The sequence below is a fragment of the Halovibrio variabilis genome, from assembly GCF_007991175.1.
Taxonomy (GTDB): domain Bacteria; phylum Pseudomonadota; class Gammaproteobacteria; order Pseudomonadales; family Halomonadaceae; genus Vreelandella; species Vreelandella variabilis.
Map to the genome: position 1 here is coordinate 1 of NZ_BJXV01000009.1, position 57671 is coordinate 57671.

Here is a 57671-nt window from a genome sequence, read left to right on the forward strand (position 1 = left end):
CCATTCAATCAAGCACTGAACGCCATAATACTGAGGTCAAAGTAGCTGCAAGGGAAGTCGTCATTCCCGGCATGAGTGAAAAGAAAATCTCACACGCTTATGTTTGAAGCGTATGCCGCCAACCTCTACTAGAACGGCACCAACTGCTTTCAGTACGACCGGCGTTCGGTAAGAATCTGCAATAATGAAGCTTCTGGTTATTTGGGAAGATGAAATTTATCTGCTATTATAGCTTTTAAATATCTTTGCAATATCGCTAGCGATATCAGGTGTATTCCATTCTGTTGTCTCAATATCTGAAAATAGAAATTTATAATATTCTTCGTTAACTTTTTCTTTACCTTCCAGCTTATTTAACTCGCTTTGATAAAAAGTAGACACAGCCAGTTTATGCTCAACTTTTGACATAATTTGTTCATATTGATCCGTTTTCTTTAAGTTCACTCTTAGCAACATAGAAAAAAACAAAATCAAACCCACCAACGGAGTTAATGAGAACCAATCCACTTCATTGCTTAGCATGTAATAAAGCCCTAAAAGAATAGTGGCCAAAATCGAAAACACCCATAAAGCTCTTTCCACTCGCAACCAACTAATCTTCTTATTTATTTGAGTAGCATACTTATCAAAGCCAGCATATAATGAAAGAAAACCAGCCTTTCCTTTCATTGCTTCTAAAATATGATCTATTTCAGCAATCCTCTCTCTAAACTTTCTAGACTGCTTTTGCAAAGAATCATTTAAAGCTTTTGTATTATCCTCAACCTCTTTAAACTTAATATTCACATAATCTTCATTAATTTCTTCAAATTTATTTTCTAACCTCCAAAATAACACTGATGATTTATCAAACCTTTCATATGCACTTAAACAACTAAAAAAAAGATGTTTCTCATCATCAGAACTTAAAGACGAAATCTCTTCAATGTTATTATATACCACCCTCATGACACTTGAAGTTCTTCCGTTTATCCTAACTTCTTCAACAATTATTTGCATAATTGCCGCTAGTTTTAAAAAATTTTCTTTATAACTTCCAACAATATCAAAACTTGGTTTCCAATCATTAACAAAAGCGACCCAAAAAGGGTTTTTGTTATACGCAACCAAATGTGGCACAAGGCTTTCTTTTGCAACACTGATACACTCTAAAGAGTTATCCACAAAAATAAGACTTTCTTCCTTATCGCTTGAGTGTGCAATAAAACTATCTTTTCCTCCCACTATATCTAATCGTATTTTTTCCAAATATTTATCAAAATTGAATTCTTCACTACTCATTAGACGATCCCAAAAATATATTTATCCGCAATACCCACTGAATACTATCTATCCACAACTTTTTGTGCTGCTAGCACCCGTCCCTGTTTGCTTCAATTCGCGGCGTGCCCTTTCTATCTCAGGGTTCTAAGTGATCCGCTCACGAAACCTGCCGGGTTAAGTCTTGAAAGTGTACGCCAGTGGCTTTGATGACCGCGGTCATCGTGCGCAAGGTAGGGTTACCCTTAGGCGATAACGCTCGGTACAGGCTCTCTCTTGATAGCTTGGCCCGTTCAGCAACTACAGCCATTCCACCCTGGGCCTCCACCACATGGCGAAGCGCCATTAGAAAGGCCGTTTCCCCGCCTTCCTCATCCAACTCATCAAAAGCGGTGCGTAAATAATCTATTGCCATATCAGGATCTTCACGAAGCATGGTAATTACAGCATCATCATGGCTATTCATTTCTTCACCCTCATGTTGTGAGAATGAGCTAGGTGATAGGCAGCCTGTCTCGCACAAACACAGCTGAACAAAAATAGTAGCCTAGAAGCTACAGCACTGCAGCTAAAACTAAGCATAGCTAGTCAACGCTATAAAGTACGCCCCAAAAATTGAGGTGGACAAAAAGTGGACAGATTCAGATATTTGGTAGGGAAAAACTCAAATTACAGGCACAAAAAAAGGCACCTAGGTGCCTGATTTTAAACATGGTGCCGGTAGCCAGACTCGAACTGGCACACCCGTAAAGGCGGCGGATTTTGAATCCGCTGCGTCTACCAATTCCGCCATACCGGCAATGGTTGCACATTATACAGACCTCGCTCTTAAGGTCAATAAAAGCGTGCTGTAATCAGACACATCCGTAAGCATTCAGTGCTGGGGGGAGAGTCGCCGTTCGATCAGGCGTGAAAATAGGCTGGCACCAATCGGCAGAATATCGTCGCCAAGCACGAAAGCCGGATTATGCACTGGGACATTGCCACTGTGTCCCACCCAGCAGTAGGCGCCTGGCACTACCTTCAGCATATCCGCAAAATCTTCACTGCCCATTAATGGCTTGTTATCGGTGTTTACATTAGCTTCACCAACGACTTCCCGGGCGGCATCGGCGAGCAACTCCGTTTGCATGGGCGCGTTCTCCAGCACGCTGAAAACATCGCGAATGTCGATGTCAATACCGACCTCATAACTCGCGGCGACGCCAGCAACCAGCGTCCGCATACGCTCACGGGTTTGCTCCCGAACGCTGTCAGAAAAGGTTCTTACAGTGCCTGCAAGGGTGGCCGTCTGGGGAATAACGTTATAGGCCGAACCAGAATGCACCTGGGTGATTGAGAGCACTACGGGGTCGTGGGGATTGATATTCCGGCTCACGATACTCTGAAGTGCTTGAATCAGTGCGCCGCTAACGACCACAGGGTCGCGGGAATAGTGTGGCATTGCCCCGTGGCTTCCGCGCCCGGTCACGGTGATATCAAAGAAATCAGCACCCGCCATCGCAGGACCTGCACAAAGCGCCACTTCGCCGGGGCCATGCAAAGGTGAATTGTGAAGCCCATAGATTTCATCACAAGGAAAGCGCTCAAAAAGCCCCTCTGCAATCATTTGGCGGGCACCTCCCAGGCCCTCCTCCGCTGGCTGAAAAATCAGCACGACGGTGCCAGCAAAGTTGCGGGTCTCAGCAAGATAGCGGGCGGTGCCCAGCAACATGGTGGTATGCCCATCGTGACCACAACCATGAAAACGTCCAGGCGTTTGTGAGCTAAACGAGAGCCCACTCTCTTCCTCCATAGGCAGTGCATCCATGTCAGCACGTAACCCAACTCGCTTACCCTGGCCAAGACGGCCGTGAATTAATCCAACCACCCCCGTGGTGGCGATCCCAGTGTGAACTTCATCAACACCATACTGCTTGAGCAGTTGAGCAACGATTGAGGAAGTTCGCTGCTCTTCAAAGCCAATTTCAGGGTGGGCGTGCAGATCATGGCGGATAGCGCGTAAATCATCGCCGTACTCTTCTATACGAGCAATCGTAGTCATCGTGTTCTCCATGTGGGATGAAACCATCATTATTAGTGTGCCTCGACTGGGCTGAACCTTGGCTTGACCGGCGCGCCGGCGGCGAAATCCCAGCCACGCCCCGGTGCCGCTTCCATTAGTTGCCGCGTGTACTCAGCCTCTGGTTGGCCAAGCACCTGTGCTGCGGGGCCATACTCGATCAATCGCCCTCGTTGCATTACCAGCACGTCGTCGCAAATTTGCGCAGCCACGCGCAGATCGTGGGTAATAAACAGCACGGCAATACCCAGCCTAAGCTGGATTTCGTGGAGTAGCGTGAGCACCTGGGCTTGCACCGAAACATCCAGAGCGGAGACTGCCTCATCGGCGACGATTACCTCGGGCTCCATGGCCAATGCCCGGGCAATAGCGATACGTTGGCGCTGACCACCGGAAAACTGGTGAGGGTAGCGGTCAATGGCATCAACCGGTAGCCCTACCAATTCGAGCAGCTCGCGCCCGCGAGCCAGGGCCTCGCGGCGCGACGTTCCGTAGTTGGTCGGCCCTTCAATTAGGCTCTGCCCCACCGTCATACGCGGGTTTAGCGAGCGATTGGGATCCTGAAAGATCATCTGGATGCGCTTGCGGTGCGGCTTGAGCATCGATTTAGGCAGCTCAGTAATCTGCTTACCGCTGACCCTGATATTGCCGCCTGTTGGGGTAATAAGTCGCATCACGCAGCGCGCCAGCGTCGACTTGCCGGAGCCCGATTCCCCGACAACACCTAACGTTCGCCCGCGTTTGAGCACAAAGCTGACATCATCCACAGCGCGGGTTGGCGTTACGGGCTTACGCAGCCAGCGCAACACGCCTTGGTTAGCGTTAAACACTTTTTCAAGCGACTGCACTTCCAGCACGGTTTTATTGCTGGTGGCCTCCCGCGGCGGGCGTGGCAACAGGCTAGGCACGGCGGCAAGCAGGCGTTGGGTGTAAGCCTCTTGAGGGCTACCCAGCACCTGGTCGACAGGGCCACTTTCCACCAGCTGGCCATGATGCATGACGCATACACGGTCAGCGATATCCACCACCACGCCCATATCGTGAGTGATAAATAGCACCGCGGTGCCATGCTCGCGCTGGAGCTGTTTAATCAACGCCAAAATCTGGTGCTGGGTAGTTACATCCAATGCGGTGGTAGGTTCGTCGGCAATCAGCAACTGAGGCTTAAGCAACAGCGCCATGGCAATCATGATGCGCTGGCGCTGGCCGCCAGAGAGCTGATGCGGGTAACTGGCATAGATGCGTTCAACGTCAGGAAGATGAACCTGTTCAAACACTTCGAGGACTCGGGCGCGTCGCTGCGGGCCTGTTTGCGAGGTGTGCTGACACAGTACTTCGTCAAGTTGGCGCCCAACACTCAGTACCGGGTTGAGCGCGGTCATCGGCTCCTGAAAGATCATCGCCATATGCCGCCCTCGCAGGGAGAGTAGCTTTGCCGGAGTGGCAGTGAGTACATCTTCACCTGCAAGCCGGATACACCCACTTTGCGCCACTAGTGCTCCGGGGGGCAGCAGTCCCATGGTGGCCAGTGAAGTGACCGACTTGCCGGAACCGCTCTCCCCCACCAAGCACAGCGTCTCGCCAGCGTTAATGGTGAATGAGATAGCATCCAGAATGCGCGAAGGCTTACGCCCACTGGTCTCAACGACCAGCTCTTCAACCTCAAGTATCGGAGCGTCGGTCATCATGACATCCTCCGTTTCATTTTTGGATCAAGTGCGTCGCGGGCACTATCTCCGAGCAGGTTAATCGACAGGATGCAGGCTGAGAGCAGCAACCCGGCCCAGAAGATAAGTGAAGGCTTAAGCTGAAAGTAGACCCGACCTTCGGACATGATATTGCCCCATGAAGGTGTCTCAGTACCGATCCCCGCGCCCAGAAATGAGAGGATGGCTTCAGTGAGAATGGCCGAAGCGCAGATATAGGTACCCTGCACTATTAATGGCGCTAAAGTACTCGGCATCAGGTGTCGCCACAGCAGCCGAGGGGTGGAGGTCCCCATTAATATCGCGGCCTCTACAAACGCCTCTTCGCGAGTCGCCAGCACTCGAGAGCGAACCAGGCGTACCACTTGGGGAATCTCGGGAACCATAATCGCGATCATCACTGTCCACAGGGAAGCGCTGGTGAGTGAGACGATGGCAATTGCCAGTAGGATGCCGGGGATCGCCATTAATCCATCCATGATTCGCATGAGTACAGCGTCAAGAGTACGGAAGTAACCCGCCAACAAGCCTAGCGGTAAGCCTATAGCCACACTCGTCACGGCCACACCGAGCCCCACAGTCAGCGACACGCGGGCGCCGTAGACAATCCGCGAGTAGAGATCGCGTCCATAAGGGTCAGTGCCAAGCCAGAATTCACTACCCATGGGTTTCAGGCGATCAGCAGGAGATAATGCTAGCGGATCATGGTTCGCTAGCCAGGGAGCAAACAGGGCCACTGAGATAATCAAGGTCAGCACAACGCCTGCGGCAAGGGTAACCCCTCTTGGGCGAGTCTGGCTTAACCGCGACAATAGGCGACTAACGCCGCGCCCTTCGGGGGCTAGGGTCAAGTGAGAGTGCGAGGCATGCATCAGTAGCGAATCCTCGGGTCGGTGATCGCGTAGGAGAGGTCGATCAGTAGATTGATAATCACGTAGAGCCCGGCAGTGAGCAGAATCAACGCCTGAATCACCGGGTAGTCGCGGGCCAGCACGGCGTCCACAATCAGCCGCCCTAAACCAGGAATATTGAAGACACTTTCGGTGACCACAACGCCAGAAATCATCAGGGCAAAGCCAGTACCAATAACGGTTAGGATCGGTACCGCTGCATTACGCAACGCATGGCGGAAGAGAACTGCACGCTCGGGAAGTCCTTTGGCGCGGGCGGTACGGATATAATCCTCGTCGAGCACCTCAAGCATACTGGCGCGAGTCATGCGCGCGATCAGCGCGATATAGATCGAAGAGAGCGTTAGCGCTGGCAGCACGATGCGGCTGGCGAAAGGAGCAATTCCCTCACTGAGACTTCGAAAGCCCTGCACCGGCAGCCAGCCCAGCTCAAGGGCGAACAACTGAATCAATAAATAGCCAATCACAAATACCGGCACCGAAAAGCCCACCACTGAGGCCGACATCACTAGTTTGTCGAGAAACCGCCCATGGCACCACGCGGCGATCACCCCGAGCGGAATCGCGATAATCACAGTAAACAGCATCGCTACCACCGCTAGACTTCCAGTTGGTTCAAGACGCTGCCCGATCATGGTTAGCACAGGGGTCTGTGAGATAAGCGATGTGCCGAAATTGCCGCGCACCAGCTCGCCAAGCCAAACGAAGAACTGGATATGCAGCGGCTGGTCGAGCCCTAATGCAGCGCGAATATTAGCGAGTTGAGTGGGGCTCGCCATATCCCCAGCAATAATGGCTGCCGGATCCCCTGGCGAGAGGCGCAGTAGCAGAAAGACAAACAGCGCTACCACGAGCATAACGGGGATCGACGCTAAAATACGGCGAATAAAGTAAGCGAACATGCGGTGCCTGCTATGAGTTGTGGATAGGCATGGTCGAATAACAAGGCCAGTGCGACGGCTTAATGACTAACGTTGCGACCCACGCACTGGCAAAACCTTATTCGCTCTTAGTCAGATTCCAGAACACGGGCACGGGGCCCTTGAGCACGCCATCGAGCTGGTTGGTCCAGGAAGAGACCGAGCGATAGTCGCCTAACGGCACATAAATAACTTGCTCAAGCGCATGGACTTGGATCACCTCTGCTATACGTTCCCGTTCTTCGTCACTCTCAGCCATGGCGAAGTCCAGGCGCATAGCTTCCAGTTCTTCATCCTTGGGCCAGCCGAAGAAACTACCCTCTCGCCCTTGGGCGTTGAGCATCGGGTTGACGATAGGATTCCACACTTCCGGGATAATCCAGTTGGTAAAGAACATGTTCCAACCTCCATCCGCGGGATCATTCTGGCTGGCACGGCGCGTCACCAGCGTCTGCCAGTCCATCGGCTGCATTTCGACATTAAAACCGGCCTGACGCAGCGCTTGAGCAGCCACCACTGGCTGGGGAGAGACCGTTGCCACATCAGTAGGCTGTAGCATGACGACCGGAGTACCATCATAACCGGCCTCTTCTAGCAACTCGCGGGCTCGCTCAAGATCGCCTGTGGCCATCCAGGTATCGGTGCCAGCATCACTGCCTAACGGTGTCGTGCAACCGAAGAAAGAGCCACATGTTTCGTAGTAATCAGCATTGCCAACCAAGGCAGCAAGCACATCCTCTTGATTCATCGCCAGCATCGCCGCCTGACGAATGCGCACATCATCAAAGGGCGGGTAGAGGAAGTTCATCCGCCCCATGGTCTGGCTGCCCATCTCGCTAAGTGTCCCAAGGATTAAGTCGTCATTGGTTTCAAGCAGCGGCGCCAGATCAAGCGGCACCTGCTCGATGAAATCGATATCTCCACTGCCCAAGGCGTTAATAGCCGTTTGTTGGTCGGGCATGGTGATCCACTCGACTCGGTCAACATTGACCACCTTGCCGCCCGCCGTCCAACTTGGCGGCTCATCACGCGGCACGTACTCCTCGAACTTGGTATATACAACCCGATTACCGGGCTGGAATTCGTCAGCAACAAAACGGAAAGGGCCAGAACCGATCTGCTCAGGAATTGCCTCTTCAGGACTTGTGCTCGCCAGACGCTCGGGCATCATGAATGCGGGTACGGAGGAGGGCTTGGCAAGCAGCTCAAGTACATAGCTAAACGGTGAAGATAAGGTAAGGGTGATGGTACGTTCGTCGCTGGCTTCAAGCGATTCGACATGGTTCATCAACATCAAACCACCGGAGTCGCGTTTTGCCCAGCGCTCAAGAGAGGCAACACAGTCGGCAGCGGTGACCGCCTCGCCATCGTGCCAGGTAAGCCCGTCGCGCAGCGTAAAGGTGTACACCATGCCATCGTCAGAGATTTCCCAATCGGCCATCTGCGGCTGTGGTTGGAACTCCTCATTCATGCCCAGAAGGGTATCGAAAACCATATAGCCATGATTGCGGGTGATGTGTGCGGTGGTCAGAATGGGGTCGATAATCCTTACTCCTGAGTGCATCACCGCATTGACAGTCTGCGCCTGACTCTCGGCGGAAAACGATAAAGCGCCAAGACCAAGCAGCGTGGCACTGAGCAGGGTACGAGCGGTAATAGAAGTCGATTTCATCACTACCTTGGGTTGCATCGCGATACCTCTTTTCTTTTGGGTGAAACCACGCAACGTGGTCAATAAGGACAGCGTTCACTGCACAGGAGAAACAAAAGACTCCCCCATAGGACGCGTGCGGATACCCGGCGCTAAGTAGCGCCAGGGCAGCTCACTAGGGTCAGCCGCCATCGGGCCAGGCGATTTAGCAATCAAGATGGCTGAGGCGATAGGTTGAAAATCGGCACGGAAATGCACCGAGCTTTTGAGCACTAAAATCTTCTTCAGCTCAGGCTCAATACCCACCATGCGCAGCAGGTTGCGATCCAGCAATTGCGTCTTGCGACTGGTCACCAGGATCACGACACCATCGACTCTTAGCTGCGCGCTGGGACCTAGGTCTACTTGATTGCCGTGCATCATTGGGCCGTCGTACCGACAGCGTCCATCGCTCAGCCGAACCACCTCAAACTCTGCCTCTACTGGCGCATCGCCAACACTAGGCTCGCCCCCCAATGCTAAAAAGAGATGCGCACCCACACCCGCAGCGTGTGCTTTGGCAGCCGCCTCCGGATCACAGATCAACCCCAAGGCGGCGTTTTGGGCATCCGCTTCAATCAGCGCACGCAACATACCGGTGGTGGTTGCATCTCCCCCGGCACCTGGGTTGTCCTGGGTATCGGCGATAACCACTGGCTTGCTTTCACCACTCGCAAGCCGCATCGCTTCAGCAACAGCCTCTTTAGGCGTCAGGAAAGGGACTTGCCAATGGGGTTCAAGAGTGACGATTTCGTCAGCAAGCCTTGCCACTTCAGTCTGTAATAGCTCGCGGTCAGGCCCGTGCCCCCACACTACTGGCCCGCATTCAGCAAAGTCGGCCGCAGGGAAGCCAGCGGCGAATGAGCAAATGCCGTTACTGCACCGGTCATGCTCGACAAGCCCGTGATAGACACCCTGGGCGGGTTCAAGAAAGGTGCTACCAGCGGAGATAGGAATAAGGAAAGGAATTCGCCGCGACACGAGGTGTAATTGCTCGCCATCGAAGATGCGTTTGAGCAGTCCCATTGTGAGGGCGCCCGTTTCAGCCATATCCACATGCGGATAAGTGCGAAAGGCCACTAGGCCCGAAGCGGCTTCAAGCATGCGCTGGGTAACATTAGCGTGAAGGTCAAGGCTAGCCACTATTGGCATCTCACTGCCGACGATCTTACGCAATCTAGCGAGTAATTCACCTTCGCCATCTGCAAGATGTTCGCAAACCATCGCCCCGTGCAAATCGAGATAAATAGCGTCAAAACTGTCTGATGCGGCAGCAGCCGTTATTTCACCGGAAATACGCTCGAAGGCCTCCTGAGTCACATGCGCCGAAGGGCTTGCTGCTGCCCATATCACCGGGAAAACCTGATGCCCATCGGCTAAGGCAGCAGTGATAAACCCTCCAATCGGTATATTTACTTTTTCTAACTTAAATATCTCATCGGCTCGACATAGAGCAGGGAACCCTCCCCCCTGAACAAAGCTTGAGTAGCCCGCCCTGGTAGGCGCGAAGGTATTGGTTTCATGCTGAAAACCTGCGATCAAGATATTCATGCACCACTCCTAGACTTAGGTATATGACGCAGTGCAGCAGCATCATGTTTTTCACTCTAGGCGTGGCATAGACAGACATGCAATGACCGATGCATCATTAAAACGTTGCCCATTGAGCAACACTCGGAAAATTAAATGGAAGCAGGCATGTCACAGCGTCTCTTATCAAGTAAGGAAGGATTTAATTCGCGTCGAATGCGCTATGCCTTTGAAGCCATTACACAAGGCTCCATACGCCGGGCAGCCGATAAACTCGACATCGAACCATCCGTGATCAGTCGTCAAATTGCCCGTTTGGAAGCCGAGCTCGGCGTAAAATTGCTGGAACGTCATGGGCGTGGGGTGCGCGCCACTGAAGCGGGGGAGTTGCTGCTGGATTTTCAGCGCGAGCGCCAAGCAGCGGAAACAGCTCTGTTAAGTGATTTTTCGGAGCTAGACAACCTCAGTAGAGGCACGCTACGTCTAGCGATTAGTGAAGGCTACAGCGCCACCTTGATGAGTGAAGTCATCAACACTTTTTCCCAACGACATCCGCAGCTGTTTTTTGAAGTAACCCACGCGAGCGTCAATCAGGTAGTTACTCGGGTGATGGAGGGAGATGCTCACCTAGGGGTCGCTTATTCGCCGCACCTGCTACCGGGCGTTCAATCGATTGCCTCAGCGTGCCAACCCGTATGCGCGGTGATGCACCCCGACCATCCACTTAACCGTCTTCCCTTACCGTTGTCGCTTGATGATATTCTTCACTACCCGCTCGGGCTGATTTCCCAGGGCTATGGTTTACGTCAACTGGTTGACACTGTAGAGGTCATCGACAAACGCCACTTCACGCCAAGCCTCGTCAGCAATTCATTAGCGACCCTGAAGCAGTACGTATCGGCAGGTCATGCGGTAACGTTTATGCCGGCGGTGGCCCTCAGACATGAGCTCGCACGTGGCCAACTAGTAGCGCTAAGCATTGCTCACCCCATCTTTGCTGAGGCTGAATCGCATCTTATTGTGCGTCAGCACCGACCACTGTCATTGGCTGCTTCCCGGTTAATCGAAGAAATATGCAGCGTTTACCCTTTCGCCAGAACCTCGCTATGAGACTTCGTCGACACGACTGACTTCAAGCGAGTAGTCGAGTATCCTATCGCCTCTTTGCTGGGCCGCTCTCAGCACCTTCTACCACTAGCGAAACGTTTCTACCTCATGCAGCGCTCCGATTTCTATTACCAGTTACCCGACGAGCTAATTGCTCGCTACCCTTCTGAGCAGCGTAGCGACTGCCGTTTGCTGTGCGTGGATGGCCAAAGCGGTGCGCTGGAACATCGCCGCTTTCCCGATTTGCTCGAGCTTCTGGAGCCGGGCGACCTCTTGGTGTTTAACGATACCCGGGTGATTCCGGCGCGCCTGCACGGCCATAAAGCCAGCGGTGGCAAGGTGGAGATGCTGCTTGAACGCCCGCTGGATGCTCACCGTGGCTTAGCGCATATCCGTTCGAGCAAATCGCCCAAGCCCGGTACCGAGCTGATTTTCGAGGGCGATGTCCACGCCATTGTGGAAGGCCGGCGTGATGCGCTGTTTGAGCTGCGCTTTTTAGGTGAAACGCCAATGATCGCGCTGCTCGAAAAATACGGCCATATGCCACTGCCGCCCTATATTACCCGCGAAGACGAACTCAGCGACCGAGAACGTTATCAAACCGTGTATGCGCGGCGTGATGGCGCGGTGGCGGCGCCGACCGCAGGGCTGCACTTTGATCAGCCACTGCTGGATGCACTGGCGGATAAAGGTATCAAGCGCACCTTTGTGACCCTGCATGTCGGCGCGGGCACCTTTCAGCCGGTGCGCGTCGACAATATTCTTGAACACCACATGCACAGCGAATGGATTGAAGTTACCGAAGCCACCTGCCAACAGGTGCGCGAGACGCTAGCGGCGGGCAAGCGCGTGGTGGCGGTCGGCACCACCAGCGTACGCTGCCTGGAAAGCGCCTGCCAAAAGAGCAGCGATGGACAGATAGCGCCTTACAGTGGCGATACCGACATTTTCATTTATCCCGGTTACCAATGGCGCTGTGTGGATGCTTTAATTACCAACTTTCATTTGCCTGAATCGACGCTGCTAATGCTGGTGTCTGCTTTTGCTGGCTACGAGACCATCATGCATGCCTACCAACGGGCAGTGGCCGAACGCTATGCATTTTTTAGTTATGGCGATGCCATGCTGCTGACCCGCTAGCTCTCTGCCCTCTCCCTTTTACAACAGCTGCGCCACACGAACGAGTTTAACGAGTTACCTTATATGCGAAACGAATGTTTTATGCGCTTTGAGCGCCTGGCCGAAGATGGCCGTGCGCGCCGAGGCCGCTTGCACTTCCCCCGCGGCACGGTCGAGACCCCAGCGTTTATGCCGGTGGGCACCTACGGCACGGTCAAAGGCATGACGCCCGACTCCGTGAAAGAGATCGGCGCCGAGATCATCCTGGGCAACACCTTTCACCTGTGGCTGCGCCCCGGCACCGAGGTGATTGAAGCCCATGGCGACCTGCACGATTTCGCCCAGTGGGATAAACCCATACTCACCGACTCCGGCGGCTTTCAGGTCTTCTCCCTGGGCGAGACGCGTAAGATCACCGAGCAGGGCGTGCACTTTCGCTCACCGGTGGATGGCAGCAAAGTGTTTATGGGCCCGGAAGAGTCCATGGCGGTGCAGCGTTCGCTGGGCGCCGATGTAGTGATGATCTTTGACGAGTGCACGCCCTACCCGGCCACCTTTGAGGAAGCTGAGAAGTCCATGGAGCTGTCGCTGCGCTGGGCCAAGCGCTCGCGGGATGCCCACGGCGAATCACCTTCTGCGCTGTTTGGGATTATCCAGGGTGGCATGCACCCTGAGCTGCGTGAACGCTCGCTCAAAGGGCTGTTAGAGATTGGCTTCGATGGCCTGGCGATCGGCGGGCTTTCCGTCGGCGAGCCTAAAGAAGAAATGATCAAGGTGCTCGACTACCTGCCCACCTGGATGCCCGATGACAAGCCGCGCTATTTAATGGGCGTGGGCAAACCCGAAGATCTGGTCGAGGGGGTTCGCCGGGGTGTGGATATGTTTGACTGCGTCATGCCCACCCGTAACGCCCGCAACGGCCACCTGTTTACCTCAGAAGGCACGGTCAAAATTCGTAACGCCAAGCACCGTTACGATACACGGCCACTGGAAGAAGGCTGCGATTGCCATACCTGCCAGCACTTCTCGCGGGGTTATTTACACCATTTAGACCGTTGCAATGAAATGCTTGGCGCAATGCTCAATACCATCCACAATCTGCGCTACTACCAGCGGGTGATGGCTGATTTGCGCGCGGCAATTGAAGCGGGTACATTGACGACCTTTGTGGAAGGCTTTTATGCACGGCGCGGCCTACCGGTGCCTCCCCTGGCTTTGCCTGAAAACTAGCGGCGTGCGCTGGCTTTTCAGACAAACCAGACAGGCCCTAGCGAATTAATCGCCACACGCTCTGGCGCGTGGTTTAAACTGTTCGACCACTATGCATTTTAAATACGTGCATTCTAAATACGCACTCTAAACAAGACGTTTTCTAACTCAGGAGCTCTCTGCAATGCTGGATTTCTTTATCTCACCAGCCCATGCCCAAGACGCCGGTGCTGGCGGTGGCATCGCGCAAATTGTCATGCTGGTCGGCTTCGTGCTGATTTTCTACTTTCTGCTCTGGCGCCCGCAGGCCAAACGCGCCAAGCAGCACAAGCAGTTGGTCTCCAATCTGGATAAAGGCGATGAGATCGTCATTGGCGGCGGTTTGGTGGGACGCATCACCAAAGTCAACGATGAGTTTCTGACCATCGAGATTTCTGAAGGCACCGAAGTTAACGTGCAGAAAAATGCCGTTGCCGCCGTACTGCCTAAAGGCACTATCAAGTCCATCTAATCCTAGCGTTGCCCCTGCCGACCCAGTGCCAGCCACCCCGGCAGGGGTGACATGGTATCAATGATGGTGAACTTTGCTGTGCACGGCGAGTCCGTGCACAGCATTCCGTTTGTAATTGAAGGCAGGGCTTGCATGCTCAACCGTTACCCCCTGTGGAAGTATCTGCTGATACTGGTCGTCCTGGTGGTTGGCCTTATCTACTCGCTTCCCAATCTATTCCCCGCAGATCCCGCTATCCAAATTAGCAACGCTCAAGGTGACTCGCTAAGTGCGCGCCAGATAGAACGCGTTGAAGACGCTTTGATCGAGAACGGCATTGACATCAAAGCAATCGAAGAAAACAACGGCCAGTGGTTAATCCGTCTTCGTCATGACGACGACCAGCTCGATGCACGCGATATTGCCGCTGACATAGTCGACGGTGACACGACCGTGGCGCTCAATCTTGCCGAAGCAACGCCTGAGTGGCTACAAGCCTTCTCTGCCTCACCCATGACGCTAGGCCTGGATTTGCGCGGTGGCGTGCACTTCCTGCTCGAAGTGGACATGGACGCCGCGCTGACCCAGCGCCTGGAAGTCAACGCCAGCGCCATGCGCGAACTGCTGCGCAATGAGCGCATTCGCTACCGCAATACCGATATCGAAGAACGCTCGCTATCGATCGACTTTGCCAGCGCCGAAGACCGCGATACGGCGCGCCGCCTGATTAGCCGCGACTTCCCGGAGTTTGAGTACACCAGCGAAGGCGATGGTCGTGCTTCAACGCTGGAAATGACGCTTAGCGATCAATCGGTTAACGAAATCCAGGACTACGCGGTTAACCAGAACTTGACCACGCTGCGCAACCGGGTCGACGAGCTGGGTGTGGCAGAGCCTATGGTCCAACGCCAAGGCCCCAACCAAATTGTCGTTGAACTGCCGGGCATCCAGGACACCGTGGCCGCCAAGCGCATTGTGGGCGCCACTGCCAACCTGGAATTCCGCCTGGAAGCCCGCCCCGATGCGCCGAATAACGAAACGGAAACCTTTACGTTTCGGAATCAGCCATCGCGAACTGCCGAGCTAATGCGCGATGTGATTATTACCGGCGACAGCGTTTCGAACGCGAGCAATAGCTTTGACCAAAACGGCCGCCCGCAGGTCAACATTGACCTGGATGGGACCGGCGGCACGCTGATGAATCGCGCCACGCGCACCAATATTGGTCGCAATATGGCAGTGTTGTTCATCGAGCATAAGAGCGAAAACACGGCAGTGGTCGACCCGGAAACGGGCGAAGAGACGATGGAGCGTGAAACCTATGTTGAGCGCGGCATCATCAGCTTGGCCACTATCCAAAGTGCGCTGGGCAACAGCTTTCGGATTACCGGTTTAGACTCGCCAACAGAAGCGGCGGAGCTTGCCCTGCTGCTGCGCTCTGGCTCCCTGGCGGCGCCCATCTACTTCGTGCAAGAGCGCACCATTGGCCCCAGCCTGGGCGCTGAAAACATTGAGCGTGGTCTGCTGTCGGTGCAAATTGGCCTGCTGCTGGTCGTGCTGTTTATGCTGGTGCGTTACAAAGTGTTTGGTGTGTTTGCCAACATTGCCTTGGCACTCAACCTGACCCTGCTGGTCGCGGTGATGTCGATGCTGGGCGCCACCCTGACGCTACCGGGCATTGCTGGCATTGTGTTAACGCTGGGCATGGCGGTAGACGCCAACGTGCTAATTTTCGAGCGAATACGCGAAGAGTTACGTAACGGCCTGTCGGTTCAACAGGCGATAAAAGCCGGTTATGAGCGCGCCTTTACCTCCATCGTTGACGCCAATATCACCACGCTGCTGGTGGCCGTTATCCTGTTCTCGATTGGCACCGGCCCGGTGAAAGGGTTTGCCGTCACGCTTTCTATCGGCATTTTGACATCGCTGTTCACCGCGCTAATGGTGACACGCGCCATGGTCAACTTGACCTATGGCAGCAAACCCGTCAAAAAGCTGTGGATCTAACCACGTGCTTAGCCCAGAACTTAAGAGGTGGTAATGAAACCCCTATCACACCTGCAAATCGACTTTATGGGGCGGCGCAACATCGCGTTTGTCGCCTCTGCTGTGCTACTGATCGTGTCGATTGGCGCTATTTTGCTTCAGCAGCTCAACCTGGGCCTGGACTTTACCGGCGGCACATTGGTTGAGGTGCGCTACGGCACGGCGCCCTCACTCGATGCCATTCGTGTTCTACTCGAAGAGAACGGCTTCCAAGACGTCTCGGTGCAAACCTTCGGCGCATCCACCGAAGTACTGATCCGCCTGCAGCAGGCGTTTGACGCCGATGTGGGTGGCGAGGTCGTTAACTTGCTGCGCTCCAGTGGCGATAGCGTCGACCTTGTGCGCTCTGAGTTTGTTGGCTCCCAAGTCGGTGACCAACTGCGCGACCAGAGCGGGCTGGGTCTGTTGGTAGCGCTGGGCGTGGTGATGCTTTACGTGGCTTTCCGCTTCCAGTACAAGTTTGCGATTGGTGCACTGCTGGCATTAATGCACGATGTGATCATCGTGGTGGGCGTGTTCGCGCTGTTTCAGCTCGACTTCGACCTCACCGTGCTGGCGGCCATTCTGGCGGTGATCGGCTACTCGTTGAACGACACTATCGTGGTTTATGACCGCGTTCGTGAAGCAATCCGCACCTCGCGGATCGACGATATGCCGCAGATCTTCAACGAAGCGATTAACGCCACGCTGTCACGCACCCTGGCAACCTCGGGCACTACTCTGCTGGTACTGCTCGCGCTGCTACTGCTGGGTGGCGATATGATTGAAAACTTTGCCATTGCGCTGTTAATCGGCATCGTGGTGGGTACGTTCTCGTCTGTCTATATTGCCGCGGCGTTGTTGCTACCGCTGAAACTCTCGCGGGAAGATTTGATCCCCACCAAGAAAGAGCTCGACGAAGAAGAGGAAGAGCTGCCTTAACGATCTCTTTACCGCCTATTTATCAAGCCTACAAAAATGCCCCTGCTGGGAAACCAGCAGGGGCATTTTTTATTCGCCGTAAACGGCTTAGGCAGCGCTAATCAGAAGTGCGGCGACAGCTGCTTAATCAGCGCCTTGTAAAGACGCGGACCGGCAGCCATTAGCTGGCCTTCCACTTTCACGCTCGGCTGACCGTCAGGGGTCCCCATCAAGGCGCCCGCTTCTTTCAAAAACAGCGTGCCGACCTGCATTTCCTGCTCTTCCAGGCCGAGCACGAATGCGCTATCGACGCGGCCGCAGGCCAATTCGCACAGATCTAACAGGCCGCTACCGGTGGCCAGCAGGGTTTCTACCTGCGGCGCTAACTGCTGGGTAATGGTTAAGTAGGCAGGCAGATGACGGGTACGCAGCGAGGCTTCCGGCAGGCTCATGGCCATGCGCGTGCCGCTGATGGCAGTCGGCTTACTAACGCGCATACGCTTGTCATTATGCTGGGCGCCGCGACCACGGCTGGCGATATATTCGTCGTCGGCGAAGGGGGGGATGATGACCGCGTGCTCGGGGCGACCTTTGATAAGACACACCACTGAGAGTGCAAAGCCCTTACCCGCGACGGCTAAGTTAGAGTAACCGTGCATGGGTTCGATTTTCCAGACGATATCGGCGCCTTCGCCTTCGCCCGCTCGATGCGGGGTAAAGCGGCCGATAACACCGTGCTGGGGATAGCCGCGCTCCAACTGCTGAACAATCGTCGCTTCGGCCTTGCGCGCCGTCTCGTCGAGCAGGCGGTCAAGGTTAAATTCATCGTGAGCGTTTTCAATGCGTTCGCGTACGCGCAGGAAGTGTTCAACACCGCTGCGCGCTGCGCGCAACGTAAATTGGACCATCGGATTCATGGTTGGGCCTTGTCACAGTGATGTTAAAGAACGTGATGCTAATAATAGAGCATTAGTAGGCGTAGGTGCCGCCTTTGGCGCGCAATTCTAGCAGACCGCTCTCGGGCATGCCATCGACTCATGCTAGACTGCGCGTTTTACGCCCTTATGATTACCTACTCTTATTAACAGATTCTTATTCACCGAGCCTTATCATGCTTGAACGCATTCGCATTGTTTTAATCGGCACCAGCCATCCTGGCAACATCGGCGGCGTCGCCCGTGCGATGCACAACATGGGCCTGGCAGAGCTAGCCCTGGTCGCCCCGCGCTGCGAGGTGATCACTCAGGACAGCATTTCCCGGGCGTCCGGCGCCGATCATTTGCTTCACCAGGCCCAGGTGCACGCCACCCTGGAGGAAGCGGTGGCCGACTGCACCTGGACCGTAGGCGCCAGTGCACGCTCGCGCACCCTGCCCTGGCCAATGCTCTCGCCCAGGGAGTTAGCTGACCGTCTGCCCGCCGAATGCCAGGCGGTTGAATCCCGCGTGGCGCTGGTATTTGGCCGCGAAGACAGCGGCCTTACCAACGCCGAACTGCAGCGCTGCCACGCCCACGTGCACATTCCCACCAATACCGAATTTAGTTCGCTCAATTTGGCCGCTGCCGTGCAGGTGCTCGCCTATGAGTGCCGCATGGCCTGGCTAAATCAAGCAGATGGCCAAGCGGATGCGCCCCCAGCCGTACCGAGCGACGAGGATGACTTGGCCACCCACGCCGAGCTTGAGCGCTATTTTGAGCACTTGGAGCGCACGCTGATTGGCATTGATTTTCACGACCCTGCGCAACCTCGCCAGTTGATGGCACGACTGCGCCGTTTGTATTTACGTGCCCGCCCCGAGCGTATGGAAATGAATATTCTGCGCGGCATTTTATCGGCCACCGAGAAGGCCGCGCAGCATCAACAGCCGCGAGAGTGAGCCGCTAAACTTGAAGAGACTGCCACACGCCCCCACCATATTGAGTTCACTACTGTCTGTGACTCAGCGATGATGGCCAAAAACCGCCCAAGGGATCCCCATGTTTCAACGCCTGCGTGAAGATATCAATAGCGTTTTTGACCGCGACCCAGCCGCGCGTAACTTTCTTGAGGTGCTGACCAACTATCCCGGCCTGCACGCCCTACTGCTGCATCGCTGCGGCCACTGGCTGTGGCAGAAAAACCTCAAGTGGCTGGCCCGCTCGCTGTCGACGTTTGCACGCTGGCTCACCGGCATTGAAATCCACCCGGGCGCCACCATTGGCCGACGCTTTTTTATCGACCATGGCATGGGCGTGGTGATCGGTGAAACGGCCCGAGTAGGCAATAACGTCACGCTTTACCAGGGCGTTACCCTGGGCGGTACCAGCTGGAACAAAGGCAAGCGCCACCCCACCTTGGGCGATGGCGTGATTGTCGGGGCGGGCGCCAAAATATTAGGCCCCTTCACCGTCGGCGCGGGGGCTAAAATCGGCTCTAACGCGGTCATCACCAAAGAAGTCCCCCCGGGGGCCACCGTGGTGGGTATCCCCGGCAAAGTTGTTCAGCGTGCCGACCCTGATGTCGAAGAGGCGCTGGATGTTGACCCTGCCCGGCGCGAAGCCATCTGCCAGAAATTTGGCTTTGATGCCTACGGCGTCAGCCAGGACATGCCCGACCCCGTGGCCCGCTCCATGCAGGCCATGCTTGACCATATGCACGCCGTCGATGAGCGCATCGAGCGCATGTGCTCGACCCTGCGCAAACTGGATGCCAGCTACCGAGACGGGCAACTACCTGAGCTGCGTGACGAAGATTTCGCCGGCATTTTAGACGAGCACGACACCGGTTGCCCCGGCGTTGGCAAGCGCTCGGCAGCCCCCTCGACAGAAGAGCCGGCGAGCGAGCAAGACACGATGCCGCCGCGTAATGGTTGACCAAAGCACTCAGGTTTTCCCATAATGGCTATACATTTGCCGTTAGTGCGCTGAGCAGTCAGCGTCGAGGTGCTTGCCATGCGCTTGACCACCAAAGGCCGTTACGCGGTTACCGCCATGCTTGATTTAGCCCTGCATGCCGACAGCGGCCCGACCAGCCTAGGCGATATCTCCCAGCGCCAAGAGATATCGCTGTCCTATTTAGAGCAGCTGTTCGCTCGCTTGCGCCGTGCTGGCTTGGTCAACAGTGTGCGTGGCCCAGGCGGCGGCTATCTGCTGTCTCAACCACCGGAGGCAATTAGCGTCTCAAAGGTGATTGACGCGGTGAATGAAAGCGTTGACGCCACCCGCTGCCAGGGTCTTTCAGATTGCCAGCAGGGCAATACCTGTTTGACCCACCACCTGTGGTGCGAACTTTCCGTGCAGATTCGCCATTTCCTGGATGATATGACCTTGGCACAACTGATGCTGCGCCCTGATGTCATACGCATTGCATCGCGACAACAATCTCGACAACAACAGCGTGCCGAAGCGGGCATTCTTGCCTCGTCACCCTGAGCTGACTCATTCAAAACCCAGCTTATCAAAACCAATGCACCGCTAAACCGCCGGACCTTAACGATGACCACACCTACGCTGCCCATTTACCTGGATTACGCCGCCACTAACCCGGTCGATGCCCGCGTGGTCGAGGTTATGCAGCGCTACCTGACGGTTGACCAGCTATTTGCCAACCCGGCGTCGCGCAGCCATATGCTAGGCTGGCAGGCAGAGCAGGTGATTGAGCAGGCCCGTCGCCAGGTGGCCGATGCGATTGGCGCCGACCCCAGAGAGATTGTCTGGACCAGCGGGGCCACCGAAGCCGACAACTTAGCGCTGATTGGCTTTATGCGCGCTAATCGCGAACGCGGCTTGCACTTGGTCACCTCAACGATCGAGCACAAAGCAGTGGTAGATACCGCCCATGCGCTGGAAAAAGAGGGCTTTGAGGTCACCTGGCTAACGCCGGGGCGGGATGGCTGTATTCAGCCCGAACAACTGCGCGCGGCGATGCGCGACGATACGGCGTTGGTGTCACTGATGGCGGTGAACAACGAGCTGGGCAGTATTAACGACATTGCCGCCCTGGCGGAGGTCGCCCACGCGTTTGGCGCGGTCTTTCATACCGATGCCGCCCAGGCCGTGGGGCGTATTTCCCTGGACGTAGTGAACCAGCAGATTGACCTGATGTCACTGTCTGGGCACAAAGCCTACGGCCCCAAAGGCGTTGGGGCGCTGTATGTCAAACGCCACCCGGATATTCGCGTGGAGGCACTGATCCACGGCGGCGGTCACGAACGCGGCATGCGCTCAGGCACCCTGCCGACGCATCAAATTGCCGGCATGGGTGAAGCCTTTGCGCTGATGCAGCAACAGCACGACGACGATATGGCACATATCACGCGGTTACAGCAACGCTTCTTGCGCGGCCTTGATGGCGTCGAAGGTGTTTACTCGAACACGCCACTGGAGCAAGCTGTACCGCATATTGTCAATTTGGCGTTTGAAGGTGTCGACGGCGAATCACTGTTAATGGCGCTACGCGACGTCGCCGTTTCCACCGGCTCGGCGTGCAACTCGGCCAGTGTCGACCCTTCCTACGTACTGCTCGGCATCGGCACGCCGCGCTCGCTGGCTCTCTCATCGCTGCGCTTTAGCTTCGGGCGCTTTACTAACGACGCCGACATTGATCATGCGCTAGCGCTTATACGCCATGCGGTGAGCGGTTTACGTACACCGCCCCGCCAAGCGGCTGACTAGCTGACTATTTTAAGGAGGACGCCTCATGGCAACACTCAACATCACCCCGGCTGCCGCACAACAGATCCGCCACGTACTCGATGAACGTGGCCAGGGCCTTGGCCTGCGCGTATCGGTCAAGCCCAGCGGCTGTTCAGGCTATAGCTACGTGCTTGATTTTGCCGATACTATTAACGTAGAAGAAGTCCACTTTGAAGACCACGGTGCCAGCGTCTATGTCACCCCCGATGCGGTGGAAATGCTCAACGGCAGCGAAGTGGATTACGTCAGTGAAGGGCTCAATCGCTTCTTCCGGTTCAACAATCCCAACGTAAAAGACGAATGCGGCTGCGGCGAGAGCTTTACTGTCTAGCTACCTTTCCCCGGTCGGCGTTTCATCACCGGTATTCATCCCCCGGCTTAAGCGCTATAATCGCGTTTCTGGATACGCAACATCAGGCAGCCGGATCATTCCTGCACGCTTGATAAAACGTTAGCTGTTGAAACGCTACCAGCCGAATTATTTTCTGGGCCGCCCCGGCTAGCTGGGGCGGCAATTTTGCTTAACCCCCTTTTATGGAGACCACTTACATGGCTACTGAACGCACTCTTTCTATCATCAAGCCTGACGCCGTTGCCAAAAATGCGATCGGTGAGATCATCGCCCGTTTTGAAAAAGCTGGCTTGAACGTGGTGGCTGCCAAAATGCTGCACCTCTCTGAAGAGAAAGCTGGCGGTTTCTACGCAGAACACAAAGAGCGTCCGTTCTTTAAAGATCTGGTCGGCTTTATGACCTCTGGTCCGGTAGTGGTTCAAGTACTGGAAGGCGAAGACGCGATTGCCAAAAACCGCGACCTGATGGGCGCCACTAACCCCAAAGACGCGGCTCCCGGCACAATTCGCGCTGACTTTGCGGAAACAATCGACGCTAACGCTGTCCATGGTTCTGATTCTCCGGAAAGCGCTGAGCGCGAAATTAGCTACTTCTTTGGTAACGACGAAATCTGCCCGCGCTAAGCCTGTCTATTAGCGCCGCCACAACGTCAGTTGCCGGCCATTTTGCGGGGGTTAGTCCCCCGCCCCTTTCGATAACGCTGACCGCCATGACCACCACTGTAGCCCAACATACGCCCGCCCCCCGTCCAGGCGCCGATGCCGATAGTTCAGACGCTGCCAGCACGCCTGCGGCCAAAGCGGCACCTGAGCGCCATAACCTGCTTGGCATGTCCCGCGAGCAGATGGAAGCCTTCTTTTTGTCGATTGGCGAAAAGAAATTTCGTGCCGCCCAGCTAATGAAGTGGATTCACCAAGAAGGCAGCGATGACTTTGCGGCCATGACGAATCTCTCCAAGCCGCTGCGCGAAAAACTGGCGCAGGTGGCGGAAATTCGCGGTCCAGGGGTGATATACGAAGGCACTTCTAGCGACGGCACACGCAAGTGGGTGCTCGAGGTAGAAGACGGCAGCTACGTAGAAACGGTATTAATCCCGGCAGAGAACGGCAAACGCCGCACGCTGTGCGTCTCGTCCCAGGTCGGCTGCTCGTTGGACTGCAGTTTCTGCTCCACCGGCAAGCAAGGTTTTCAGCGCAACTTAACCGCTGCTGAAATCATCGGCCAGGTATGGGTCGCCCAGCGCAGCGTGGGGCCACGCCGTGATACCGCTAACCGGCCGGTCACCAACGTGGTGATGATGGGCATGGGTGAACCATTGCTCAACTTTGACAACGTTGTGCCCGCCATGAAGCTAATGCTCGACGACAACGGCTACGGCTTATCCAAGCGTCGGGTGACGCTGTCGACCTCCGGCGTCGTGCCGATGATAGACAAATTGGGCGATGAAATGGACGTCAGCCTGGCCATTTCACTACACGCGGCCAACGATGAGCTGCGCAATGAACTGGTGCCCATCAACCGCAAATACAATATTCGCGCGTTGCTGGATGCCTGTCATCGCTACTTAGCAAAATGTCCGGATAATCGTCAGATCACCATTGAGTACACGTTGATCAAAGACGTTAATGACCAGCAAGAGCACGCCGAGCAGCTTGCCGTACTGCTGAAAGAGCTGCCCTGCAAGGTCAATCTGATCCCGTTTAATCCATTCCCTAATTCTGGCTACGAGAAGCCCTCACGCAATCAAACCATGCGTTTTCAGCAGTGGCTATACGATGCTGGCTACAACGCAACGGTGAGAACCACCCGTGGCGAAGATATCGATGCCGCCTGCGGCCAGTTGGTAGGCCGGGTGAAAGACCGCACTAAACGCAGTGCGCGTCACATCCAGTCGGTACAGCTAGATGCGGACTAAGCTGACAGGCACCTGACGGGCACAAAAAAGGGGCTTGTCTTGACTTCCGCCTAGCACGGCGCTTTGATGGTCACGGTTTTTATTTGCATTGCCTTATTAATAGTTAGTCGTTGGACGTTCACCACAAGAGGATTGACATGATCGCTTGCCGCCGGCGCCAACACCCATTGCGGGTGCCCATGCTGACCGTTCTTATCGGTAGCCTGTGGCTTGCTGGCTGTGCATCGTCCAACACGCTGACAGCACAAGACAGCCCTGCAGCGGCGGACGCCTATACTCAGCTAGGCGTCGCTTACCTGGAGCGCGACAACCTTCCCCGCGCGCTCAATGCATTGGACCGGGCGCTGGAAATCGCCCCACGCCATGCCGAAGCGTTGCAGGCGTTGGCGCTGGTTTATCAACGTCAGGGCGAAAGCGAACTGGCCAACGACTATTTTCAACAGGCGGTGAATGCCGATCCGGACTTCACTCGCGCCCGCAACAATTACGCCGCGTTTTTATACGCTCAGGGCCAGTTTAACGCCGCCTGTGAGCAGTTAGAGACCGCATCGGAGGATGCCCAGTACGCCAACCGTGCCCAGCTATTCACTAATTTAGGGCAGTGTTACCTGGCGCTGGACGAATTTGATAAAGCGCGCGCTCGCTTGCAGCGCGCGCAGAGTATTGATCCGCGCAACCCGCGCGGTTATTTAATGTTAGCTGAACTCGAATACTCGCAGGGCAATTACCCTCAGGCCTGGGCACCGCTGCAGACTTATTTACAGCTCGCCGAGCCCAACCGAGCGGCGCTGGAAATGGCGGTTGAAATCGCCCAGGCGCGCGGCGACCATAGTGTCGCCGCCGACTACCAGCGCCAACTTGGCAACGACTGACTGATTGACGCCCTGATCACCGCTTATTTAATGAAGGATGCTCAGCCATGAGCGATACACAGTCACAAGAAAGCGTCATAAACAGCACCAGCACTAACGATCCCAAAAGCGCCTCCCCGGGCGAACTGCTTTCTCGCCAGCGCGAACAGCTGGGGATCCCCCTTGCTGACGCCGCCAGGGCATTAAACTTACGCCCGGCCGTAGTGGCAGGGCTAGAGCAAGACAACTACCAAGAGATCCCCGTCGCCGCTTATCGACGCGGTTATCTGCGCTCTTACGCCAAATATCTTGGCATGGATGACCACCTAGTACTTGAGGCGTATCAAGTCCATAACAACGCAACCGATGTTGATAGCAAAGTCGCCCCGGTTTCCTTTAACAAGCCGCCCTCACGCATCGGCGCTTGGCTGTTCAAGCTGGTTACCCTGCTGGTCATTGCAGGGCTGATCGCGGTAACCGTTATGTGGTGGCAAAGCCGTGGCGGCAATGCGCCTCCGGGCTTTGGTTCTTCGCCAGCGCCAGAACCCCCTACGCAAGAAAGCGTTAATGCTCCGAGCGAAGCGAGCGGCGCAGACCCCGCTGACACGCAGAGCCCTCCGGCCGACTCCCGCTTTACCAGTGGCGACGATAGCGCGACACGGCAAAGCGACGCCACCAACGTGACGCCATCGCCGACGGCTCCGCAAGATCAAGCCGCGAGCAGCGACGATGACGCCGACCCCATCGCGGCGTTCGATCCGCCGGCGCTGACCGAGACAGACGATCAGCCACAAACACCAACGGACGCGGCGGAAAGTGATACGCAGAGCTCCCCTGACCCGGAACCCGTCACTAACGCCAATACCCTTGAGCTAACCTTTAATGAACAGTCGTGGACTGAGATTTTTGACGCCACTAATCAGCGCGTCTTTGTCGGTCTGCAAACCCCCGGCACCACCGCCACTGTCGAAGGCGAGCCCCCGTTTCGTTTAACCGTGGGCAATGCCACCGGCGTTGAGCTGCGCTACCAAGGCGAGGAAGTTGACCTTTCTGCCGAAGCTGGTGCCAACAATGTTGCCCGTTTTTCTCTAGGAGAGTGACCGCCCTATGCACGCCCCTTCTCCGATTAAACGCCGCTTTTCCCGTCAGATTCACGTCGGTAATGTAGCGGTGGGTGGTGATGCCCCGATTGCCGTTCAGAGCATGACCAACACCAACACACTCGATGTTGCTGCTACGGTGGCACAGATCCAACAGCTGGAAACAGCCGGTGCGGATATTGTGCGCGTTTCGGTGCCCGACATGGACGCCGCCGAAACCTTTGGCCAAATCAAAAAACTGGTCAACGTACCGCTCGTTGCCGACATCCATTTTGATTACAAAATCGCCCTGCGCGTTGCGGAACTAGGCGTTGACTGCCTGCGCATCAACCCCGGCAACATCGGCCGCGAAGACCGCGTGCGCGCGGTGGTTAGCGCGGCCCGCGAGCATGGCATTCCGATCCGCATTGGCGTTAACGCCGGTTCGCTGGAAAAAGACCTGCAGAAAAAATACGGCGAGCCAACACCCGCCGCGCTGGTGGAATCCGCGATGCGCCATATTGATTACCTGGACCGCCTCGACTTCCCCGAGTTCAAGGTCAGTGTCAAAGCCTCCGATGTGTTTATGGCCGTGGCGGCCTACCGCGATTTGGCGGCGCGCATCGAACAACCGCTGCACTTGGGGATTACCGAAGCAGGCGGGCTACGCTCGGGCACGGTGAAATCATCGATTGGCCTGGGCATGCTGCTGATGGACGGCATCGGTGACACCATTCGGGTCTCGCTGGCAGCGGACCCCGTGGAAGAAATCAAAGTCGGCTTTGACATGCTGCGCAGCCTCAAGCTGCGCTCTAAAGGCATCAACTTCATTGCCTGCCCCAGCTGTTCGCGCCAGAACTTCGACGTCATTGACACCATGAATCAGCTTGAAGAACGGCTGGAAGACGTCATGACGCCGCTGAATGTCTCGGTGATTGGCTGCGTGGTCAATGGCCCCGGCGAAGCCAAAGAGACCGATATCGGCCTCACCGGCGGCAGCCCGGCCAACCTGGTGTATATCGACGGCAAACCGGCCAGCAAACTGCGCAACGACCATCTGGTAGACGACCTGGAGCAGCTGATTCGCGCAAAAGTCCGCGAAAAACAGCAGCAGCAAGACGACATGATTGCCCGCGGCGTTTAAACGCCGGGGATAGCTGCCAGCCTGAACGAGCAACGTCAGATGGCAGAATAAGGAGTTTTCATTGAGCAAGTCCGCTGTAAAAAAAATACAAGCCATTCGTGGCATGAACGACCTATTACCCAGCGATAGCCCGCGCTGGCAATTTTTTGAAGCCAAAGTACGTCAGCTAATGCTGCGTTACGGGTTTAATGAAATTCGCACGCCCATTGTTGAGCAAACCGCGCTGTTTGCGCGCTCCATCGGTGAAGTCACCGATATCGTCGAAAAAGAGATGTACACTTTTGACGATCGTAACGATGAAAGCCTAACGCTACGCCCGGAAGGCACCGCCAGCTGTGTGCGGGCGGCCATGGAACACGGTCTGCTGCATAACCAGACCCAGCGGCTGTGGTACCAAGGCCCGATGTTTCGCTACGAGCGCCCCCAAAAAGGCCGCTACCGCCAGTTCCACCAGATTGGTGTTGAAACTTTTGGCTTTGAAGGCCCGGACATTGATGCCGAGGTGATCCTACTTTCGGCGCGGTTATGGCAAGAGCTGGGGCTCATGGAACACGTCACCCTTGAACTCAACTCGCTGGGCTCAAGTGCGGCGCGGGCCGCCTACCGCGATACCCTGGTGGGCTATTTTGAGCAGCACCATGACGTGCTCGATGAAGACTCCAAACGCCGCTTAACCAGCAACCCGCTGCGCATTCTCGATTCTAAAAACCCGGCTATGGCCGAGATGCTCGACGCCGCACCGCAGTTAATGGATCACCTGGATGCCGAATCCCGGGAACACTTCGAGCAACTCACTAAGATGCTGGAAGCGGCGGGTATTGCCTATGTGATTAACCCGCGCTTAGTGCGGGGGCTCGACTACTACGGCCGCACCGTGTTCGAGTGGACCACGACGGCACTGGGCAGCCAGGGCACCGTGTGCGCAGGCGGCCGTTACGACGGCCTGGTTGAACAGCTGGGCGGCAAGCCAACCCCCGCTGTGGGTTTTGCGATGGGCATTGAACGGCTTATCTTACTGCTTGAGACCCTCGACCTGATTCCCGATGAGGCCCTCGGCGGCTGCGATGTGTACCTGCTGCCCATGGACGATAACGCCACCATCGCGGCGCTCACCCTGGCCGAACAGCTGCGCAGCGAACTGCCTGCCCTGCGCCTTCAGCTTCACTGCGGCGGCGGTAGTTTCAAAAGCCGGATCAAGAAAGCCGATAAAAGTAATGCGCCGATGGCGATACTGCTTGGCGAAGATGAAATCGCCGAACAGGCGGCAACACTCAAGTTTCTGCGCGATGACCGCGAACAACAGCGTGTTCCCCTAGCGGCGCTAGGCGATACGCTACGTAAGGCATTCGCCACTAACGCTTAACGCTCGCACAGGCTAACCACCTTGGAGCACACCGATTAGAATAGGAGGCCGCCCGTGGCGGAGCTGAGAAGCGACGAAGAGCAGCTAGACGCAGTCAAGCGCTGGTGGAAAGAAAACGGAATCTCCTTGGTCACAGGCGCCGTTCTGGCGGCGGCGGGGGTATTTGGCTGGAATGCCTGGCAAAACTACCAGCAGGGCCAGGCAGAAGCAGCGTCCATGCGCTACCAGCAACTGGTCAATATGACGGCTGGCAACGAGCTTGGAGAGGACCAGTTGGCAAACGCGCGGGAAATGGTCAGCGACATTACCGACGCGCATGGCGATACGCTGTATGCCGAGCTCGCTCTGTTGCTGGACGCACGCCTAGCGGTTCAACAAGGTGACTTGGAAAGCGCCAAAACCGCGCTGGAAAACGTTGCCAACGACTCTTCGCGCCGCTATGTGCAGAGCCTTGCATGGCTGCGCTTGGCCCGTGTGGAACTTGCCGATGAAAACCCCGAGCAGGCGCTTGCGCTGTTAGACGAACCGATTAGCGACGCGTTGGCCGCTCAGCGGGCCAACGTGCGTGGCGATGCGCACATCGCCCAGGGCGACACTGACGGGGCCCGCGACGCGTGGGAAACCGCCATTGATGTGTCTCAAAACCAAGACCAGCCGCTCTATGGCGTGCAGTTAAAGCTTGACGATCTCGGCGCTGAGGAGGCGACACAATGAACACCCGTATTTTAAAAAAGCAGCTGACGCGCCTGGGTTTGGCATCGCTGTCACTCGCGCTGCTGGCCGGCTGTGCCAGCAAAGGCGAGTCTGCCGACGCCCCCAAAGAGCTGCGTAGTTTCGATGCGACCTCCTCCCTGGATTCTCAGTGGGATCGCAACGTTGGCGACGGCTTTGGCCACGCGCGTTACCCGATTGCCCCCGCCCGTGAGGGCGACAGCGTGTTTGCAGCCGATGCTGAGGGCGTGGTGATGGCGATGGGCGCCAATAGCGGCGACGTCGAGTGGAAAATTGACCTCGACACCACTATTTCCAGCGCATTAACGGCGATTGCCGGGCAGGTTTACCTAGCCACCGGTAACGGCGAAGTCATCTCCCTGGATCAACGTGACGGCAGCGAAAACTGGCGTTCGCGAGTCTCCAGTGAAGTATTGGCCGCCCCTCAGGCAAACCAGCAGCTGCTGGTCGTACAAAGTGTCGATGGTCAGGTCACTGCCCTGGACCGCGCCAGCGGCGAAGAGCGCTGGGTATACACCAGCTCGCAGCCTTCTCTCACCCTGCGCGGCACCGGTACGCCGATGGTGATCGATCCGGTCAGCTTTATCGGCTTAGCCAACGGCCGTTTAGCGACGCTGGATAACCGCAGCGGCCAGCCGCTCTGGGAAATGCAAATTGCCACGCCGAGTGGGCGTAGTGAAGTGGAGCGCTTGGTTGACCTTTCCGGCCAGCCGGTCATCAGCCCCGATGGGCGCCTGTTTGTGACCAGCTATAACGGCCGTGTCGTCGCCCTGGAAGCGACCCAAGGTGATGTCCTTTGGGAAGCGGATTTATCCAGCCGTCATACGCCGGTTCTGGTCGGTGACTTTCTGTTTGTGGTCACCGACGACAGTCAGGTTGTCGCCCTCGACGCTAACAGCGGCCGCGAAATTTGGCGCAACGACGATCTAGAAGATCGTTGGCTGACCGCCCCCGCCTTTGCCGATGGGCGCTTGGTAGTGGGCGATTTTGAAGGTTATCTTCACCTGATCGACGCTCGCGAAGGCGACATTGTAGGCCGTACTCGCGTGCACAGCTCGGGCATCAGCGTACGCCCGGTGACTGAAGGCAGCACCATTCATGTCCAGGCCAACAATGGTCGCCTGGAAACCCTGGAAGTAACTCCATGACACCCGTCATTGCTTTAGTCGGTCGCCCCAATGTGGGCAAATCGACGTTATTTAACCGCCTAACGCGCTCGCGTGATGCCCTGGTAGCCGATTTTCCCGGCCTCACCCGCGACCGCAAGTACGGCAACGGCATGCTGGGCGATAAAGTCTATACGGTGATTGATACCGGTGGCATTAGCGGTGACGAAGACGGCATCGACGCCGTCATGGCCGAGCAATCCCTCGCGGCCATTGATGAAGCCGATATTGTGCTGTTTATGGTCGATGGTCGCGCTGGCCTTATCGCCGCGGATCAGGCAATTGCCAACCACCTGCGGGTTAACCAGAAAAAAACCTGGCTGGTGGTGAATAAAACCGACGGGCTCGAAGAGCACTCGGCGATGGGTGATTTCTGGTCGCTGGGGCTTGGCGAGCCCTGGCCGATTGCCGCCGCCCACGGGCGCAACGTGTCGACCCTAATCGACGTGGTACTCGAGCCGTTCCCCGAACGCGACGCCAGCATTCCAGCAGACACCGGCAGCAAAGGCGTGCGTATCAGTGTGATTGGCCGCCCCAACGTGGGCAAATCGACATTGGTCAATCGTCTGCTGGGCGAAGAACGCGTGGTGGTCTTTGATGAAGCGGGCACCACCCGCGATGCCATCGAGATCCCTTTTGAACGTCGCGGCAAGCCCTACGTACTGATTGATACCGCGGGCATTCGGCGGCGCAAAAATATCCGTGAAGTCACCGAAAAGTTTTCGATCATCAAAACCCTGGATGCGATTAAAGAATCGCATGTGGTGATTATGGTACTGGATGGCTCCAGCGGTTTGGTGGAGCAGGATTTGCACCTGCTCGACTATGTGCTAACCACCGGGCGGGCGCTGGTGCTGGCGGTGAACAAGTGGGATGGGCTGGAGACCGAAGCCAAGGATAAGATGCGTGCTGAGGTGAAGCGCCGTCTGGGCTTTGCGGATTACGCCGAGCTGCACTTTATCTCTGCCCTGCACGGCACGGCGGTGGGCGATCTCTACCCTTCCATCGATCGCGCCTTCGATGCCGCCAACGCGCACTGGTCGACTAATCGCTTAACTACCCTGCTCCAGGACGCGGTCAGCCAAAACCCGCCGCCCATGGTTCACGGGCGCCGCATTAAACTTCGTATGGCGCACCAGGGTGGCAGCAACCCACCGATTATCGTCGTCCACGGCAATCAAACCGAGTCGTTGCCCGAAGCCTACCGCCGCTACCTGACCAACACCTTCCGCAAGGTGCTCAAGGTGCGCGGCACACCGATTCGCTTTGAGTTTCGCTCGGGCAGCAACCCTTTCGACAACATGGCGGGCGCCAGCGACAAAGAGAAGGCCAAAAAGCGCGAACTTACCCGCACCAAAGAGGCGCGCAAAAGCCGTCGTTAGCCGCTCCAGCTTTGTGAATCATCTTGCGCCCGCAGGCTTCGCCTAGCGGGCGTTTTTGTGCGTTTCATCAAGTTGCCAAAGCTATCTCAATTTCGCTTGACAGAACACGGTTTCGGCACTCAAATGGCGGCGGCGCTACCCACAGCCTCCATGCTGGAGCTTGCCAGCCAGCTGGCGGCTCAAGGCGAGGCCGGCGGGGAGTCAACTGGCCATTACGCCAGCACCCAACGTTGAGGGCTGCTTAGTTCAATGTCCATACTCATCCTCTTGGTGGGTTATCATAGTCAGGATTGATTTACTGTTATCAGCGGTTATCTTGTGAGCAAGAAACCCATTCGCCTATAAGGAAAACCGTCTCATGCGCTGGCTTCGCCCTCTCGCTATTACCGCACTATGTGCGTCTATTGCCGCTTGCTCTACCTCGCCTACCGGGCGTTCACAACTACTGCTGCTGTCTGATGCCGAGCTCAATGCGATGGGCCGTCAGGCGTTTTCTCAGTACCAGCAGGAGCTGCCCACCGCAGGCCAGGCCAGCCACCGCTATGTGCAGTGTATTGCCGACGCCATTGTGGCGGAGCTTCCCGCTGAGCAGCGGCAGTTAGACTGGCAAATTCGTGTGTTTGAGTCCGAGCAGCCCAACGCCTTTGCGCTTCCCGGCGGCTATATGGGCGTGAATACCGGCATGCTGGATATCGCCACTAATCAAGACCAGCTGGCGTCTGTCGTCGGTCACGAAATTGGTCACGTGCTGGCCAACCACGCCAATGAACGCGCATCTACCGAGAGCGCTACCTCGTTGGGTCTATCGGTTATTTCCAGCACTTCCGGCATGCAGTCTGCCGGTGGCCAGCAACTGATGGGCGTGCTGGGCATGGGCGCGCAATACGGCATCGTACTGCCGTTCTCCCGTGCCCATGAAAGCGAGGCCGACGTTATTGGCTTGGACCTTATGGCGCAAGCGGGCTTCGACCCACGCGAGAGCGTTACCCTTTGGGAAAACATGCAGGCAGCGACAGGTGGCGGCGGCGCGCCCCCTGCGTGGATGTCGACTCACCCCGGCCAAGGCCAGCGCATTGAAGGCCTTCAAGGCAATATGGATCAAGCCCTGGCCCGCTACGAGCAAGCCCGTAGCAGTGGTCGGATGCCCAACTGCCCGCGGCCCTAACGGTCGCTTTCAGCTTTAAATGATTCGGCTCTTGAGGTTTAAATGATTAGATTGGGATTACTGCTGCTGGTACTGCCGCTGTTCGTGCTGATGGGCGTGTATTTCTGGGAGCTAAACGACGTGCGCGCGTGCCAGCTGGACGGCGGTCACTGGGACTATATCGACAGTGTCTGTCGGGATAATCCGCAACCCTTCGTCTCCTGGCTGGAGCGTTCACCGCTGTTAGTCAATGGCGGCATGCTGCTCTCGGTGGTGGGGCTGGTGATGTGCATGGTGGGGTTGTACGTAAAGCGAGCCAAAGCCTGAACTCTAACAGCCTCAACCATGCAGCTTTGGGTGGCAAGCTTCAGCTCGCGCCCTTTAGTCTCCCGGCCTGATACTGGCAGTAGTGGGAGGTAGCTTCAGCTCGCGACCTTTCAGACTTTAGCTACTTACCATCAAACAGTTACAAATAGTTAAGCGACTGGCGCAGCATTTCGCGCACGGGCGCCGTTTCGGGGCGGACATTACGCCACAAAAAAAACGATTCGGCGGCCTGTTCGACCAGCATGCCCAGGCCGTCGAGTAGCTTTGCCCCGCGCGGCCCGGCCCAGTGTAAAAACACCGTCGGCTCGGCCCCGTACATCATGTCGTAGGCCCAGGCATGTGGAGCAAAAAGCCCATCGGGCAGCGGCGGCAAATCGCCTGAGAGGCTGGCGCTGGTGCCGTTAATGACGATATCGAATTGACCACTCAGCGTATCAAAACCGCCACCGCTGATAGCGCCTAAGTCGGCAAAATCGTGGGCCAGCTGCTCGGCTTTGGCGGCGGTGCGGTTCACCACGACGACCTCACTGGGCTGTTCGGCAAGCAGTGGCTCCAGAATGCCGCGCACGGCGCCACCCGCGCCCACTACCAATATGCGTTTTCCAGCGACCCCCACGCGGTGATAGGCCAAATCGCGCACTAGGCCAATGCCATCAGTGGTATCGCCATAGGTGCGGCCGTTGCCCCCCACGATTAGCGTATTCACCGCTTCTGCCCGACGGGCACGATGGCTCAAGGTATCGCACAGCGCGAAGGCATCGCTTTTAAAGGGCACGGTCACGTTAGCCCCGCGGCCACCCGCGTCGACAAACGCTCGCCAGGCACCGGCAAAGCCATCCAGCGGTGCCTCTTCGGCGGTGTACTCAAGCGCTTGCTGGGTTTGATGAGCGAACTCCGCGTGGATTTGCGGTGACTTGGAGTGCTTGATCGGGTTGCCAAACACGCAGTAGCGATCGGTCATGATGGCGCTCCGCTATTGGTTTGAACGACTGGTTTGAACGACATCCTCAGCGAATTCACCGAGCCAGTCACGGGGGTATAAAAAGTCCTGCAAGCGCGCTTCGGCACTGCCGGGCTGCGGCTCAAAGGCGTATTCCCAGCGGGCGAGCGGCGGCATCGACATCAGGATGGATTCGGTACGTCCGCCGCTCTGTAGCCCAAATAGCGTGCCGCGGTCCCAGACCAGGTTGAACTCCACGTAGCGTCCGCGACGATAGAGCTGGAAATCGCGCTCGCGCTCGCCCCAGCCGTCGTCTTTACGGCGCTCGACGATGGGCAGATAAGCGTCAAGAAAACTATCGCCGACTGCCCGCTGAAAGGCAAAGCACTCGGCAAACTCGCCTTCGTTTAAATCGTCGAAAAACAGCCCGCCCACGCCACGGGTTTCATCGCGGTGCTTGAGGTAGAAGTACTCGTCGCACCAGGCTTTATAGCGGGCGTAAACGTGGTCGCCAAAGGGCTCGCAGGCGGCTTTGGCGACGCGATGCCAGTGCACCACGTCTTCCATCACGGGGTAAAACGGCGTTAGGTCAAAGCCACCGCCAAACCACCATACCGGTGGTTCGCCGACTTTCTCGGCAATGAAAAAGCGTACGTTGCCATGGCTGGTGGGCACATGGGGGTTTTCCGGGTGCAGCACCCAGGAAACGCCCACGGCGTGAAAGCTGCGCCCGGTTAACTCAGGACGCGCGGCGGTGGCCGAGGGCGGCAGCTGGGTACCATACACATGGGAAAAGTTAACGCCGCCTTTTTCAAACACGCCGCCGTTGGTGATCACGCGCGAACGACCACCGCCGCCCTCTTCACGCTCCCAGCTATCCTCTTGGAACTGGGCAGCCTCGTCGGCGCTTGCCAACCCTGCGCATAGCCGGTCCTGCAGATCGAGAAGATAGCGTTTAACGTCGTCAAGGTGCTCGTGGGCCACGGTAACTCCTGAGAAGGGATTAGTGAATGGAGAGTAGTAGTGAATAGTAAATAGTGAAAAGTCAGTCGTGAGCAGTCAATTGGCGTACGGCTTAAGAGCGCATGACTTTGCCAGTGGCTAAATCCCTAATCGTGCTGGGATTGGCATTGCCCCCCAGCGCACCTTCCACCACCTGGGCAACGTCATCGCCAAAGATGGCGGTAACCTCTGTAGCGCTCATCGCCGGTGGCTCGCCGGTACGATTGGCCGAGGTGGATACCAAAGGGCCGCCAAACGCCTCGCAGAGGGCTTTCATCACCGGGTGGTCGGTCACTCGCAGCGCCACGCATTCGTGGGCGCCGCGCACCAGACCATGGCTGCGACCATTATCGGGCACTAGCCACGTATTGGGTCCTGGCCAGCTCGCCGCTAAAGGGGCATGCAGCGCCAACGGCAGCTGCGCTAGCCAGGGCTGAAACTGCTGAATACTCGCGGCAACGAGGATGACGCCTTTGGCAGGGTCGCGCTGTTTCATGCGCATCAGGTGCGCCAACGCCTTATCGTTGTCGGGGTCGCAGCTAAGCCCCCACACTGCTTCGGTGGGGCAGGCAATCACCTCGCCAGCGCGCAAAGCGCTAAGCGCGGGAGCTAGATCGGCAGCCGAACTCATGGTCTCTCCTTACCGTCAGGGCTGATGCTCCGTGTTTAATAATTTTATCTTATCATGGCCGCGGCAGCCGCACCCAGCCTCCCGCCTGTTGGCTAACCCAGCCATCAAGCTCGAGCATTAATAGGCGCTGCTGGCAGTCACTCACCGAAACGCCGGTGGAATGCACCAGCAGGTCAAGGGGCGTGGGCGTGGCCGATAGCGAGGTTAATAATGTATCAGGCAATGGTTCGGTCGCGTTCTTTGGGGCGATAAACGCTGAGGGCACGTCGTCTGCAGTAACGCTACCCTGTGCAGCGTCCAAAGGTGACATAAACTCACCGGCCCAGTGGCCAAGGTCGGCAATGATATCGTCAACGCTGCAGGCCAAGTGGGCGGCCCCTTGGCGCAGCAACGACAAACAGCCGTAGGCCTGCACGTTATGTAGCGAACCGGGCAGCACAAACAGCTCGCGATTTTGCTCCAAGGTAAGCCGTGCGCTAACCAGCGAACCGCTCTTTTCAGTGGCTTCGACCACCAAGGTGCCGAGCGAAAGACCGGTAATGATGCGATTGCGGCGCGGGAAAAATGCCGGGCGTGCCCGTGTTCCCGGCGGGTGCTCCGACAGCAGCAGTCCTCCGGGTAGGCGACTGAGCTGCTCATGAAGATCCCGGTGCGAGGCGGGATAGATCACATCCACGCCGCAGCCAAGCACGCCAATGCTGTTGCCTGCGGCGTTTAACGCTGCCCGCTGGGCAACGCCATCAACCCCTAACGCCATGCCACTGACCACGCACCAGCCGCGCTGGACTAGATCGCGGGCAAAGGTTTGCGCGTTGTGGGTACCTTCGCCGGTGGGACGGCGCGTGCCGACCATGGCAAGCTTGGGCCCTTGTAGTGCGCCAAGGTCACCCTGCGCCCAAAGCACGACGGGCGGGTCGGGAATTTCATTCAACAGTGCCGGCCAGGCAGGATGGTCGCGATGCAGTACGTGGCGGTTAGGGCCGTTTTGCTGCCACGCCAGGGTCTCGTCAATCACCTTTTGCAGCGGGCTGCGCGTGGGGTGCTCAAGCCACAGGCGCAGCTCGCTGGCGGCCCGGCTCGGTAGCGCCGCCAGCCAGCCGTCCGGCCACTGCGGCTGACGGGCTAATAATTGCGCAATACGCAGCGCACCCATACCGGGTAATGCATTAACCACCAGCCACGCCTGGGCGTCCATACCAGCTCCTTATCAATACGTTTTTTTACCGCCCGCTAATTACCCGATGACGCTACTTGATCGCCCTTTTCCAGCACACGGGATGCCTGCATCACTAAGGCGTAGCTGACGTGATCATAGGGTTTAAATACCATCACCCTGCCCGCCTCGGTGCTGGGCAGCCGAATCAGCTCCTCGGTGCGTGGATCGTTAACCAACTCACCCTGCTGATTGACGCGCAGCATATGCCCTGCTTGCAAGCCATCCAGGGTGCCCACGTCTAGCGTTACCACCTGCAGGCGACCAATAAAGCGCACCCCGCCGGGAACGGCAATGATATGCCCATCGACGGCATTGAGCGGCGCGCGGGGCGTCAACTCAGTGCTCAGCTCACGCGCCTCCAGCGGCAGAATAATATCGTTAACACGCACTTCCTGATGCGCACTCAGCACCTCAATCCGGGCAATCTCCCCCTCACTGCTGATCTGGCGGGCGACGCCCACGTTGATCAACTCGGTGCCAAGTGGTGTGCCATCCAACGCTTGATAATCCTCGGCGGGGCGATAGATACCCACCCGGCCTTGCCGCGGCACCTCGCCGCGCACGTAGAGCGTATCTCCCGCGCCGCTAATCAGGCGCCGATTATCACCGCCCACCACGTAGGCCAAGGCCTGCAACGCTTCAGCATCATTCACCACGCGGTGTTGGCGCAAAAACGCTTTTACACTGTCCATGGGGATCGCTTTGATCGCTTCGCGGTGTGGCAGCGTGCGTACCTGTGGCGATAGCTTGACCACGCTCCGGTCGCCTTCGAATGCCGCCGCGCCAGGGCTCAGCAGCATGGCTGTGGTCAACAGCAGTGCGCCACGTAAACTGCGATAGGCGTGTTGTTTTGCCGCCATACGGCTCTCCCCACTTACGATGAATAAGCCCGCCCAATCAGCGCGCGTATTTTGTTGATGAAGCGCTGTGCGGATCGGTCTCCGCATGCCCAGAAACGTTGACAGCATGATATAGTGACCCATCATAAAGTACTTGGGTCTAGCGATCTTTATCGCTACCTAGTTTGACTTAATTTAGACTCAGCATAACGGTGATTGTAACGCCATGGCCAAACTTCCTATTCTTGAATTCCCCGATGAGCGCCTGCGCACTAAGGCGGCTGCGGTGGAGAGCGTTGACGATGAGGTACGCCAGCTCGTCGACGATATGCTGGAGACCATGTATGACGCCCGCGGTATCGGTCTAGCCGCGACTCAGATCGATGTCCACCGCCGTATTGTCGTCATGGACGTCAGCGACGATAATTCGCAGCCGTTAGTGCTTATCAACCCGCGCTATACCCCGCTTGGCGACGCAAAAGAGCCACTGTCAGAAGGCTGCCTGTCGATCCCCGAATATTACGCCGACGTGCCGCGCTATCTTAGCGTGCAGCTCAACGCGCTGGATCGCAATGGCGAGGCTTACGAGCTAGAAGCGGAAGGCCTGCTGGCGCACTGTATTCAACACGAGTACGACCACCTGGAAGGCGTGCTGTTTGTTGACTACTTGTCGCCGCTTAAGCGCGACCGTATCCGCAAGAAAATGCAAAAGCGCCATAAGCAGGGCCAGGACGCCTAATCGTCATTCCATACACGCTTTCCATGCACGCTAGGTAACCTTCCCATATGTCACGATTGCGCGTTGTTTTTGCTGGCACGCCTGAATTCGCCGCTTCAAGCCTGGCCGCCCTGCTGGAAAGCCAGCACGAGGTGGTCGCGGTGTATACCCAACCCGACCGGCCTGCCGGGCGCGGACGCAAGCTAACCCCCAGCCCGGTCAAGCAGCTAGCCTTGACGCACGATCTGCCGGTCTATCAGCCCCAGACGCTAAAAGCCCCCGCGGCGCAAGCCGAACTGGCCGCGCTCAATGCCGACATTTTGGTCGTCGTTGCCTATGGCCTGCTGCTGCCCCAGGCCGTGTTGGATATACCGCGACTTGGCTGCATTAACGTTCACGCCTCGCTGCTGCCCCGGTGGCGCGGCGCGGCCCCCATTCAGCGGGCGATTGAAGCAGGCGATAGCGTTTCGGGGGTGACCATTATGCAGATGGACGCAGGGCTGGATACCGGCGCCATGCTGACTGACGTGCGCACGCCGATTACCCCGCGCACCACCGGCGGCGATTTGCACGACCGCCTCGCCATTCAAGGCGCCAATGCGCTGGTGAGCGTACTCGACGACCTAGCGGCGGGGCCCGTTGAGGCCAAGCCTCAGCCCGAGCAAGGCGTGACCTATGCCGCCAAGCTCAGCAAAGCGGAAGCCGAGCTCGATTTTGCCCAGCCAGCGCCTCGGCTAGCCAGCAAGATTCGCGCCTTTAACCCCTGGCCGGTCGCCTGGTGCGCACTGGGCGATGACCGCTTACGCCTGTTAATGGCCAGCGCCGAAGAAGGCGAGCACCCACCCAGCGCGCCCGGCACCCTGCTTGAACACGGCGACGATCATCTACGCATTGCCTGCGGTACCGACGGTCGCGACGTGCTGTGTGTTACCAGCGCGCAACTGCCCGGCGGCAAAGCCATGGCCGTACGCGACTTACTCAATGCCCACCACGCGCGCCTGGCCCCCGGCACTCGTCTTGGCGCTCATCTAGACACTCGTCTTGATAAACCAGCGGCTCAGGCCAGCGAAGGAGAAACACCATGAGCCAGAAGCGCTCCCCTCAAAGCGGCGGCAGCGGCCAGGAAGTTCGAGCGGCTGCCGCCCGCGCGCTGGCCCCGGTACTGAGCGACCAAGGCTCGTTGGCAGGCTTGGATGAACACAGCGTGGTGGCTCGCGACCGCGGGTTGCTCAAAGAGCTGTGCTTCGGCACCTGCCGCCGCTTACCGCGCTTAGAAGCGTTAGCGGGCGTGCTGCTTAAGCAGCCGTTTAAAAAGCGCGACAGCGATGTGCAAGCGCTGCTGCTGCTGGGTATTTACCAACTGCTGTATATGCGTATCCCTGCCCATGCCGCGGTAGGTGAAACGGCTGGCGCCGCGCGCTTACTGAACAAGGAGTGGGCCACTCGCGTACTCAATGGCTGCTTGCGCCGCCTCCAGCGCGAATCCGAGGCGCTTCAGGCCCAGGTAGACCAGGATGAGAACGTCGCCCTGGAGCACCCGCCCTGGTTGCTCAACGCGTTGCGTTACGCCTGGCCGGAACAGTGGCGCGATATTGTTGAAGCCAACAACCAGCCCGGCCCCATGACGTTGAGAGTCAACCAGCGCTATAACGACCGTGAGGCCTACTTAGCGCTGCTCACCAAACAGGGCCTGAACGGGCACTTATGCACTCACGCCCCGGACGGCATCACTCTGGAAACGCCCTGCGATGTCACCGCGCTGCCCGGCTTTGAAGAGGGCCACGTGAGCGTTCAGGACGAGGCCGCCCAGCTAACCGCGGCGCTGCTGGGTCCGGTGCTCGCGCCTCGCCCCGGCGCCCGCGTGCTCGACGCTTGCTGCGCCCCGGGGGGCAAAACCGCCCACCTGCTCGAGCAGTTTGAGATTGCGCTAACGGCGATTGACAGCGATAACCAACGCTTAGCGCGGGTGGACGACACCCTCAACCGCCTCGGCGTAGAGGCGACCCTTCAGCACGCCGATGCCACCGAGCGCGACTGGTGGGACGGCACGCCGTTTGACGCTATTCTGCTTGACGCTCCTTGCTCAGGCACCGGGGTGATCCGACGTCATCCGGATATCAAAAAACTGCGCCGTAGGGACGATATCCGCACGCTGGTCAAGCTCCAGCGGCAGCTACTGGATAATCTCTGGCCGATGCTGCGCGAGGGCGGCACACTGCTCTACGCCTCCTGCTCGGTACTGCCCGACGAGAACATTGAACAGCTTGAGGCGTTTCTCGCACGGACGCCGAATGCCCACGTGACCACGCCTACCGATCTCGCCTGGGGCATCCCCAGCGGCGCGGGTCGCCAGCTGTTTCCAGCCCTGAGCAGCCACGACGGCTTTTTTTATGCCAGACTAGAGAAGCGTTAAGCCTGCTTTTCGGCGGCGGCTGGTTTACACTGGCCGCCGTCTTTATTGCAGCGCACTATCGCCAAAGTACTGACGCAAAGTACTCGCACTATCGCAACGCACTACAGACGTCTTGACCGACAAAATAGTCTTTTGAACGTCAGGTTCGCGTCTTAAGAGGGCAATCGCCTCGTTAAGACTTCGGCGCTTTTAATGGAACCGATGCTCAGCAATGAAAATCATCATTCTCGGCGCCGGCCAGGTCGGCGGCACCTTGGCAGAACACCTCGCCCGCGAGGAAAACGACATCACTGTCGTTGATACCGACGCCAAAAAACTACGTGATCTGCACACCAAACTCGATATTCGCACCGTGACCGGCGCGGGCTCCTATCCGATTGTGCTGCGCCAAGCGGGCGGCGAAGACGCCGACATGTTGATCGCCGTGACCAACAGCGACGAGATCAATATGATCGCCTGCCAGGTGGCGCATACGCTGTTTCGCACCCCGACCAAAATAGCCCGGGTGCGGGCCACGGCGTACCTCACCCGTAAAGGGCTATTCGCCCACGAAGCGATTCCCATTGATGTACTCATCAGCCCCGAGCAGGTGGTCACCGACCACGTGCGCCGCCTGATCGAGCACCCCGGTGCCCTGCAGGTGCTGGAGTTTGCCGGTGGCCTGGTACAGCTGGTGGCGGTTAAAGCCTTCTACGGCGGCCCGCTGGTGGGCCAGGATCTGGCGTTCCTGCGTCGCCATATGCCCAATGTAGACACCCGTGTGGCGGCGATTTACCGCCGCAGCCGACCGATTATTCCCCGCGGCGATACGGTCATCGAAGCCGACGACGAGGTGTTTTTCCTCGCCGCCCGCCGGGATATTCGCGCGGTGATGAGCGAACTGCGCCGGGTTGAGCGGGACTTTCGCCGGGTGGTGATTGCTGGGGGCGGCAATATCGGCGAGCGGCTGGCCGAGCATTTAGAGCATAGCCACCAGGTCAAGATCATCGAACACAGCCTGGAGCGCTGCACCACGCTGTCCGAGCGCCTGGATCGCACCGTGGTGCTCCACGGCAGCGCCACCAGCAAGCGCCTGCTGGAAGAAGAGAACATCGAAGAGTGCGATATCTTTTGCGCGCTGACCAACGACGACGAGGTCAATATCATGTCGTCGCTACTCGCCAAACGCCTGGGCGCCAAGAAGGTACTGACACTGATTAACAACGCCGCTTACGTGGATCTGGTGCAGGGCGGCGAGATCGATATCGCTATTTCTCCCCAGCAGGCGACGATCGGCAGCCTGCTGACCCACGTGCGCCGCGGCGACATTGTCAACGTCCACTCGCTGCGCCGCGGCGCCGCCGAGGCGATTGAAGCCATCGCCCACGGCGACAAGCAGTCGTCCAAAGTGGTGGGGCGCACGATTCGCGAGATCGACCTGCCCGACGGCACCACCATCGGCGCGATCGTGCGCGGCAAAGAGGTCATCATTGCCCACGGTAACGTCACCGTAGAGAGCGGCGACCACGTGATTCTGTTTGTCATCGACAAGCGCCGCATCCGCGATGTGGAGCGCCTGTTCCAAGTCGGTTTAACGTTCTTTTGATAGCCCTCGAACCACTGCCACTGGCGGCTAATAACAGGAGCATGCGACAACCATGAGTCTGCGGGTTATTTTGCGCATTTTGGGGCTGCTGCTCATGCTGTTCAGCCTGACCATGCTCCCCCCTACGTTGATTTCACTGTGGTTTCGTGACGGCGTATGGAGCGCCTTTATTAGCGGCATTGCGATTTCCGTCGCCACCGGGCTGCTGCTGTATCTACCTAATCGCCACTCGCAAAAAGAGCTGCGTATCCGCGATGGGTTTATCATTGCCGCCATGTTTTGGACCGTGCTGGCGCTGTTTGGCTCGCTACCGCTGATGCTCTTCGGCGAAGGCTCGCTGGGCATTACCGATGCGGTCTTTGAGTCGTTTTCCGGGTTAACCACCACCGGTGCCACGGTAATTACCGGCATCGACTTTTTACCCGAATCGATTCTTTACTATCGTCAGCAGCTCCAGTGGCTGGGCGGCATGGGGATTGTGGTGCTAGCCGTTGCCATTTTGCCGACCCTGGGCGTTGGCGGCATGGCGCTTTACCGCACCGAAATCCCGGGGCCGCTAAAAGACTCCAAGCTCACCCCGCGCATCACCGAAACCGCCAAGGCGCTGTGGTATATCTACGCCACCCTCACTCTCGCCTGCATGATCGCCTATATGCTGGCGGGCATGGGCTGGTTCGATGCCTTGAGTCATAGCTTTTCAACCGTTGCCTTAGGTGGTTTTTCCACCTACGACGCCAGCATCGGCTATTTTGATAGCGCCACGATTGAGCTGATCTGTGTCTCCTTCATGCTCATTTCCGCGTTCAGCTTTAGTTTGCACTTTATAGCCTGGCGCGAAAAAAGCCTGCTGCACTACTTCCAAGATCCCGAAGCGCGCTTTTTGATGCTTTTTTTGCTCGCGCTGGCAGTAGTCACGGTGCTCTCCCTGTGGTTAACCGACACCTACGACACGCTGCGCGGCCTGCGCCACGGGGTTTTCCAAGTGGTGTCAGTGGCCACCACTGCAGGTTTTAGCGTCGCTGATTTCTCCATGTGGCCAGGCGCCCTGCCGTTTCTGCTATTTGTGGCCGCCTTCGTGGGGGGCTGCTCCGGCTCTACCGGCGGTGGCATGAAAGTGATTCGAATTATCTTGATTATCAAACAGGGCATGCGCGAAATCATGCGTCTGATCCACCCCAACGCGGTGATTGCGGTCAAGGTAGGTAAAGTCAGCGTTCCCGATAGCATTGCCCAGGCGGTCTGGGGATTCTTTTCCGTTTACGTGCTGCTGTTCTTTCTAATGCTGGTGGGGGTAATGGCCACCGGGGTCGACCAGGTAACGGCTTGGTCGACGGTGGGCTCTGCACTCAACAACCTGGGCCCCGCGCTGGGCGAGGCCCACGCTCACTATGGTGACATGCCCAGCTTGGCGAAATGGATTCTGGTGCTTGCCATGCTGCTGGGGCGTCTGGAAATTTTTACGGTACTGGTGCTGTTTACCCCCGCCTTCTGGCGGCGTTAAAGCCCCACCACTCCCCCTTATAGACCGAATTGAGAGCTGTTAATGTCCCACGACGATATGTCCCACGAAGCGTCACTCCATCAAGACAGTGTGCCGCTGGAAGCAACGCCGCTCCCCGCCACTAGCGGGCCGCTAAAAACCATCACGGTCGGTGAGACCCGCTATACGCTGCTGGGCACCGCCCATGTGTCGGCGGCAAGCGCGGACGATGTGCGTGCGCTGCTGGATTGCGGCACGTTTGATGCGGTGGCCATCGAGCTTTGCGACGCCCGCCACCACAGCATGTCCAACCCTGATGCCATGGGCGAGCAGGACCTTTTCCAAGTCTTCAGGGAAGGCAAAGCCGGCATGGTCGCGGCGAGCCTGGCCCTGGGCGCCTTTCAGCAGCGCATTGCCGATCAGTCTGGCATTCAGCCGGGGGCCGAAATGCGTGCCGCCGTTGAAGAAGCCAGCCGCCGCCAGCTACCGCTACTGCTGGTGGACCGTGATGTGGGCCTGACGCTGAAACGCATTTACCGCAATGTGCCGTGGTGGCAGCGCTTCTCGCTGTTTTCCGGCCTGATTGGCAGCGTGCTGTCGCGCCAGGATGTGTCCCAACAGGAAATCGAAAAGCTTAAAGAAGGCGACATGCTGGAAGCCACGTTCAGCGAATTTGCCGCCGAATCGGAAGCGCTATACACCCCGCTGATTCGCGAGCGGGACCGCTACATGGCGCTGCGCCTAGCCGAAGAAGCGCCACCGGGGCGTTACCAACACGTGCTCGTCGTGGTGGGTGCCGGTCACCTAAAGGGCACCGGCGAACATCTTGAAGCCCCATGGCCTGCGAACCCGAAGGCAGAGCGTGAATCACTCGAAGCCACCCCGCCGCCGTCCAAGCTGTGGAAAGCGCTGCCCTGGCTGATTACCGCGTTAGTACTCACCGGCTTTGCGATTGGTTTTTCGCGCAACACCGATCTCGGCTGGCAGCTAGTGCTTGAGTGGTTCTTGATTAACGGCCTGCTTTCCGGCGGCGCGACGATTATTGCCATGGCGCATCCTGTCACGGTAATTGCCACCTTCTTTGCCGCCCCGCTTACCTCGCTGAACCCGACCATCGGCGCAGGCTTCGTGGCCGCTGGGGTTGAGCTGTATATGCGCAAACCCAAAGTGCGCGACTTCTCATCGCTGCGCCAAGATGTCACCCAGCTGAAAGGCTGGTGGCAAAACCGCGTATCGCGCACCCTGCTGGTGTTTATTCTAGCCACGGTAGGCTCCGCAATAGGCACCTGGGTGGCCGGGTTTAGAATCGCCGGTGCCCTGTTTGCTGGCTAGGCGCCCTGGAGTAATAACAAGCGCTGCATCGCCGCGGTGGGCGGATCAATTTTGTGGTGCAAGCGGCTTGCCGCGTAGCTGTCGTTGAACACCTCAAAGTAGTCATCGAGCAGATCCGCCGCATGAGTATCTTCACTCTGGCGCAGCAGTTCGATCGCCACTTCGGCGGTACATAAATGCGTTTTTGAGGCCGGTTTACGCAGCCGGTAGCGGGTTTCCCGCTCGGTGCGCAGCGGCAGCACCGGCAGCGCATCCAGGTAAGCGCTTTTACGGAACATACGTCGCGCCTGACGCCAGGTGCCGTCCAAAATGATAAACACCGGAATACGCGCCTCGTGCTTTGCCGCATGAACCGCCTCTATATCCACCACGCGGTCCGCGTAATCGGGCTGGTCATCGGGGAAAATCACAAAGGGCGCGTAGCGGGGGTCTTCTAGCAATGCCGCCAACTGAGCATCCGGCGCCGTGCGGTACCAGGTAAATACCTGCGTCGAGGTGATGACATCGCGAATCAAACGCCCGGTATTGGTCGGTTTATAATGCTCCATCCGGTGCGTCAGCAGCCATACCTGGGCAACGCTTTCCGCCTTCACTTGATACGGGCATAAGCAATTTAGCACGGGCAACTGGCAACGCTCGCAGCGGGTTACAAAGCTGCCCCGCGCTTTAAACTCCCGCCTAGCCGGCCGCTCGGCGTCGACACCATTACCCACAGCGCTATCAAAAGCAGACATCCGCGCTCCATAGGGTTTGAATAACCAAGGGTGGCAAAGGCGCAGAGTATAAAGCAGGCCACGCTTTCTTGACGAATGTTTCCACGTTCACCGTCAACCTAAAAACTTTTCAACGTTGACACCTTAAGTGCAACGCCGCTAAAGTCTCGTCAACTATTAAAAGTCAAAAGGTTTACATGATGACCGCGACCGATATGCAGCGCCACGACTGGACGCTAGACGAGATTAACGCGCTTTTCGCACTGCCGTTCAATGACCTGCTGTTTCAAGCCCAGCAGGTTCACCGTGCCCACTTCGATGCCAACGCGGTGCAAGTGTCGACGCTGCTGTCGATTAAAACCGGCGCCTGCCCGGAAGATTGCAAATACTGCCCCCAATCCGGCCACTACAATACCCAACTGGAAAAAGAGAAGCTGCTGGAAATTGAAAAAGTCATCGAACAGGCCAAGGCCGCCAAAGAAGCCGGGGCCAGCCGTTTTTGCATGGGCGCGGCATGGCGCAGCCCCCGCGACAAAGACTTACTGCTGGTCGAAGAGATGGTCCGCCAGGTGAAAGCCGTGGGCCTTGAAACCTGCATGACGCTGGGCATGGTCGACGGCGAACAGGCTAGCCGCCTGGCCACGGCGGGGCTCGATTACTACAATCATAACCTGGATACGTCGCCCGAGTTCTACGGCGAAATCATCACTACGCGTACCTACAGCGACCGTTTGGAAACGCTTTCCAACGTGCGCGATGCGGGCATGAAAGTGTGCTCCGGTGGCATTCTGGGCATGGGCGAAGACGCCCGGGATCGTAGCGCCCTGTTGCAACAGCTGGCCAAGCTTAGCCCGCACCCGGAATCCGTGCCGATCAATATGCTGGTCAAGGTCCCCGGCACACCGCTGGAAAACGTTGAAGACCTGGACCCCATTGAGTTTATCCGCGCGATTGCAGTGGCTCGCATCATGATGCCCCAGAGCCATGTTCGGCTTTCCGCCGGCCGCGAGCAGATGAATGAATCAACCCAGGCGCTGGCATTTTTGGCCGGGGCTAACTCGATCTTCTACGGCGACAAGCTGTTAACCACCGGCAACCCTCAAGTAGACCGTGACCGCGCGCTATTTAGCAAACTGGGCCTACACCCGGAAAAGCGTGAAACCTGCGAAAGCGAAGATGTTCAAGCGACACGGCTCGCCCAACAGGCCCAACAGCAAGCGCACGCCGAACGCGTTGCCGAGCTGGCGGTAGATGCTAGTGTCTAACGCGTGGCAACAGCGCTTAGCCGATGCCCGTGAGAACCGCCTGCAGACGCAACGCTGGCGAACTAGGCGGGCAGTGGAAAACGGTACTCTCGACTTTGCCGGTAACGACTACCTGGGCCTCGCTCAGGACCCTCGTGTGAGCGAGGCCCAGGCGGCAGGCGCGCGCCATTATGGCGCAGGCGCCGGTGCATCGCATTTGGTCAGCGGCCACCTGGCAGTGCACGAAGCGCTAGAAGACGCTCTCGCCGAGTGGACGGGCCGCGAGCGTGCATTGCTATTTTCCACCGGCTATATGGCCAATCTTGGCGTGCTGCAGGCGCTCGCCGACCGCGACACGGCCATCTTTCAGGATCGCCTGAACCACGCCTCGCTCCTTGATGGCGGTCGCCTAAGCGGTGCCCGCTCACGGCGTTTTCATCACCGCGATACTCACGACCTGGACAGGCTGCTTACGCGCAGTGAAAGACCCCACAAGCTGGTGGTGAGCGATGGCGTGTTTAGCATGGACGGCGATGTTGCCGAAATAGCCAGCCTCGTTACCACCAGCCAGCGGCATCATGCCTGGCTAATGATTGACGATGCCCACGGAGTCGGCGTGCTGGGTGATAATGGCAGCGGCTGCGCAGGCAGTACCTGGAACAGCACCGAGGTGCCGATTTTAGTCGGCACCCTGGGCAAAGCGCTGGGCACCGCTGGCGCCTTTGTGGCGGGAGATGCCGCGCTGATCGAGCACCTGATTCAGTTTTCGCGCAGCTATATTTACACCACCGCCCAGCCCCCGGCCATTGCCGCCGCCACGCTTAAAGCGCTGACGATCATTCAAAGTGAACCCGAACACCGCGACCGTCTGAACGCCAACATCGCTTACTTTCGTCAGGTAGCGCAGCAGTTAGGGCTACCGCTAAGTGCCTCGGCAACGGCCATTCAGCCGCTGGTCTTGGGGGATGAAGCGCGCACCCTGCACTGGGCAGCGCGGTTGCAAACGCTGGGCATTCACGTAGGGGCGATTCGCCCGCCCACGGTGCCTAACGGTGAAGCACGGCTACGCATCACTTTGAGCGCACGCCACACCCGCGACCATATCGACCGCCTACTGGCAGCGCTGGCAAGTTGCCAGCGCGAGGGGGCCGCGTGTCTCACCCACGCCTAGTGCTGCTTTCCGGTTGGGGCATTGATCAGCGTATCTGGCAGTTGCTTGACGGGTGCTGGCCAAGCGGGATAAACGCCCAGCCTGTGGAGTGGCCGGGGTATGCTGACGCGCCCGCGCTACCCACCCACCCGACACTGGCCCAGTTAGCCGCGTCCATGGCTGCATCATTACCCAGCGATGCCGTCTGGGTAGGCTGGTCCCTGGGCGGGTTGCTTGCCACCGCCCTGCTCGACTACCTGCCAGCCCCTAAGGGGCTTATTTTGCTGAGCGCAGGAGCGACGCTCTGCAGCGAAGATGGCGTCAGGCATGCCGAGCTTGCCAGCTTTCAGCGCGCCTTTCGCCGCGACCCAGATGCCACATGGCGGCACTTTTTGCGCTGGCAGGCCCAGGGTGAACCCAATGCACGCCAGGCTTACCAGCGGCTGCACGCCCTGCTCGGCGATTCACCCAAAGCCGACCACGAAACGCTTTCCCAAGGGCTTGACTGGTTGGCAACGCTCAATAACCAGGCGCGCTTAGCCGCTGCCAACTGCCCGATCGTCACGCTCACCGGCGAGCATGATCCACTGATGAGCCCTGGCCAACGCCGGGCGGGCGAATGCTTAAGCGGCGTCGGCCACTGCCCGATGTTATCGCAACCCCACGCCTTAACCGCTGAGATTAGCCGCCATGCCGCGAGGATGACTAACGCCCGCACGGAGGTTGTGTGACGGAGCTTACCGACGCTATTAGCGAAGATAACTGGCAGGCGCGGGTCGCCAAAGCGTTCTCCCGGGCGGCACCCCACTATGATGCGCTTGCCAGTGCCCAGCGCCATATCGGCGAAGCGCTGTGGCAAACACTGCCTGACAAGGCGCATGATCTTCTCGACCTTGGCTGCGGCACCGGTTACTGGACCCACCGTTTGGCCCAACGCTACCCCACGGCTCAGCTGACCGGTTTGGATCTAGCCCCCGGCATGCTGGAACAGGCGCGCCAGCGCTACGGTGAACGTATCCACTGGCAAGCGGGTGACGCGGCGGCGCTGCCGTTTGGTGATGGCGCCTTTGAACTAGTGTTCTCAAATCTGGCCGTGCAGTGGTGCCGTAATATTAGCGCGGTCATGGATGAACTTTATCGCGTGCTACGACCTGGCGGCCGCGCCCATATTACCACCTTGCTACCCGGCACCTTAGAAGAGATTGCCATCGTCTGGCAGCGCCCCGAGGCGTTGCTGCAAACGCCTAGTCACGCCAGCGTCGAACGGGCCATTGCTGAAAGTGGCCTGGCCATCACTCAGCAAGCGGCCACCGTTGAGCGTTTTCACTACCCCGACTTAAACGCGGTGATGGCCTCCATCAAAGGCGTCGGCGCCCAGGTGGCGCGGCCTAACGCCCAGATCACCCGTGCTGACGTCGCCGCCGCCAAAGCGCGCTTTGAGCCCTTGCGTCAGCCGCAAGGCCTGCCGGTGAGCTATCACTGTTTAACGCTGCAATTGGAAAAATCGTTATGACGCTTCTCTTTGTCACCGGCACCGATACCGATGCAGGTAAGACCCTAGCCGCCAGCGCGCTTCTACACATGGCCCAACAGCAAGGGCTGAGCACCCTGGGGCTTAAACCGGTGGCGTCGGGCAGCGAGCAAACCGCGCAAGGTCCGTGTAAAGAGGAATTGCGCAACGCCGATGCGCTCGCCCTGCAGCAACAAAGCGTGCCGCCGGTTGCCTACGCCACGGTTAATCCCTTTGCCTTTGCGCCCGCTATTGCGCCCCACTTAGCCGCCGCCGAAGCGGGTCAACCGCTGGATGCCCGCACGATTACCGCCACCCTGCGCGCAACGCTTACCCAAACACCCAGGGACTTCACCTTGATTGAAGGGGCAGGCGGCTGGCGTGTGCCGCTGAACGCGCAAGAGGATTTTGCCGACCTGGCGAGCGCCCTTGAGTTGCCGGTTATTCTGGTCGTCGGCTTAAAACTGGGCTGCTTGAATCATGCCCGCTTAACGGCGGAAGCCATTCGTGCCGATGACCTGCCACTTGCCGGTTGGATTGGCAGCGTCATTGACCCCGCTTTTGCCGCCGATAACGCACGCTTCGAGGCCAATATCGCCCTTCTGAACGCTAAGCTCGCAGCGCCCTGTCTGGGCATTATTTCCCACCTTGATGCGCCCTGCGCCGCGACTGCCGCCCCCTATCTATCACTGGAGCTATTATGACCACGCCGGTTTGGCACCCCTATGCCCACTTAAAAACCCAAACGCCCGCGCCCAAGGTGATTGGCGGTGACGGCGCTCACTTTGTACTTGAAGGCGGCGAGAGGGTCCTGGATGCCACCTGTTCCTGGTGGTGCATGATTCACGGCTACGGCCACCCACGCTTAGTGGCGGCTATTCGCGAGCAGGCAGGCGAGCTGTGCCATGTGATGCTCGGCGGCTTAACGCATGAGCCCGCTGACCAGTTGGCCCGCGAATTGGTGCGCATTACCCCCGCCGGGCTGAATCACGTGTTCTATTCGGACAGCGGCTCGGTGGGCATGGAAGTGGCCATGAAAATGGCCCTTCAGTACCAGGTGCTCACCGGCCACCCCGGCAAGCAAAAAATGCTCTCGTTGATGAAGGCCTACCACGGCGACACCACCGGCTGCATGGCGGTCTGCGACCCGGAAGAAGGCATGCACAGCCTATTCGCCAGCCTGCTGCCTCAGCACCACTTCGCCCCGGCGCCCACGGCGCCTTTTGATGCCACCGTTGAGCAGGTCGAACACGACCTTAACGCCCTGCGCGATGTGCTTGAGCGCCACCATCACGAAATCGCCGCGCTACTCATGGAACCGCTGCTGCAAGCCGCTGGCGGTCTCAACATGACCTCACCGGCCTACCTGACTGGCGCCCGGGCACTGTGCGATGAGTTTGGCGTGCTGCTGATTTTTGACGAAGTGGCCACTGGCTTTGGCCGTACCGGCAAGCTGTTTGCCGCCGACCATGCGGGCGTTACGCCGGACATTATGGTGCTCTCCAAAGGCTTGACCGGCGGCTATTTGGGTCACGCCGCGACGCTCGCTAACGACCGTGTTCACGACGCCTTTATCGGTGACAGCCCCCAGCATGCCTTTATGCACGGGCCGACGTTTATGGGCAACCCGCTGGCCTGCCGCGTGGCGCTGGAAAGCCTGCGCGTGTTCGAAGAAGACGACTATCTTGGCAAGATTGGCCAGCTAAACCGGGTGCTGCGCTGCGAGCTCATTGATAACGAGCAGTTAAGCGCCCATAGCCAAGTGGCCGATGTGCGCGTACTCGGTGCCACGGCGGTGATTGAAGCGCACTCCGCTGAGGCGCTAGCGGGGGTTGGCGAATTTGCCCGCGAGCGCGGCGTGTGGCTACGCCCCATCGGCCGCTGGCTGTATACCATGCCCGCCTACATCACCTCTGAAGCGGAAATGGTACAGATTACCGACGTGATGAAGGGGTGGTTTAACCGCACCTAAGAGGCAGGGCATTAAGGTTGGTAGCTCAAACAATCGCGAGCTGAAGCTCCCTCCCACAAGTGACTCCCACAAGTGACTTTTGGCACAGTGCAGGTATCCGGCTGTGTAGTGCTCAAACATTCGAGAGAAAAAGCTCTCTCCTACTGGCAGCACCCTAAGACAACAGCAGATTACCCTGCTGTTTCCAGCGATTGACTAGCGCTGGAACGCCTTCGCCAGCGGTGGTGTTAATCGCCAGTACGCCCGGCGGGCTAAGGCTATCCGCCTCCGGGTCGACCAATGCGCAGGGCGTGTCGTAGTCGATGTAAGACAACAGCGAGGCCGCGGGCATCACCGCCAGCGAGGTGCCCACCACCAGCAGAAAATCTGCCTGGCTGACCAGCTCGCAGGCCTCGGCGAATAGCGGCACCGACTCGCCAAACCAGACCACGTCCGGGCGCAGCTGGCTGCCCTTATCGCAGATGTTGCCCAACTCAATACCGCCTTTAGGCAGCGGGTAGCGCATACGCTCATCGATAGACGAGCGCGCTTTTAAAATTTCGCCGTGCAAGTGCATCACGTGACGCGACCCTGCTCGCTCATGCAGGTCGTCAATATTCTGAGTAATGATACTGACGTTGAACCCTGCCTGCTCAAGGCCCGCCAGCGCTTTATGCGCGGCGTTGGGCTTAGCACGGCGTATCTGTTCGCGGCGCTGATTGTAAAAATCCAGCACCTGCTGCGGATCGCGCTGCCAGGCTTCAGGTGTCGCCACATCCTCAACCGGGTGGTTTTCCCACAGGCCATCGCTGGCGCGAAAGGTTTTAATCCCGCTCTCGGTGCTAATCCCCGAGCCGGTCAACACCACCAAATGCGGGCTTGCTGCCATGGTTACCTCGTTGTTTGTGCTTCATTACCTGCCAATATCATCTTAATATACCAATTGGCCAATGCTACCCGCAAAACGCTGTTTGTTGCGGTAAGGGTAAACGTCGATAACCCGACCATCGACTATCGCCTGCTGTAGCGCCAACCAATAATCAGGATCAAACAGCTCAGGATGCTGCTGCATAAACAGGCGGCGCAGCGCCGGATTAGCAAACATAAAGGGGCCAAACTCCTCGGGGAAAATATCATTGGCACCGATCGACAAACTCTCGCCGCCACCGCCCTGAAAGTCATTGCCATAGTTCGTGGGGATATGCCGAAAACGGCATTCGGTTAGATAGCAGACTTCGTCGTAATCGTAGAAGATCACCCGGCCATGGCGAGTGACACCGAAGTTTTTCAGCAACATATCGCCGGGGAAGATATTGGCCGCCGCCATCTGCTTAATGGCATTGCCGTAATCCTTGAGCACCATCACCTGCTCTTTGTCGCTACACTGCTCCAAATAGAGATTGAGCGGCGTCATCATCCGTTCAGTATAGCAGTGTTTGATGATGACCTTATCGCCGCGCAGCAATACCGTCGAGGGCGCAACGTCGAGTAAGTGCGCCAGGCATTCTGGCGAAAAATGATCCTGACGCACGGTAAAGTTGGAGAACTCCTGGGTATCGGCCATGCGCCCGACCCGGTCATGGCGTTTGACTAGCCGGTACTTTTCGCGCACGCCCTCGTGGGTGACCTCTTTCGAAGGGTCGAATTTGTCCTTGATGATTTTAAACACGGTGCGAAAGCTGGGTAGCACAAATACCGCCATCACCATGCCGCGCACGCCGGGGGCAATGACAAATTGGTCCTCACGCTTGGCGACCTGGCGATTCAAGGCGCGGAAAAACTCGGTTTTGCCATGTTTGAAGAAGCCGATAGCGGCGTAAAGCTCGCCCTCGGGTTTGTGCGGCATTAACTGCTGTAGATAAGCGACAAACTCGCCCGGCACCGGCACATCGACCTGAAAGTAAGCTCGGGTGAAGGAGAAGATAATCGACACCTCATCGGTTTCGATCAGCACCGTATCCAGATGCAGGCAGGGGTCGGCATCGGCCTTGTCGCCAAAGCCTTCGCCGTGAAGTACCGGCAACACCAGCGGCACCTGCTCGCCGCCGCCGCGAATACGCCCCACCAAGTAGGCGCCTTTATTGCGATAAAACACGCTGTTTAGCAGCTCAATTTGCGTATCGTCGGCGTGCACGATCGTCGCCGGTAATTGCTGCTCTAAAAAGCTGGCCCCTAACTGGGTGTCGCTGTCGATATCCGCAAAGCGGTTATCCAAGCTTGCCTCAAGCAGCGCCCATCTAAGCGCGCCTTGCCAATCGCCATTGACCGTTTGGCGGCGGCACAGCTCAATTCCCGAGCGATGGGCAGCATCCTCCCGGGAGCTATACACAAACATCCACTCGTTGCGGATATGTCGATGGTGAAAAATTGAGCAGAACAGCGAGTTAAAGAAGGTCTCCGCGAGTTCGTAATCCAACCGATGACTGATCAGCTCGGCGTAATAGCCACGCGCTTCGCGCCAGCTCTCGCAGTGAGCGACCACCTCAGGGTCAAAGGTGCGCTTCAAGCGCCCCAGGGTGACGTCGATTTTTTGCTGATACAGATTAATCCGCTCCGCCGATGCCTGCTGGGCGTCGCGCCATGCCGCCTCGCGAAAGCGCCGGCGCGCATCGAGGGTAATGGCTTTAAAGCGCGCACGGTACTCGTCGAAACCGTGCAAAATGGTGGTCGCTAGGCGGTACGCCGGGGAGTGTTTCACGGGGCAAACTCCTGGATGTTTTCGCTAGCGTTACCCAACGGCAAACTACATGCGAGACGACCTTGGTGGACACTGGGCTCTCAGAACCAGTCGCTACAACCAGTCGCTAAGCCTCTGGCGAGGCTAACAGGGCCATTAACGGCGCTACGCTCGCTGGGTCGGCAAGCGCTGCTGATACGCTCGCAATTTCCTCTGCCAGCGGCCGGTCCTGTTCAAGGGAGGGGGCGTATTGGCGAACCCACGCGTATAACGCTTGAGACGCATGACTAAGCGAGTGGGTGTCTTTCAACTCAGCGCCCTGCGCCAGCACCAATGCCTCAATGGCTAAGATGTCGTAAAGCTGTGACAAACTGGTACTGACTCGTCGAGCCGCAATTGTCCCCAGCGGCACGATATCCTGGTTGTCAGCATTGGTGGGAATCGATTGAATCGAGGCGGGCATGGCATGGCTACGCAGCTCGGCGACAAGCGCGGTAGCACTCACCTGAGCGCCCATAAAGCCACTGTGCAAGCCGGTATCGCGCGGCTGCATAAAGGCGGGCAGCCCCTTGCTTTTTAGCGGGTCGGTAATCCTGGCGATACGCCGTTCGCTATACAGCGCCATCTGTACCAGCGCGTTATTAAGGTGGTCACTGGCAAACGCCAGCTGCTGGCCAAAAAAGTTACCGCCATGCAGCACAAGGTCGTCATCGGCAAATAAAAGCGGGTTATCGGTAACCGCCGCGAGCTCAATGCGCACCGTTTGCGCATGCTGCTCGACGACATCCCACGCCGCGCCGAGCGCTTGGGGGGCGCAGCGCAATGTGTAGGCATCTTGGGGCAGGGGGCGGTTTTGTTCGATACCGTGTTGCATGTCAGCCAGCGGTGCCGAGGCTGACTGCCAGGGAATTAATGCCGTGCTGGTTGCCGACAACCCCCAAAGCCAGCGGTGTAGCTGCTGCTGACCAGGGTGCGGGCGTAACGCGCCAATTGCGGGATGAAAGGCTTCCCGGTGGCCTTCCAACAGCTCTGCGTAAAGCAGCACCAGCAGCGTGCTGAGTTTTACCGCTCGTTGGGCACCGGTCGTGTTAAGCGCCGCGATGCCAGCGGTGGTCGAGGTCCCATTGACCAGCGAAATAGCATCTTTGCCTTTGAGTACCAGCGGCTGCCAGCCTAATTGGCGATGTGCGGTTGCGCTATCGATCCAGTCTCCCCCCTTTAGGCTCACCTTCCCTTCACCGCTCAGGGCGCGGGCTAAATGCGCTAACGGGGTTAAATCACCGCTGGCCCCCACGGTGCCGCGTGATGGCACTAGGGGCACTAAATCGGCGTCTAACCATGCCAGCAACCGTTCAACGAGCAGTGGATTAGCGCCGGAGTGGCCCTGGGCCAAGCTGGCAATACGCGCCACCATCATCGCCCGCACATGGCGGTGCGACAGCGGTTCACCGACGCCGCTGCATAGGTGATAGACCAGATTCTGCTGTAAAAGCGCCGACTGGCTGGGGTCAACATCGGTCGTGGCTAACGGCCCATAGCCGGTGGTGACGCCGTAAATTCGCTGGCGGCGCTCAATAGCCCCACACAGAAAATCGTGCGCCTGCTCAATGGCGCGTTTTTCCTGCTCTGAAAGCACCAGCGATTGACGCCCAAGCGCTGCCGCCTCAATCTCATCAAGCGTTCGACACCCATCGCGCATAGCGTAAATTCCTGTTTAAAAGCGTACTCGTCGGCTGGCTTACCAATCGGCTAATTTGCCCATGGCATTGGTGGGCAAGGCATCGCCGTAGGTCACCCCCACCGGGCGCTCGGCGACAGGCCATTGGGCAATCTCTTGAGCAATCTCAACGGCGGTTTCATCGGCATGCTTCAACGGCACTACAAAGGCCTTTAAGCGTTGCTGAGCGGACTGCCCGGTGGTGCGAACAGCGCAGTCGGCGACGCTTTCCAGTGACATTAGCCGCTTAGCCACATAACCGGGACTGACATTGACACCCCCAATGGCGACGACGTCATCGTGGCGACCCTTTAGCGTAAAGGTACGCGCGTCTAGCCAGTGGGTTTCATCCAGCAGGGGGATGGCAGCGGTAGCGTCGACACGTTGAAGCTGTTGAGTGCCGTGGCGTTGCCAATGGTCTAGCAGTTGATAAGGACTGTCACGCTGCCAGCGGGTGGCCACACCGCCGGTCTCGGTGCTGCCGTAAATATCCAGCAGCCCGGTCAAACCCTGGTCGATTAACGCAGCAGATGTCGCGGCCGATAGCGGTGCGGTGGATGAGACGCCCATCACGCTGGCTGGCCATGAACGGCGTGAACGCGCCAGATAATCCCAGCGCGGCGGCACCGTAACGACCAGATCGCCGGAACTGAGGCTGGGTAACGCCGCAGCGTCCGCGCTTACCCGTGAAAGCCCCGCCACGCCAGGTAGCGCTATGCCCAGCATAAAACCGTAAAGATGATGCAGCGGCAACCAGCTAACCACTCGGTTTACCGGCATTCGTAACGCAAAGCGTTGTGCCAAGGCATGCGCCTCAGCTTCGATATGTTCCCAGCGGTGTAAGTGGGCGGTCGGTGCCCCGGTACTTCCCGAAGTGCGGAACGTAAGTCCCGATGTCTCGTTGACCGCTTGCGCCACTAACGACGACCAGTCATCGAAACGTTGTGTCATTAATAGACGGTCTTCTGCCCCCGTCTCGTGTAAACAGAAAAACTCGTTTACGCAGGCAGCAAGGTGCAGCCTTTCAAGCGAGTCAATAACGGGCGCATGATGCCAATCTGGGGCAGCTTCCCCCCGGTAAGCGGTGAGTTCGGCGCTGAGCAGCGATTGCAGAACCGCTTTACAATCGGCTTCGGTTAGCCATTGCGGCATCCTACTATCCTTAATGAAGCCTAGGGTTTTACCCATCAAAAAGAAAACGCCGCCCGACCGTATCAATCAAAGGCCAAGCGGCAATCAGCAGCTTTATAACCGCTTAACAAATATCCAATACGCATCGCCAGACAGCGCTTTTTTCATATGCACTTTCACCTTGGTAGGTGTCATCTGGTAGTCAAATACGTACTCAAACATGGTATTGAGATCGCCGCTCTTAACGCCGTCTTTGAAGCGACCCTGAAACTCTTTGCTTTGCGTGCAGGGCGCCACGTCGGTAAAGAAGTTTTTACCAATCACGCTTTTAGGATCACGACCGG

General features: G+C 57.7%; 55 protein-coding genes and 1 tRNA gene (1 of these 56 running past the window's edge). 35 read left to right on the plus strand and 21 right to left on the minus strand.

All coding sequences use genetic code 11. The features are described 5' to 3' along the window. Positions 1–216: 216 nt before the first annotated feature. From HVA01_RS08250 to HVA01_RS08290, 9 genes are all read right to left on the minus strand, one after another. A complete protein-coding gene (locus HVA01_RS08250) occupies positions 217–1281 on the minus strand; it encodes a hypothetical protein (RefSeq protein ID WP_146874771.1) in 1065 nt (354 codons plus the stop codon). 139 nt (positions 1282–1420) lie between these two features. Continuing rightward, entirely contained in the window at positions 1421–1726 is a 306-nt protein-coding gene (locus HVA01_RS08255) for an addiction module antidote protein (protein WP_146874773.1), read from the minus strand. Between the two features lie 246 nt (positions 1727–1972). Then, positions 1973–2059 (minus strand) — tRNA-Leu (locus tag HVA01_RS08260). Positions 2060–2134: 75 nt separating this feature from the next. Then, positions 2135–3304, minus strand: a complete 1170-nt coding sequence (locus HVA01_RS08265) for a M20 aminoacylase family protein (protein ID WP_146874774.1) — start codon at positions 3302–3304, stop codon at positions 2135–2137. Positions 3305–3336: 32 nt separating this feature from the next. Next, positions 3337–5010: an ABC transporter ATP-binding protein gene (locus HVA01_RS08270; protein ID WP_218031543.1), complete on the minus strand. Its 1674-nt coding sequence runs from the start codon at positions 5008–5010 to the stop codon at positions 3337–3339. Further along, complete coding sequence (locus tag HVA01_RS08275) at positions 5007–5900, minus strand: ABC transporter permease (RefSeq protein ID WP_146874776.1); 894 nt, start codon at positions 5898–5900, stop codon at positions 5007–5009. The genes HVA01_RS08270 and HVA01_RS08275 overlap by 4 nt, the downstream gene beginning before the upstream one ends. Then, a complete protein-coding gene (locus HVA01_RS08280) occupies positions 5900–6841 on the minus strand; it encodes an ABC transporter permease (RefSeq protein WP_146874778.1) in 942 nt (313 codons plus the stop codon). Before HVA01_RS08280 ends, HVA01_RS08275 begins: the two co-directional genes overlap by 1 nt. Before the next feature lie 97 nt (positions 6842–6938). Continuing rightward, positions 6939–8549 (minus strand): ABC transporter substrate-binding protein, encoded by a 1611-nt coding sequence (locus HVA01_RS08285; protein ID WP_218031544.1) that lies wholly within the window; start codon positions 8547–8549, stop codon positions 6939–6941. Positions 8550–8606: 57 nt separating this feature from the next. Further along, on the minus strand, positions 8607–10100 hold the full coding sequence (locus HVA01_RS08290; protein ID WP_146874780.1) for a M81 family metallopeptidase: 1494 nt from the start codon (positions 10098–10100) through the stop codon (positions 8607–8609). A gap of 147 nt (positions 10101–10247) precedes the next feature. Here HVA01_RS08290 and HVA01_RS08295 point away from each other — a divergent pair, with 147 nt between their 5' ends. From HVA01_RS08295 to secF, 6 genes are all read left to right on the plus strand, one after another. Next, complete coding sequence (locus HVA01_RS08295; protein WP_170243488.1) at positions 10248–11189, plus strand: LysR family transcriptional regulator; 942 nt, start codon at positions 10248–10250, stop codon at positions 11187–11189. A gap of 105 nt (positions 11190–11294) precedes the next feature. Continuing rightward, positions 11295–12326, plus strand: a complete 1032-nt coding sequence (gene queA / locus HVA01_RS08300; RefSeq protein ID WP_146874784.1) for a tRNA preQ1(34) S-adenosylmethionine ribosyltransferase-isomerase QueA — start codon at positions 11295–11297, stop codon at positions 12324–12326. Between the two features lie 81 nt (positions 12327–12407). Further along, entirely contained in the window at positions 12408–13535 is a 1128-nt protein-coding gene (gene tgt, locus HVA01_RS08305; RefSeq protein WP_146875052.1) for a tRNA guanosine(34) transglycosylase Tgt, read from the plus strand. A 163-nt stretch (positions 13536–13698) separates the two neighbouring features. Continuing rightward, complete coding sequence (gene yajC, locus HVA01_RS08310; protein ID WP_146874786.1) at positions 13699–14025, plus strand: preprotein translocase subunit YajC; 327 nt, start codon at positions 13699–13701, stop codon at positions 14023–14025. A gap of 132 nt (positions 14026–14157) precedes the next feature. Beyond that, a complete protein-coding gene (secD, locus tag HVA01_RS08315) occupies positions 14158–16011 on the plus strand; it encodes a protein translocase subunit SecD (protein WP_146874788.1) in 1854 nt (617 codons plus the stop codon). 33 nt (positions 16012–16044) lie between these two features. Beyond that, complete coding sequence (gene secF, locus HVA01_RS08320; protein ID WP_146874790.1) at positions 16045–16971, plus strand: protein translocase subunit SecF; 927 nt, start codon at positions 16045–16047, stop codon at positions 16969–16971. A gap of 101 nt (positions 16972–17072) precedes the next feature. Here the strand turns inward: secF and HVA01_RS08325 are convergent, their stop codons facing one another. Beyond that, positions 17073–17867 carry an inositol monophosphatase family protein gene (locus tag HVA01_RS08325; RefSeq protein WP_146874792.1) on the minus strand — a complete coding sequence of 265 codons (795 nt, stop codon included), beginning with the start codon at positions 17865–17867 and terminating at the stop codon, positions 17073–17075. A gap of 194 nt (positions 17868–18061) precedes the next feature. On the opposite strand from HVA01_RS08325, the gene trmJ reads away from it, so the two are divergent. The 17 genes from trmJ to HVA01_RS08405 all read left to right on the plus strand — a co-directional run bounded on the left by trmJ (position 18062) and on the right by HVA01_RS08405 (position 33078). Continuing rightward, positions 18062–18826 (plus strand): tRNA (cytosine(32)/uridine(32)-2'-O)-methyltransferase TrmJ, encoded by a 765-nt coding sequence (trmJ, locus tag HVA01_RS08330; protein WP_146874794.1) that lies wholly within the window; start codon positions 18062–18064, stop codon positions 18824–18826. Between the two features lie 100 nt (positions 18827–18926). Continuing rightward, the gene (gene cysE, locus HVA01_RS08335) at positions 18927–19802 is read left to right on the plus strand and encodes a serine O-acetyltransferase (protein ID WP_146874796.1); all 876 of its coding nucleotides are present in this window, start codon (positions 18927–18929) and stop codon (positions 19800–19802) included. Positions 19803–19880: 78 nt separating this feature from the next. After that, positions 19881–20360, plus strand: coding sequence for a Fe-S cluster assembly transcriptional regulator IscR (gene iscR, locus HVA01_RS08340; RefSeq protein ID WP_146874798.1), 480 nt, complete (start codon positions 19881–19883; stop codon positions 20358–20360). 63 nt (positions 20361–20423) lie between these two features. Further along, on the plus strand, positions 20424–21602 hold the full coding sequence (locus HVA01_RS08345) for an aminotransferase class V-fold PLP-dependent enzyme (RefSeq protein WP_146874800.1): 1179 nt from the start codon (positions 20424–20426) through the stop codon (positions 21600–21602). Between the two features lie 25 nt (positions 21603–21627). After that, positions 21628–21954 carry a HesB/IscA family protein gene (locus HVA01_RS08350; protein WP_146874801.1) on the plus strand — a complete coding sequence of 109 codons (327 nt, stop codon included), beginning with the start codon at positions 21628–21630 and terminating at the stop codon, positions 21952–21954. Positions 21955–22172: 218 nt separating this feature from the next. Next, complete coding sequence (gene ndk / locus HVA01_RS08355; protein ID WP_146874803.1) at positions 22173–22598, plus strand: nucleoside-diphosphate kinase; 426 nt, start codon at positions 22173–22175, stop codon at positions 22596–22598. An 86-nt stretch (positions 22599–22684) separates the two neighbouring features. Beyond that, complete coding sequence (gene rlmN / locus HVA01_RS08360) at positions 22685–23890, plus strand: dual-specificity RNA methyltransferase RlmN (protein ID WP_146874804.1); 1206 nt, start codon at positions 22685–22687, stop codon at positions 23888–23890. A 137-nt stretch (positions 23891–24027) separates the two neighbouring features. Next, positions 24028–24762: a type IV pilus biogenesis/stability protein PilW gene (pilW, locus tag HVA01_RS08365; protein WP_146874805.1), complete on the plus strand. Its 735-nt coding sequence runs from the start codon at positions 24028–24030 to the stop codon at positions 24760–24762. 47 nt (positions 24763–24809) lie between these two features. Beyond that, positions 24810–25841 carry a RodZ domain-containing protein gene (locus tag HVA01_RS08370; RefSeq protein ID WP_146874806.1) on the plus strand — a complete coding sequence of 344 codons (1032 nt, stop codon included), beginning with the start codon at positions 24810–24812 and terminating at the stop codon, positions 25839–25841. 7 nt (positions 25842–25848) lie between these two features. Continuing rightward, positions 25849–26964: a flavodoxin-dependent (E)-4-hydroxy-3-methylbut-2-enyl-diphosphate synthase gene (gene ispG, locus HVA01_RS08375; protein ID WP_146874807.1), complete on the plus strand. Its 1116-nt coding sequence runs from the start codon at positions 25849–25851 to the stop codon at positions 26962–26964. A gap of 61 nt (positions 26965–27025) precedes the next feature. Further along, positions 27026–28327: a histidine--tRNA ligase gene (gene hisS, locus HVA01_RS08380; protein ID WP_146874808.1), complete on the plus strand. Its 1302-nt coding sequence runs from the start codon at positions 27026–27028 to the stop codon at positions 28325–28327. A 54-nt stretch (positions 28328–28381) separates the two neighbouring features. After that, on the plus strand, positions 28382–29041 hold the full coding sequence (locus HVA01_RS08385; protein ID WP_146874809.1) for a YfgM family protein: 660 nt from the start codon (positions 28382–28384) through the stop codon (positions 29039–29041). Further along, on the plus strand, positions 29038–30207 hold the full coding sequence (gene bamB / locus HVA01_RS08390) for an outer membrane protein assembly factor BamB (RefSeq protein WP_146874810.1): 1170 nt from the start codon (positions 29038–29040) through the stop codon (positions 30205–30207). The genes HVA01_RS08385 and bamB overlap by 4 nt, the downstream gene beginning before the upstream one ends. After that, entirely contained in the window at positions 30204–31607 is a 1404-nt protein-coding gene (der, locus tag HVA01_RS08395; RefSeq protein WP_146874811.1) for a ribosome biogenesis GTPase Der, read from the plus strand. Before bamB ends, der begins: the two co-directional genes overlap by 4 nt. Positions 31608–31664: 57 nt before the next feature. Next, positions 31665–31841 carry a hypothetical protein gene (locus HVA01_RS17385; RefSeq protein WP_170243493.1) on the plus strand — a complete coding sequence of 59 codons (177 nt, stop codon included), beginning with the start codon at positions 31665–31667 and terminating at the stop codon, positions 31839–31841. Positions 31842–31965: 124 nt separating this feature from the next. After that, positions 31966–32772 carry a M48 family metallopeptidase gene (locus tag HVA01_RS08400; RefSeq protein WP_146874812.1) on the plus strand — a complete coding sequence of 269 codons (807 nt, stop codon included), beginning with the start codon at positions 31966–31968 and terminating at the stop codon, positions 32770–32772. Positions 32773–32814: 42 nt separating this feature from the next. Further along, on the plus strand, positions 32815–33078 hold the full coding sequence (locus HVA01_RS08405; RefSeq protein ID WP_146874813.1) for a hypothetical protein: 264 nt from the start codon (positions 32815–32817) through the stop codon (positions 33076–33078). A gap of 139 nt (positions 33079–33217) precedes the next feature. On the opposite strand, the gene aroE is transcribed toward HVA01_RS08405, so the two are convergent. The 5 genes from aroE to HVA01_RS08430 form a co-directional block, all read right to left on the minus strand. Then, entirely contained in the window at positions 33218–34039 is an 822-nt protein-coding gene (aroE, locus tag HVA01_RS08410; RefSeq protein WP_146874814.1) for a shikimate dehydrogenase, read from the minus strand. Positions 34040–34051: 12 nt separating this feature from the next. Beyond that, positions 34052–35002 (minus strand): oxygen-dependent coproporphyrinogen oxidase, encoded by a 951-nt coding sequence (gene hemF / locus HVA01_RS08415; RefSeq protein ID WP_146874815.1) that lies wholly within the window; start codon positions 35000–35002, stop codon positions 34052–34054. Between the two features lie 91 nt (positions 35003–35093). Beyond that, positions 35094–35651, minus strand: coding sequence for an L-threonylcarbamoyladenylate synthase type 1 TsaC (gene tsaC / locus HVA01_RS08420; protein ID WP_146874816.1), 558 nt, complete (start codon positions 35649–35651; stop codon positions 35094–35096). Between the two features lie 52 nt (positions 35652–35703). Beyond that, the gene (gene dprA, locus HVA01_RS08425) at positions 35704–36846 is read right to left on the minus strand and encodes a DNA-processing protein DprA (RefSeq protein ID WP_146874817.1); all 1143 of its coding nucleotides are present in this window, start codon (positions 36844–36846) and stop codon (positions 35704–35706) included. Positions 36847–36881: 35 nt separating this feature from the next. Then, positions 36882–37667: a peptidoglycan-binding protein gene (locus tag HVA01_RS08430; RefSeq protein ID WP_443093367.1), complete on the minus strand. Its 786-nt coding sequence runs from the start codon at positions 37665–37667 to the stop codon at positions 36882–36884. A gap of 265 nt (positions 37668–37932) precedes the next feature. Between HVA01_RS08430 and def the strand changes: the two genes are divergently transcribed. The 6 genes from def to HVA01_RS08460 all read left to right on the plus strand — a co-directional run bounded on the left by def (position 37933) and on the right by HVA01_RS08460 (position 45234). Beyond that, positions 37933–38445 carry a peptide deformylase gene (gene def / locus HVA01_RS08435; protein WP_146874819.1) on the plus strand — a complete coding sequence of 171 codons (513 nt, stop codon included), beginning with the start codon at positions 37933–37935 and terminating at the stop codon, positions 38443–38445. A gap of 47 nt (positions 38446–38492) precedes the next feature. Next, the gene (gene fmt, locus HVA01_RS08440; RefSeq protein ID WP_146874820.1) at positions 38493–39509 is read left to right on the plus strand and encodes a methionyl-tRNA formyltransferase; all 1017 of its coding nucleotides are present in this window, start codon (positions 38493–38495) and stop codon (positions 39507–39509) included. Next, a complete protein-coding gene (gene rsmB / locus HVA01_RS08445; protein WP_146874821.1) occupies positions 39506–40837 on the plus strand; it encodes a 16S rRNA (cytosine(967)-C(5))-methyltransferase RsmB in 1332 nt (443 codons plus the stop codon). Before fmt ends, rsmB begins: the two co-directional genes overlap by 4 nt. Positions 40838–41048: 211 nt before the next feature. Beyond that, positions 41049–42422 carry a Trk system potassium transporter TrkA gene (gene trkA, locus HVA01_RS08450; protein WP_146874822.1) on the plus strand — a complete coding sequence of 458 codons (1374 nt, stop codon included), beginning with the start codon at positions 41049–41051 and terminating at the stop codon, positions 42420–42422. A 52-nt stretch (positions 42423–42474) separates the two neighbouring features. Next, positions 42475–43923 (plus strand): TrkH family potassium uptake protein, encoded by a 1449-nt coding sequence (locus HVA01_RS08455; protein ID WP_146874823.1) that lies wholly within the window; start codon positions 42475–42477, stop codon positions 43921–43923. 42 nt (positions 43924–43965) lie between these two features. Then, complete coding sequence (locus HVA01_RS08460; RefSeq protein WP_246129557.1) at positions 43966–45234, plus strand: TraB/GumN family protein; 1269 nt, start codon at positions 43966–43968, stop codon at positions 45232–45234. Here HVA01_RS08460 and HVA01_RS08465 read toward each other — a convergent pair. Then, positions 45231–45968, minus strand: a complete 738-nt coding sequence (locus tag HVA01_RS08465) for a tRNA-uridine aminocarboxypropyltransferase (protein WP_146874824.1) — start codon at positions 45966–45968, stop codon at positions 45231–45233. The two genes, HVA01_RS08460 and HVA01_RS08465, sit on opposite strands and share 4 nt — an antisense overlap. Positions 45969–46147: 179 nt before the next feature. Between HVA01_RS08465 and bioB the strand changes: the two genes are divergently transcribed. Genes bioB through bioA form a run of 6 tightly spaced genes read left to right on the plus strand, consistent with a single transcriptional unit; the run spans position 46148 to position 51823 of the window. Then, a complete protein-coding gene (gene bioB, locus HVA01_RS08470; protein ID WP_146874825.1) occupies positions 46148–47212 on the plus strand; it encodes a biotin synthase BioB in 1065 nt (354 codons plus the stop codon). Further along, positions 47199–48362, plus strand: a complete 1164-nt coding sequence (gene bioF / locus HVA01_RS08475) for an 8-amino-7-oxononanoate synthase (protein WP_146874826.1) — start codon at positions 47199–47201, stop codon at positions 48360–48362. The genes bioB and bioF overlap by 14 nt, the downstream gene beginning before the upstream one ends. Next, positions 48344–49072, plus strand: coding sequence for an alpha/beta fold hydrolase (locus tag HVA01_RS08480; protein WP_146874827.1), 729 nt, complete (start codon positions 48344–48346; stop codon positions 49070–49072). The genes bioF and HVA01_RS08480 overlap by 19 nt, the downstream gene beginning before the upstream one ends. Then, complete coding sequence (gene bioC, locus HVA01_RS08485; protein ID WP_146874828.1) at positions 49069–49854, plus strand: malonyl-ACP O-methyltransferase BioC; 786 nt, start codon at positions 49069–49071, stop codon at positions 49852–49854. Before HVA01_RS08480 ends, bioC begins: the two co-directional genes overlap by 4 nt. Further along, on the plus strand, positions 49851–50555 hold the full coding sequence (gene bioD / locus HVA01_RS08490; protein WP_146874829.1) for a dethiobiotin synthase: 705 nt from the start codon (positions 49851–49853) through the stop codon (positions 50553–50555). Before bioC ends, bioD begins: the two co-directional genes overlap by 4 nt. Next, positions 50552–51823, plus strand: coding sequence for an adenosylmethionine--8-amino-7-oxononanoate transaminase (gene bioA, locus HVA01_RS08495; RefSeq protein ID WP_146874830.1), 1272 nt, complete (start codon positions 50552–50554; stop codon positions 51821–51823). The genes bioD and bioA overlap by 4 nt, the downstream gene beginning before the upstream one ends. Before the next feature lie 154 nt (positions 51824–51977). Here bioA and HVA01_RS08500 read toward each other — a convergent pair whose 3' ends face one another. The 5 genes from HVA01_RS08500 to pyp form a co-directional block, all read right to left on the minus strand. Next, positions 51978–52691: an SIR2 family NAD-dependent protein deacylase gene (locus tag HVA01_RS08500; RefSeq protein ID WP_146874831.1), complete on the minus strand. Its 714-nt coding sequence runs from the start codon at positions 52689–52691 to the stop codon at positions 51978–51980. A 42-nt stretch (positions 52692–52733) separates the two neighbouring features. Further along, positions 52734–54500 carry a bifunctional isocitrate dehydrogenase kinase/phosphatase gene (gene aceK, locus HVA01_RS08505; RefSeq protein WP_146874832.1) on the minus strand — a complete coding sequence of 589 codons (1767 nt, stop codon included), beginning with the start codon at positions 54498–54500 and terminating at the stop codon, positions 52734–52736. 106 nt (positions 54501–54606) lie between these two features. Then, a complete protein-coding gene (locus HVA01_RS08510; RefSeq protein ID WP_146874833.1) occupies positions 54607–56178 on the minus strand; it encodes an HAL/PAL/TAL family ammonia-lyase in 1572 nt (523 codons plus the stop codon). 39 nt (positions 56179–56217) lie between these two features. Further along, a complete protein-coding gene (locus HVA01_RS08515) occupies positions 56218–57348 on the minus strand; it encodes an AMP-binding protein (protein ID WP_146874834.1) in 1131 nt (376 codons plus the stop codon). Between the two features lie 93 nt (positions 57349–57441). Further along, positions 57442–57671, minus strand: partial view of a photoactive yellow protein gene (pyp, locus tag HVA01_RS08520; RefSeq protein ID WP_146874836.1) — the 3' portion only. It continues 154 nt past the right edge of the window; the window shows 230 of its 384 coding nt (coding positions 155–384); the start codon falls outside the window, past its right edge — the gene reads right to left on this strand; it ends in the stop codon at positions 57442–57444.

Bases quoted from the DNA above. Each gene is read 5' to 3' on its own strand.
- HVA01_RS08250 (WP_146874771.1), bottom strand. From the start codon at position 1,281: ATGAGTAGTGAAGAATTCAATTTTGATAAATATTTGGAAAAAATACGA.
- HVA01_RS08255 (WP_146874773.1), bottom strand. From the start codon at position 1,726: ATGAATAGCCATGATGATGCTGTAATTACCATGCTTCGTGAAGATCCT.
- HVA01_RS08265 (WP_146874774.1), bottom strand. From the start codon at position 3,304: ATGACTACGATTGCTCGTATAGAAGAGTACGGCGATGATTTACGCGCT.
- HVA01_RS08270 (WP_218031543.1), bottom strand. From the start codon at position 5,010: ATGATGACCGACGCTCCGATACTTGAGGTTGAAGAGCTGGTCGTTGAG.
- HVA01_RS08275 (WP_146874776.1), bottom strand. From the start codon at position 5,900: ATGCATGCCTCGCACTCTCACTTGACCCTAGCCCCCGAAGGGCGCGGC.
- HVA01_RS08280 (WP_146874778.1), bottom strand. From the start codon at position 6,841: ATGTTCGCTTACTTTATTCGCCGTATTTTAGCGTCGATCCCCGTTATG.
- HVA01_RS08285 (WP_218031544.1), bottom strand. From the start codon at position 8,549: ATGCAACCCAAGGTAGTGATGAAATCGACTTCTATTACCGCTCGTACC.
- HVA01_RS08290 (WP_146874780.1), bottom strand. From the start codon at position 10,100: ATGAATATCTTGATCGCAGGTTTTCAGCATGAAACCAATACCTTCGCG.
- HVA01_RS08295 (WP_170243488.1), top strand. From the start codon at position 10,248: ATGTCACAGCGTCTCTTATCAAGTAAGGAAGGATTTAATTCGCGTCGA.
- queA (WP_146874784.1), top strand. From the start codon at position 11,295: ATGCAGCGCTCCGATTTCTATTACCAGTTACCCGACGAGCTAATTGCT.
- tgt (WP_146875052.1), top strand. From the start codon at position 12,408: ATGCGCTTTGAGCGCCTGGCCGAAGATGGCCGTGCGCGCCGAGGCCGC.
- yajC (WP_146874786.1), top strand. From the start codon at position 13,699: ATGCTGGATTTCTTTATCTCACCAGCCCATGCCCAAGACGCCGGTGCT.
- secD (WP_146874788.1), top strand. From the start codon at position 14,158: ATGCTCAACCGTTACCCCCTGTGGAAGTATCTGCTGATACTGGTCGTC.
- secF (WP_146874790.1), top strand. From the start codon at position 16,045: ATGAAACCCCTATCACACCTGCAAATCGACTTTATGGGGCGGCGCAAC.
- HVA01_RS08325 (WP_146874792.1), bottom strand. From the start codon at position 17,867: ATGAATCCGATGGTCCAATTTACGTTGCGCGCAGCGCGCAGCGGTGTT.
- trmJ (WP_146874794.1), top strand. From the start codon at position 18,062: ATGCTTGAACGCATTCGCATTGTTTTAATCGGCACCAGCCATCCTGGC.
- cysE (WP_146874796.1), top strand. From the start codon at position 18,927: ATGTTTCAACGCCTGCGTGAAGATATCAATAGCGTTTTTGACCGCGAC.
- iscR (WP_146874798.1), top strand. From the start codon at position 19,881: ATGCGCTTGACCACCAAAGGCCGTTACGCGGTTACCGCCATGCTTGAT.
- HVA01_RS08345 (WP_146874800.1), top strand. From the start codon at position 20,424: ATGACCACACCTACGCTGCCCATTTACCTGGATTACGCCGCCACTAAC.
- HVA01_RS08350 (WP_146874801.1), top strand. From the start codon at position 21,628: ATGGCAACACTCAACATCACCCCGGCTGCCGCACAACAGATCCGCCAC.
- ndk (WP_146874803.1), top strand. From the start codon at position 22,173: ATGGCTACTGAACGCACTCTTTCTATCATCAAGCCTGACGCCGTTGCC.
- rlmN (WP_146874804.1), top strand. From the start codon at position 22,685: ATGACCACCACTGTAGCCCAACATACGCCCGCCCCCCGTCCAGGCGCC.
- pilW (WP_146874805.1), top strand. From the start codon at position 24,028: ATGATCGCTTGCCGCCGGCGCCAACACCCATTGCGGGTGCCCATGCTG.
- HVA01_RS08370 (WP_146874806.1), top strand. From the start codon at position 24,810: ATGAGCGATACACAGTCACAAGAAAGCGTCATAAACAGCACCAGCACT.
- ispG (WP_146874807.1), top strand. From the start codon at position 25,849: ATGCACGCCCCTTCTCCGATTAAACGCCGCTTTTCCCGTCAGATTCAC.
- bamB (WP_146874810.1), top strand. From the start codon at position 29,038: ATGAACACCCGTATTTTAAAAAAGCAGCTGACGCGCCTGGGTTTGGCA.
- der (WP_146874811.1), top strand. From the start codon at position 30,204: ATGACACCCGTCATTGCTTTAGTCGGTCGCCCCAATGTGGGCAAATCG.
- HVA01_RS08400 (WP_146874812.1), top strand. From the start codon at position 31,966: ATGCGCTGGCTTCGCCCTCTCGCTATTACCGCACTATGTGCGTCTATT.
- HVA01_RS08405 (WP_146874813.1), top strand. From the start codon at position 32,815: ATGATTAGATTGGGATTACTGCTGCTGGTACTGCCGCTGTTCGTGCTG.
- aroE (WP_146874814.1), bottom strand. From the start codon at position 34,039: ATGACCGATCGCTACTGCGTGTTTGGCAACCCGATCAAGCACTCCAAG.
- tsaC (WP_146874816.1), bottom strand. From the start codon at position 35,651: ATGAGTTCGGCTGCCGATCTAGCTCCCGCGCTTAGCGCTTTGCGCGCT.
- dprA (WP_146874817.1), bottom strand. From the start codon at position 36,846: ATGGACGCCCAGGCGTGGCTGGTGGTTAATGCATTACCCGGTATGGGT.
- HVA01_RS08430 (WP_443093367.1), bottom strand. From the start codon at position 37,667: ATGCTGCTGAGCCCTGGCGCGGCGGCATTCGAAGGCGACCGGAGCGTG.
- def (WP_146874819.1), top strand. From the start codon at position 37,933: ATGGCCAAACTTCCTATTCTTGAATTCCCCGATGAGCGCCTGCGCACT.
- fmt (WP_146874820.1), top strand. From the start codon at position 38,493: ATGTCACGATTGCGCGTTGTTTTTGCTGGCACGCCTGAATTCGCCGCT.
- rsmB (WP_146874821.1), top strand. From the start codon at position 39,506: ATGAGCCAGAAGCGCTCCCCTCAAAGCGGCGGCAGCGGCCAGGAAGTT.
- trkA (WP_146874822.1), top strand. From the start codon at position 41,049: ATGAAAATCATCATTCTCGGCGCCGGCCAGGTCGGCGGCACCTTGGCA.
- HVA01_RS08455 (WP_146874823.1), top strand. From the start codon at position 42,475: ATGAGTCTGCGGGTTATTTTGCGCATTTTGGGGCTGCTGCTCATGCTG.
- HVA01_RS08460 (WP_246129557.1), top strand. From the start codon at position 43,966: ATGTCCCACGACGATATGTCCCACGAAGCGTCACTCCATCAAGACAGT.
- HVA01_RS08465 (WP_146874824.1), bottom strand. From the start codon at position 45,968: ATGTCTGCTTTTGATAGCGCTGTGGGTAATGGTGTCGACGCCGAGCGG.
- bioB (WP_146874825.1), top strand. From the start codon at position 46,148: ATGACCGCGACCGATATGCAGCGCCACGACTGGACGCTAGACGAGATT.
- bioF (WP_146874826.1), top strand. From the start codon at position 47,199: ATGCTAGTGTCTAACGCGTGGCAACAGCGCTTAGCCGATGCCCGTGAG.
- bioD (WP_146874829.1), top strand. From the start codon at position 49,851: ATGACGCTTCTCTTTGTCACCGGCACCGATACCGATGCAGGTAAGACC.
- bioA (WP_146874830.1), top strand. From the start codon at position 50,552: ATGACCACGCCGGTTTGGCACCCCTATGCCCACTTAAAAACCCAAACG.
- HVA01_RS08500 (WP_146874831.1), bottom strand. From the start codon at position 52,691: ATGGCAGCAAGCCCGCATTTGGTGGTGTTGACCGGCTCGGGGATTAGC.
- HVA01_RS08510 (WP_146874833.1), bottom strand. From the start codon at position 56,178: ATGCGCGATGGGTGTCGAACGCTTGATGAGATTGAGGCGGCAGCGCTT.
- HVA01_RS08515 (WP_146874834.1), bottom strand. From the start codon at position 57,348: ATGCCGCAATGGCTAACCGAAGCCGATTGTAAAGCGGTTCTGCAATCG.